This window comes from Kitasatospora griseola (genome assembly GCF_014648555.1).
Taxonomy (GTDB): Bacteria; Actinomycetota; Actinomycetes; order Streptomycetales; family Streptomycetaceae; genus Kitasatospora; species Kitasatospora griseola.
The window spans coordinates 103493-158119 of record NZ_BMRI01000005.1 but is presented as its reverse complement, the minus strand read 5'-3'; the positions used below and the strand labels follow the sequence as shown (position 1 = coordinate 158119).

67 protein-coding genes (1 of these 67 running past the window's edge) are annotated in these 54627 nt (G+C 70.0%); 60 read left to right on the top strand and 7 right to left on the bottom strand.

The annotated features are described in order from the left end of the window. Together IEZ12_RS08595 and IEZ12_RS08590 are read right to left on the bottom strand one after the other, a co-directional pair. Positions 1-1385: the 5' portion of a transporter gene (locus IEZ12_RS08595; protein ID WP_189271482.1), read on the bottom strand. Its footprint begins 256 nt before the window's first position; 1385 of the gene's 1641 nt are visible here — the first part of the coding sequence; the start codon lies at positions 1383-1385; its stop codon lies beyond the left edge, outside the window. Beyond that, positions 1382-2161: an ABC transporter ATP-binding protein gene (locus IEZ12_RS08590; RefSeq protein ID WP_043914601.1), complete on the bottom strand. Its 780-nt coding sequence runs from the start codon at positions 2159-2161 to the stop codon at positions 1382-1384. Before IEZ12_RS08590 ends, IEZ12_RS08595 begins: the two co-directional genes overlap by 4 nt. 220 nt (positions 2162-2381) lie before the next feature. Here IEZ12_RS08590 and IEZ12_RS08585 point away from each other — a divergent pair, with 220 nt between their 5' ends. The 46 genes from IEZ12_RS08585 (at position 2382) to IEZ12_RS08360 (ending at position 36113) form a co-directional block, all read left to right on the top strand. Further along, positions 2382-2939, top strand: a complete 558-nt coding sequence (locus IEZ12_RS08585; RefSeq protein ID WP_308431015.1) for a DUF1707 and DUF4190 domain-containing protein — start codon at positions 2382-2384, stop codon at positions 2937-2939. 318 nt (positions 2940-3257) lie between these two features. Further along, positions 3258-3629: a 30S ribosomal protein S12 gene (gene rpsL / locus IEZ12_RS08580; protein ID WP_014144289.1), complete on the top strand. Its 372-nt coding sequence runs from the start codon at positions 3258-3260 to the stop codon at positions 3627-3629. A 2-nt stretch (positions 3630-3631) separates the two neighbouring features. Continuing rightward, on the top strand, positions 3632-4102 hold the full coding sequence (gene rpsG / locus IEZ12_RS08575) for a 30S ribosomal protein S7 (protein ID WP_030457432.1): 471 nt from the start codon (positions 3632-3634) through the stop codon (positions 4100-4102). Positions 4103-4141: 39 nt separating this feature from the next. Next, a complete protein-coding gene (gene fusA, locus IEZ12_RS08570) occupies positions 4142-6247 on the top strand; it encodes an elongation factor G (RefSeq protein WP_189271481.1) in 2106 nt (701 codons plus the stop codon). A gap of 201 nt (positions 6248-6448) precedes the next feature. Beyond that, positions 6449-7642, top strand: a complete 1194-nt coding sequence (gene tuf / locus IEZ12_RS08565; protein ID WP_030457430.1) for an elongation factor Tu — start codon at positions 6449-6451, stop codon at positions 7640-7642. A 177-nt stretch (positions 7643-7819) separates the two neighbouring features. After that, on the top strand, positions 7820-8323 hold the full coding sequence (locus IEZ12_RS08560) for a SigE family RNA polymerase sigma factor (protein WP_189271480.1): 504 nt from the start codon (positions 7820-7822) through the stop codon (positions 8321-8323). Next, the gene (locus IEZ12_RS08555) at positions 8320-9030 is read left to right on the top strand and encodes a hypothetical protein (RefSeq protein ID WP_189271479.1); all 711 of its coding nucleotides are present in this window, start codon (positions 8320-8322) and stop codon (positions 9028-9030) included. The genes IEZ12_RS08560 and IEZ12_RS08555 overlap by 4 nt, the downstream gene beginning before the upstream one ends. Before the next feature lie 394 nt (positions 9031-9424). Further along, positions 9425-9733, top strand: a complete 309-nt coding sequence (gene rpsJ, locus IEZ12_RS08550; RefSeq protein ID WP_012785157.1) for a 30S ribosomal protein S10 — start codon at positions 9425-9427, stop codon at positions 9731-9733. A gap of 14 nt (positions 9734-9747) precedes the next feature. Then, the gene (gene rplC / locus IEZ12_RS08545; RefSeq protein ID WP_100587175.1) at positions 9748-10395 is read left to right on the top strand and encodes a 50S ribosomal protein L3; all 648 of its coding nucleotides are present in this window, start codon (positions 9748-9750) and stop codon (positions 10393-10395) included. 5 nt (positions 10396-10400) lie between these two features. Beyond that, a complete protein-coding gene (gene rplD, locus IEZ12_RS08540) occupies positions 10401-11078 on the top strand; it encodes a 50S ribosomal protein L4 (protein WP_100587176.1) in 678 nt (225 codons plus the stop codon). Beyond that, the gene (gene rplW, locus IEZ12_RS08535) at positions 11078-11395 is read left to right on the top strand and encodes a 50S ribosomal protein L23 (protein ID WP_043914590.1); all 318 of its coding nucleotides are present in this window, start codon (positions 11078-11080) and stop codon (positions 11393-11395) included. The genes rplD and rplW overlap by 1 nt, the downstream gene beginning before the upstream one ends. Before the next feature lie 44 nt (positions 11396-11439). Beyond that, positions 11440-12276 (top strand): 50S ribosomal protein L2, encoded by an 837-nt coding sequence (gene rplB / locus IEZ12_RS08530; RefSeq protein WP_043914588.1) that lies wholly within the window; start codon positions 11440-11442, stop codon positions 12274-12276. A gap of 11 nt (positions 12277-12287) precedes the next feature. After that, complete coding sequence (gene rpsS, locus IEZ12_RS08525; protein WP_043914586.1) at positions 12288-12569, top strand: 30S ribosomal protein S19; 282 nt, start codon at positions 12288-12290, stop codon at positions 12567-12569. Between the two features lie 85 nt (positions 12570-12654). Continuing rightward, positions 12655-13002 (top strand): 50S ribosomal protein L22, encoded by a 348-nt coding sequence (rplV, locus tag IEZ12_RS08520; protein WP_014136282.1) that lies wholly within the window; start codon positions 12655-12657, stop codon positions 13000-13002. Then, complete coding sequence (gene rpsC, locus IEZ12_RS08515) at positions 13002-13844, top strand: 30S ribosomal protein S3 (protein WP_100587178.1); 843 nt, start codon at positions 13002-13004, stop codon at positions 13842-13844. Before rplV ends, rpsC begins: the two co-directional genes overlap by 1 nt. Positions 13845-13849: 5 nt before the next feature. Further along, positions 13850-14269, top strand: a complete 420-nt coding sequence (gene rplP, locus IEZ12_RS08510; protein ID WP_030457415.1) for a 50S ribosomal protein L16 — start codon at positions 13850-13852, stop codon at positions 14267-14269. Beyond that, positions 14269-14493 carry a 50S ribosomal protein L29 gene (rpmC, locus tag IEZ12_RS08505; protein ID WP_014136279.1) on the top strand — a complete coding sequence of 75 codons (225 nt, stop codon included), beginning with the start codon at positions 14269-14271 and terminating at the stop codon, positions 14491-14493. The genes rplP and rpmC overlap by 1 nt, the downstream gene beginning before the upstream one ends. Beyond that, entirely contained in the window at positions 14493-14765 is a 273-nt protein-coding gene (gene rpsQ, locus IEZ12_RS08500) for a 30S ribosomal protein S17 (protein ID WP_014136278.1), read from the top strand. Before rpmC ends, rpsQ begins: the two co-directional genes overlap by 1 nt. A gap of 102 nt (positions 14766-14867) precedes the next feature. After that, positions 14868-15239, top strand: coding sequence for a 50S ribosomal protein L14 (gene rplN, locus IEZ12_RS08495; RefSeq protein ID WP_030300391.1), 372 nt, complete (start codon positions 14868-14870; stop codon positions 15237-15239). Between the two features lie 15 nt (positions 15240-15254). Beyond that, the gene (rplX, locus tag IEZ12_RS08490; protein WP_035872243.1) at positions 15255-15566 is read left to right on the top strand and encodes a 50S ribosomal protein L24; all 312 of its coding nucleotides are present in this window, start codon (positions 15255-15257) and stop codon (positions 15564-15566) included. Further along, positions 15566-16135, top strand: coding sequence for a 50S ribosomal protein L5 (rplE, locus tag IEZ12_RS08485; RefSeq protein ID WP_073807936.1), 570 nt, complete (start codon positions 15566-15568; stop codon positions 16133-16135). Before rplX ends, rplE begins: the two co-directional genes overlap by 1 nt. Before the next feature lie 3 nt (positions 16136-16138). Continuing rightward, entirely contained in the window at positions 16139-16324 is a 186-nt protein-coding gene (locus tag IEZ12_RS08480; RefSeq protein WP_008747480.1) for a type Z 30S ribosomal protein S14, read from the top strand. A gap of 266 nt (positions 16325-16590) precedes the next feature. Continuing rightward, positions 16591-16998 carry a 30S ribosomal protein S8 gene (gene rpsH, locus IEZ12_RS08475; RefSeq protein ID WP_043914570.1) on the top strand — a complete coding sequence of 136 codons (408 nt, stop codon included), beginning with the start codon at positions 16591-16593 and terminating at the stop codon, positions 16996-16998. Positions 16999-17020: 22 nt separating this feature from the next. After that, the gene (rplF, locus tag IEZ12_RS08470) at positions 17021-17560 is read left to right on the top strand and encodes a 50S ribosomal protein L6 (RefSeq protein ID WP_100587179.1); all 540 of its coding nucleotides are present in this window, start codon (positions 17021-17023) and stop codon (positions 17558-17560) included. 3 nt (positions 17561-17563) lie between these two features. Further along, positions 17564-17947, top strand: a complete 384-nt coding sequence (rplR, locus tag IEZ12_RS08465; protein WP_073807939.1) for a 50S ribosomal protein L18 — start codon at positions 17564-17566, stop codon at positions 17945-17947. Positions 17948-17995: 48 nt separating this feature from the next. Next, complete coding sequence (gene rpsE, locus IEZ12_RS08460) at positions 17996-18616, top strand: 30S ribosomal protein S5 (protein ID WP_043914567.1); 621 nt, start codon at positions 17996-17998, stop codon at positions 18614-18616. After that, positions 18616-18798 (top strand): 50S ribosomal protein L30, encoded by a 183-nt coding sequence (rpmD, locus tag IEZ12_RS08455; protein WP_014136270.1) that lies wholly within the window; start codon positions 18616-18618, stop codon positions 18796-18798. The genes rpsE and rpmD overlap by 1 nt, the downstream gene beginning before the upstream one ends. Before the next feature lies 1 nt (position 18799). Next, entirely contained in the window at positions 18800-19255 is a 456-nt protein-coding gene (rplO, locus tag IEZ12_RS08450; protein WP_043914565.1) for a 50S ribosomal protein L15, read from the top strand. Positions 19256-19528: 273 nt separating this feature from the next. Further along, positions 19529-20836, top strand: a complete 1308-nt coding sequence (gene secY, locus IEZ12_RS08445; protein WP_043914563.1) for a preprotein translocase subunit SecY — start codon at positions 19529-19531, stop codon at positions 20834-20836. After that, entirely contained in the window at positions 20836-21495 is a 660-nt protein-coding gene (locus IEZ12_RS08440; protein ID WP_043914561.1) for an adenylate kinase, read from the top strand. The genes secY and IEZ12_RS08440 overlap by 1 nt, the downstream gene beginning before the upstream one ends. Before the next feature lie 108 nt (positions 21496-21603). Next, entirely contained in the window at positions 21604-22437 is an 834-nt protein-coding gene (gene map, locus IEZ12_RS08435) for a type I methionyl aminopeptidase (protein ID WP_100587338.1), read from the top strand. 140 nt (positions 22438-22577) lie between these two features. Next, positions 22578-23012 carry a large conductance mechanosensitive channel protein MscL gene (gene mscL, locus IEZ12_RS08430; RefSeq protein WP_189271478.1) on the top strand — a complete coding sequence of 145 codons (435 nt, stop codon included), beginning with the start codon at positions 22578-22580 and terminating at the stop codon, positions 23010-23012. A 168-nt stretch (positions 23013-23180) separates the two neighbouring features. Then, positions 23181-23402 (top strand): translation initiation factor IF-1, encoded by a 222-nt coding sequence (gene infA / locus IEZ12_RS08425; protein ID WP_003956442.1) that lies wholly within the window; start codon positions 23181-23183, stop codon positions 23400-23402. 35 nt (positions 23403-23437) lie between these two features. After that, positions 23438-23551 (top strand): 50S ribosomal protein L36, encoded by a 114-nt coding sequence (gene rpmJ, locus IEZ12_RS08420; protein ID WP_003956441.1) that lies wholly within the window; start codon positions 23438-23440, stop codon positions 23549-23551. 177 nt (positions 23552-23728) lie between these two features. Continuing rightward, positions 23729-24109, top strand: a complete 381-nt coding sequence (rpsM, locus tag IEZ12_RS08415; protein WP_035863501.1) for a 30S ribosomal protein S13 — start codon at positions 23729-23731, stop codon at positions 24107-24109. Positions 24110-24182: 73 nt separating this feature from the next. Next, positions 24183-24590 (top strand): 30S ribosomal protein S11, encoded by a 408-nt coding sequence (gene rpsK / locus IEZ12_RS08410; RefSeq protein WP_030232513.1) that lies wholly within the window; start codon positions 24183-24185, stop codon positions 24588-24590. Positions 24591-24723: 133 nt separating this feature from the next. Continuing rightward, complete coding sequence (locus IEZ12_RS08405; RefSeq protein ID WP_030457404.1) at positions 24724-25746, top strand: DNA-directed RNA polymerase subunit alpha; 1023 nt, start codon at positions 24724-24726, stop codon at positions 25744-25746. A gap of 124 nt (positions 25747-25870) precedes the next feature. Then, positions 25871-26341, top strand: a complete 471-nt coding sequence (gene rplQ, locus IEZ12_RS08400; protein ID WP_035863499.1) for a 50S ribosomal protein L17 — start codon at positions 25871-25873, stop codon at positions 26339-26341. A gap of 86 nt (positions 26342-26427) precedes the next feature. Continuing rightward, the gene (gene truA / locus IEZ12_RS08395; protein WP_189271477.1) at positions 26428-27363 is read left to right on the top strand and encodes a tRNA pseudouridine(38-40) synthase TruA; all 936 of its coding nucleotides are present in this window, start codon (positions 26428-26430) and stop codon (positions 27361-27363) included. Positions 27364-27539: 176 nt separating this feature from the next. Further along, on the top strand, positions 27540-29198 hold the full coding sequence (locus tag IEZ12_RS08390) for an ABC-F family ATP-binding cassette domain-containing protein (protein WP_189271476.1): 1659 nt from the start codon (positions 27540-27542) through the stop codon (positions 29196-29198). Positions 29199-29433: 235 nt separating this feature from the next. Next, a complete protein-coding gene (gene rplM / locus IEZ12_RS08385) occupies positions 29434-29877 on the top strand; it encodes a 50S ribosomal protein L13 (RefSeq protein ID WP_035863497.1) in 444 nt (147 codons plus the stop codon). A gap of 47 nt (positions 29878-29924) precedes the next feature. Then, positions 29925-30431 (top strand): 30S ribosomal protein S9, encoded by a 507-nt coding sequence (gene rpsI / locus IEZ12_RS08380; protein ID WP_043914527.1) that lies wholly within the window; start codon positions 29925-29927, stop codon positions 30429-30431. 137 nt (positions 30432-30568) lie between these two features. After that, on the top strand, positions 30569-31933 hold the full coding sequence (gene glmM / locus IEZ12_RS08375) for a phosphoglucosamine mutase (RefSeq protein WP_189271475.1): 1365 nt from the start codon (positions 30569-30571) through the stop codon (positions 31931-31933). Between the two features lie 192 nt (positions 31934-32125). Then, positions 32126-33220: a hypothetical protein gene (locus IEZ12_RS08370; RefSeq protein WP_052509622.1), complete on the top strand. Its 1095-nt coding sequence runs from the start codon at positions 32126-32128 to the stop codon at positions 33218-33220. Beyond that, positions 33210-34421, top strand: coding sequence for a glycoside hydrolase family 26 protein (locus tag IEZ12_RS08365; protein ID WP_052509621.1), 1212 nt, complete (start codon positions 33210-33212; stop codon positions 34419-34421). Before IEZ12_RS08370 ends, IEZ12_RS08365 begins: the two co-directional genes overlap by 11 nt. 96 nt (positions 34422-34517) lie before the next feature. Next, on the top strand, positions 34518-36113 hold the full coding sequence (locus tag IEZ12_RS08360; RefSeq protein WP_189271474.1) for an ArnT family glycosyltransferase: 1596 nt from the start codon (positions 34518-34520) through the stop codon (positions 36111-36113). 39 nt (positions 36114-36152) lie between these two features. Here the strand turns inward: IEZ12_RS08360 and IEZ12_RS08355 are convergent, their stop codons facing one another. From IEZ12_RS08355 to coaA, 3 genes are all read right to left on the bottom strand, one after another. Continuing rightward, complete coding sequence (locus IEZ12_RS08355; RefSeq protein ID WP_189271473.1) at positions 36153-37349, bottom strand: glycoside hydrolase family 26 protein; 1197 nt, start codon at positions 37347-37349, stop codon at positions 36153-36155. Further along, positions 37342-38661, bottom strand: a complete 1320-nt coding sequence (locus IEZ12_RS08350; protein ID WP_043914522.1) for a glycosyltransferase family 2 protein — start codon at positions 38659-38661, stop codon at positions 37342-37344. The genes IEZ12_RS08355 and IEZ12_RS08350 overlap by 8 nt, the downstream gene beginning before the upstream one ends. A 232-nt stretch (positions 38662-38893) precedes the next feature. Next, positions 38894-39874 carry a type I pantothenate kinase gene (gene coaA / locus IEZ12_RS08345; RefSeq protein ID WP_083462715.1) on the bottom strand — a complete coding sequence of 327 codons (981 nt, stop codon included), beginning with the start codon at positions 39872-39874 and terminating at the stop codon, positions 38894-38896. 110 nt (positions 39875-39984) lie between these two features. On the opposite strand from coaA, the gene glmS reads away from it, so the two are divergent. The 7 genes from glmS to IEZ12_RS08310 all read left to right on the top strand — a co-directional run bounded on the left by glmS (position 39985) and on the right by IEZ12_RS08310 (position 47421). Further along, entirely contained in the window at positions 39985-41841 is a 1857-nt protein-coding gene (gene glmS, locus IEZ12_RS08340; RefSeq protein WP_043914519.1) for a glutamine--fructose-6-phosphate transaminase (isomerizing), read from the top strand. A gap of 56 nt (positions 41842-41897) precedes the next feature. Continuing rightward, positions 41898-42266 (top strand): holo-ACP synthase, encoded by a 369-nt coding sequence (locus IEZ12_RS08335; protein ID WP_373295452.1) that lies wholly within the window; start codon positions 41898-41900, stop codon positions 42264-42266. 111 nt (positions 42267-42377) lie between these two features. Further along, complete coding sequence (locus tag IEZ12_RS08330) at positions 42378-43817, top strand: NAD(P)H-hydrate dehydratase (protein ID WP_189271472.1); 1440 nt, start codon at positions 42378-42380, stop codon at positions 43815-43817. 309 nt (positions 43818-44126) lie between these two features. Further along, on the top strand, positions 44127-45308 hold the full coding sequence (gene alr, locus IEZ12_RS08325) for an alanine racemase (protein ID WP_189271471.1): 1182 nt from the start codon (positions 44127-44129) through the stop codon (positions 45306-45308). A gap of 108 nt (positions 45309-45416) precedes the next feature. Continuing rightward, a complete protein-coding gene (locus IEZ12_RS08320) occupies positions 45417-46559 on the top strand; it encodes an alpha/beta fold hydrolase (protein WP_189271470.1) in 1143 nt (380 codons plus the stop codon). Positions 46560-46620: 61 nt separating this feature from the next. Then, positions 46621-47130 (top strand): tRNA (adenosine(37)-N6)-threonylcarbamoyltransferase complex ATPase subunit type 1 TsaE, encoded by a 510-nt coding sequence (gene tsaE, locus IEZ12_RS08315; protein ID WP_189271469.1) that lies wholly within the window; start codon positions 46621-46623, stop codon positions 47128-47130. A 102-nt stretch (positions 47131-47232) separates the two neighbouring features. Next, positions 47233-47421, top strand: coding sequence for a hypothetical protein (locus IEZ12_RS08310; protein ID WP_189271614.1), 189 nt, complete (start codon positions 47233-47235; stop codon positions 47419-47421). 12 nt (positions 47422-47433) lie between these two features. Here the strand turns inward: IEZ12_RS08310 and IEZ12_RS08305 are convergent, their stop codons facing one another. Then, positions 47434-48006 (bottom strand): L,D-transpeptidase, encoded by a 573-nt coding sequence (locus tag IEZ12_RS08305; RefSeq protein WP_229847343.1) that lies wholly within the window; start codon positions 48004-48006, stop codon positions 47434-47436. Positions 48007-48139: 133 nt separating this feature from the next. Here IEZ12_RS08305 and tsaB point away from each other — a divergent pair, with 133 nt between their 5' ends. The 5 genes from tsaB (at position 48140) to IEZ12_RS08280 (ending at position 51592) form a co-directional block, all read left to right on the top strand. Further along, the gene (gene tsaB, locus IEZ12_RS08300; RefSeq protein ID WP_189271468.1) at positions 48140-48787 is read left to right on the top strand and encodes a tRNA (adenosine(37)-N6)-threonylcarbamoyltransferase complex dimerization subunit type 1 TsaB; all 648 of its coding nucleotides are present in this window, start codon (positions 48140-48142) and stop codon (positions 48785-48787) included. A gap of 45 nt (positions 48788-48832) precedes the next feature. Beyond that, on the top strand, positions 48833-49312 hold the full coding sequence (gene rimI, locus IEZ12_RS08295) for a ribosomal protein S18-alanine N-acetyltransferase (RefSeq protein WP_189271603.1): 480 nt from the start codon (positions 48833-48835) through the stop codon (positions 49310-49312). After that, positions 49305-50384, top strand: a complete 1080-nt coding sequence (tsaD, locus tag IEZ12_RS08290) for a tRNA (adenosine(37)-N6)-threonylcarbamoyltransferase complex transferase subunit TsaD (protein ID WP_100587195.1) — start codon at positions 49305-49307, stop codon at positions 50382-50384. Before rimI ends, tsaD begins: the two co-directional genes overlap by 8 nt. Before the next feature lie 11 nt (positions 50385-50395). Next, the gene (locus tag IEZ12_RS08285; RefSeq protein WP_373295451.1) at positions 50396-50641 is read left to right on the top strand and encodes a hypothetical protein; all 246 of its coding nucleotides are present in this window, start codon (positions 50396-50398) and stop codon (positions 50639-50641) included. A 72-nt stretch (positions 50642-50713) separates the two neighbouring features. Then, positions 50714-51592 (top strand): polysaccharide deacetylase family protein, encoded by an 879-nt coding sequence (locus IEZ12_RS08280; protein ID WP_189271467.1) that lies wholly within the window; start codon positions 50714-50716, stop codon positions 51590-51592. On the opposite strand, the gene IEZ12_RS08275 is transcribed toward IEZ12_RS08280, so the two are convergent. Next, positions 51568-52773, bottom strand: coding sequence for a class I SAM-dependent methyltransferase (locus tag IEZ12_RS08275; RefSeq protein ID WP_189271466.1), 1206 nt, complete (start codon positions 52771-52773; stop codon positions 51568-51570). The two genes, IEZ12_RS08280 and IEZ12_RS08275, sit on opposite strands and share 25 nt — an antisense overlap. A 238-nt stretch (positions 52774-53011) precedes the next feature. On the opposite strand from IEZ12_RS08275, the gene groES reads away from it, so the two are divergent. Both groES and groL read left to right on the top strand, forming a co-directional pair. Further along, complete coding sequence (gene groES, locus IEZ12_RS08270; protein WP_014136232.1) at positions 53012-53317, top strand: co-chaperone GroES; 306 nt, start codon at positions 53012-53014, stop codon at positions 53315-53317. A 100-nt stretch (positions 53318-53417) separates the two neighbouring features. After that, positions 53418-54627 (top strand): chaperonin GroEL (gene groL / locus IEZ12_RS08265; protein WP_229847342.1); only part of this gene is annotated, 1210 nt, incomplete at its 3' end.

Here is a 54627-nt window from a genome sequence, read left to right as displayed (position 1 = left end):
GGGTTGCCGTCGGCGGGCACCGCGTACGGGGCGTACACGCTGGTCACGCAGCCCAGGCCGACGCCGGTGCCGAGCGCGGCGAGCGCCAGGCCGAGCGCGGGCGCGAGCTCCGCCCACTTGCCGGTGACGGCGGCGAGCACCGGTCCGACCAGCAGCAGAACGGCGACGCCGTACAGCAGGACGGCGAACACCCGGCCGCGCAGCTCGTCGCGGGCGTCCCGACGGGTGCTCAGGGTGGCGGCGACCATCCAGAACCCGGAGCCGTCCATGCCGAACAGGTTGCCGGACTGCAGACCGAGCATCAGCGCGCCGATCGCGATCACGTACACCGAGCTCCAGCCCTGGACCACCGACAGCGCCGCGATCACGCAGGTCATGCCGATGCCGGTGAAGAGCGCGACCTTCGCGCGGGGCTCCCGCCAGGTGTAGCGCAGGTGCCGCTGGGCGACGGTGCCGGCCCGGCCGGCGGGCAGCAGCCGCCAGAACCGGGAGCCCGTGCCGGAGTGCACCGAGGACGTCTCCACCAGGGTGGAGGCGTCGCCGGAGACCATCAGGTCCTGCAGACTGCGCAGCCACCAGCGCAGCAGGACGGCCAGCAGGCCGCCGGCGAGCGCGAGTTGCAGCGCCGCGACCAGGTAGGCGCCCTCGCCGGCCGAGCGCACCGCGTCGATCGCGGAGACCGGCGGGATCCAGCGCACCACCGCGGCGTACGGGTGCAGCACCGACAGGTCGAGGCCCTTGGGGTCCTGGAAGCCGCTCTGCATGCCCAGGTTGCCGAGCTGGATCAGCAGCGCGAACAGCAGGCCGCCGAAGATCGCGAAGTCCTTGCCGCGCCGGCTGGACAGCAGCCGGGCGTTGGCGGCGGCCACCGAGCGGGTCAGCGCGATCAGCAGCAGCAGGGTGAGCGGCACCGCGAGCACCGCGACGACCGCGGAGGCCGCGCCCTGCCCGCCGGCCGCGGCGGCGCCGATCAGCAGCAGCAGGCCGACCAGCGGGCCGGGGCCGACCAGGCTGCCCAGCAGGGTGCCGCGCAGCAGGGCCCGCGGGCGGAGCGGCAGCATGGTGAGCCGGGTCGGGTCGGCGCTCTCGTCGCCGGCGAAGAAGAACAGCGGCAGGGCGGCCCAGGAGACGGCCAGTCCGGCGGTCAGCACCGCGGCGGCGTCGGCGGCGCCCGCGTGCCCGCGCAGCGCCACCATGCCGACGGCCGCGGACACGCCGAACAGCAGGCCGAGGCTGGTGCCGACCAGGAAGCCGGCGGCCCGGCCGGGGCTGCGCCGCAGCCCGTTGCGCAGCAGCCGGAGCTTGAGCGAGACCAGCGCGCGGACGACGGCCCGGTCGTCCGCGGCGGACACGTCGGGGGTTGCGGCAGCGGTCGTGGTGCTCACCGGTGGCCCCCACCGAGCCAGCCGAGCGCCTGCCCGTCGTCCTCGCGGACGCCGACCAGCCCGAGGAACGCCTGGTGCAGCGAGGTCTCGCCGCGCACCTGGTCGAGCGGCCCGGCGGCGACCACCCGGCCGGCGTTGACCACGGCGACCCAGTCGCACAGCGACTCGACGAGTTCCATGACGTGGCTGGAGAACACCACGGTGGAGCCGGAGGCGGCGTACCGGGTGAGCACGCCGCGGATGGTCTGCGCGGACACCGGGTCGACGCCCTCGAACGGCTCGTCCAGGAACAGCACGTCGGGGTTGTGCAGCAGCGCCGCGGCCAGGCCGATCTTCTTGCGCATGCCGGTGGAGTAGTCGGCGACCAGCTTGTCGGCGGAGCCGGTCAGGTCGAGCACGGCGAGCAGTTCCTCGGCGCGCCGGTCGGTCTCCGGGCCGGGCAGGCCGCGCAACCGGCCGTTGTACTGCAGCAGTTCACGGCCGCTGAGGCGCTCGAACATCCGCAGGCCCTCGGGCAGGATGCCGATCCGGGACTTGACCGCGACCGGGTCCTGCCAGACGTCGGCCCCGTGCACCAGCACGGTGCCCTGGTCGGGGCGGAGCAGGCCGGTGACCATCGACAGCGTGGTGGTCTTGCCGGCGCCGTTCGGGCCGACCAGTCCGATGAACGAACCGGCGGGCAGGTCGAGGTTCAGTCCGGCGACGGCGGTCTGCGCTCCGAAGCGCTTCCACAGGTCGCGGATCGAGACGGCGGGCGGCGTGGTGGTCGCCTCCATGGCGGGTGGTCTCCTTGTCGAGTCGGTCCTGTCGGTCCTGGCCGGGCCACTCGACCTTATGATCATTTCTTTACCTTTCCATCCCCCATGTGGCGGTATTGGCCGCTTGGGGGCGGGTGGCCGACCGTCACCCGCCGCAGCCCGGCAACTACCCGGACGCCCCGTTCGTCCTGCATCCTGAGGAGCGCACGCGCAGTGCGGGGAACGGGAGGTGGCCGAGATGGCCGGTCAGTGGGGAACGCCGGCGCCGTACGGGCAGCAGCCCTGGCAGCCGGCGACGACGCCGCAGTCCGCGATGCGCGCCGCGCACGCCGACCGCGAGCGCACCGTGGACGTGCTGAAGGCCGCCTACGCCGAGGGCCGGCTCACCGCCGCCGAGTACGAGCACCGGATGGCCTCCGCCCATCAGGCCGCCACCTACGGCCAGTTGTCCTCCCTGGTCGGCGACCTGCCGTCCGGACCGGTGGTCGCCCCGTTCGGCGCCGCCGTCCCGGCGACCTTCCTGCCGCAGCCGCCCCCGCTGCCCGTCGCGCCGAGCAACAACGGCCTGGCGGTGGCCTCGGCGATCCTCGGCGGCCTGACCCTGTTCACCTTCGGCCTGACCGGCGTGCCCGCCGTGATCACCGGCCACATCGCCCGTTCACAGATCCGCCGCACCCGGGAGGACGGCGACGGTCTGGCGATCTTCGGCCTGGTGTTCGGCTGGCTCTCACTCGCCGGTTGGGTGGCGTTCCTCCTCCTGGTGGTCCTGGCGGCCGGCAGCGGCTCGCCGCACTGAGCCGGGTTTCGGCAGGTCGGCGCGGGCCCGGGCGGCGGCGGCCCCGGCGCGCCCCATTTGTTTTGACCGCCGCCTGTGCGCTAGGTACGCTCTGACCTTGTGCCTGGGGTGTGCCCGGGTCCTTGTGCGTGCCAGCAGATCGGCCGCCGTGGCGGAGACTCCACCCGCCCGGCCTGTGTCGTAGCCGCAGCTCAGCTCGGGATTCCGTGATTCTTCCCCCGAAGAAGGCCCAACACGCCCGACCGCGTGGGTCGGAGAGTGGGGGCCACACCGCAGGTTAGTTTCACCAAGCCTTGGCACACAGAAAACGGAGAAACGGTGCCTACGATCCAGCAGCTGGTCCGAAAGGGCCGGCAGGACAAGGTCGAGAAGAACAAGACGCCCGCACTGAAGGGTTCGCCCCAGCGTCGCGGCGTCTGCACGCGTGTGTACACGACCACCCCGAAGAAGCCGAACTCGGCTCTCCGTAAGGTCGCCCGTGTGCGCCTCACCAGCGGGATCGAGGTCACCGCTTACATCCCGGGCGAGGGCCACAACCTGCAGGAACACTCCATCGTGCTGGTCCGCGGTGGCCGTGTGAAGGACCTTCCTGGTGTCCGCTACAAGATCATCCGCGGCTCCCTCGACACCCAGGGTGTCAAGAACCGCAAGCAGGCTCGCAGCCGCTACGGCGCCAAGAAGGAGAAGTAAGAATGCCTCGTAAGGGCCCCGCCCCGAAGCGCCCGGTCATCATCGACCCGGTTTACGGCTCCCCGCTGGTGACCTCGCTGGTCAACAAGATCCTGCTGCACGGCAAGCGCTCCACCGCCGAGCGGATCGTCTACGGCGCCCTTGAGGGCGTCCGTGAGAAGACCGGCGCCGACCCGGTCGTCGCGCTGAAGCGCGCGCTGGAGAACGTCAAGCCGACCCTTGAGGTCAAGTCCCGCCGCGTCGGCGGCGCCACCTACCAGGTGCCGGTCGAGGTCCGCCCGGGCCGCGCCAACACCCTGGCGCTGCGCTGGCTGGTCGGTTACTCCCGCGCCCGTCGCGAGAAGACCATGACCGAGCGTCTGCTCAACGAGATCCTCGACGCCAGCAACGGTCTGGGCGCTTCCGTGAAGCGTCGCGAGGACACCCACAAGATGGCCGAGTCCAACAAGGCCTTCGCGCACTACCGCTGGTAGTCCGAACCCCGTCACTAGACAGAGAGAGAACGAGCCACCATGGCTGCAACCTCCCTTGACCTCGCCAAGGTCCGCAACATCGGGATCATGGCGCACATCGACGCGGGCAAGACCACCACCACCGAGCGGATCCTGTTCTACACCGGTGTCTCGTACAAGATCGGTGAGGTCCACGATGGCGCTGCCACCATGGACTGGATGGAGCAGGAGCAGGAGCGCGGCATCACCATCACGTCGGCCGCGACGACCTGCCACTGGACCCTCGACGGTGTCGAGAACACGATCAACATCATCGACACCCCGGGCCACGTCGACTTCACCGTCGAGGTGGAGCGCTCGCTGCGCGTCCTCGACGGTGGCGTGACGGTGTTCGACGGCGTCGCCGGTGTCGAGCCCCAGTCCGAGACCGTGTGGCGGCAGGCTGACCGCTACGGTGTCCCGCGCATCTGCTTCATCAACAAGCTGGACCGCACGGGCGCCAACTTCTTCTTCTGCGTGCAGACCATCGTGGACCGCCTCGGCGCCACCCCGCTGGTCATGCAGCTGCCGATCGGCGCCGAGGCCGACTTCACCGGTGTCGTCGACCTGGTGAAGATGAAGGCCCTGGTCTACTCGGCCGACGCCCCCAAGGGCGAGATGTACGACACCGTCGAGATCCCGGCCGACCTGGCCGAGCAGGCGGCGGAGTACCGCGAGGCCCTGATCGACACCGTGTCGAACATCAGCGACGAGGTGATGGAGCTCGCCCTGGAGGGCGAAGACATCCCCGAGGAGCTGCTGGTCGCCGCGATCCGCAAGGGCACCCTGGACTCGTCCTTCACCCCGATCTTCTGCGGCTCCGCGTTCAAGAACAAGGGCGTCCAGCCCCTGCTCGACGCGGTCGTGAAGTACCTGCCGTCGCCGCTCGACATCGAGGGCATCGAGGGTACGAAGCCGGGCAACGACGAGGAGAAGATCGTCCGTCAGGCCTCTGACGACGAGCCGCTCGCCGCCCTCGCGTTCAAGATCATGTCTGACCCGCACCTGGGCAAGCTCACCTTCGTCCGCGTGTACTCCGGCCGCCTGGAGTCCGGCACCTCGGTGCTGAACTCCGTCAAGGGCAAGAAGGAGCGCATCGGCAAGATCTACCGCATGCACGCGAACAAGCGTGAGGAGATCGACTCGGTGGGCGCCGGCGACATCATCGCCGTCATGGGCCTGAAGCAGACCACCACCGGTGAGACGCTGTCCGACGAGAAGCAGCCGGTCATCCTGGAGTCCATGGACTTCCCGGCCCCGGTCATCCGCGTCGCGATCGAGCCCAAGTCCAAGGGCGACCAGGAGAAGCTGGGTGTCGCCATCCAGCGCCTGGCCGAGGAGGACCCGTCCTTCCAGGTCAACACGGACGAAGAGACCGGCCAGACCATCATCGCGGGTATGGGCGAGCTGCACCTTGAGGTGCTGGTCGACCGTATGCGCCGTGAGTTCAAGGTCGAGGCCAACGTCGGCAAGCCGCAGGTCGCGTACCGCGAGACGATCCGCAAGGCCGTCGAGCGCATCGACTACACGCACAAGAAGCAGACCGGTGGCTCCGGCCAGTTCGCGAAGATCCAGATCGCGATCGAGCCGCTCGAGTCCGGCGAGGGCTACGAGTTCGTCAACAAGGTCACCGGTGGCCGCGTCCCGCGGGAGTACATCCCCTCGGTCGACGCCGGTTGCCAGGAGGCCATGGAGTTCGGCGTGCTCGCCGGCTACCCGCTCCAGGGCGTTCGCGTGAGCCTGCTCGACGGTGCGTCGCACGACGTCGACTCGTCCGAGCTCGCGTTCAAGATCGCCGGTTCCATGGCGTTCAAGGAAGGTGCCAAGAAGGCGTCGCCGGCTCTGCTCGAGCCGATGATGGCCGTCGAGGTCACCACCCCCGAGGACTACATGGGCGACGTGATCGGCGACATCAACTCCCGCCGTGGCCAGATCCGGGCCATGGAGGAGCGTCACGGCGCCCGCGTCGTCAAGGCGCTGGTGCCGCTGTCCGAGATGTTCGGCTACGTCGGTGACCTGCGCAGCAAGACCTCTGGTCGCGCAAGCTACTCGATGCAGTTCGACTCGTACGCCGAGGTTCCGCGGAACGTGGCGGACGACATCATCGCCAAGGCCAAGGGCGAGTGACGTCCCGGTAATCGGGATGAATCAGACCCTTTAGGCTAGAAGGAGGGCACCCGGACGTCACCCGTCCGGGCTCCGCCCGGGAGCCCTCCGGCACCCCCACCCGCGGGACGGCATGGGGCGCAACCAGCGCCCCGTACCAATAACCCGATCCAGACCAACTGACGTCGTACGGCGTACAGAACTGTCCTCAGGAGGACTGCAGTGGCGAAGGCGAAGTTCGAGCGGACGAAGCCCCACGTCAACATCGGCACCATTGGTCACATCGACCACGGTAAGACCACGCTGACCGCGGCCATCACCAAGGTGCTGCACGACGCGTACCCGGACATCAACCCCTTCACGCCGTTCGACCAGATCGACAAGGCGCCGGAGGAGCGTCAGCGCGGTATCACCATCTCCATCGCGCACGTCGAGTACCAGACCGAGGCGCGTCACTACGCCCACGTCGACTGCCCGGGTCACGCGGACTACATCAAGAACATGATCACCGGTGCGGCCCAGATGGACGGTGCGATCCTCGTCGTCGCCGCCACCGACGGCCCGATGCCGCAGACCAAGGAGCACGTCCTCCTGGCCCGCCAGGTCGGCGTCCCCTACATCGTCGTCGCCCTGAACAAGGCCGACATGGTGGACGACGAGGAGATCCTGGAGCTCGTCGAGCTCGAGGTCCGTGAGCTCCTCTCCGAGTACGAGTTCCCGGGCGACGACCTGCCGGTCGTCCGCGTCTCCGCGCTGAAGGCGCTGGAGGGCGACAAGGAGTGGGGCGAGAAGCTCCTCGGCCTGATGCACGCGGTCGACGAGGCCATCCCGACCCCGGCTCGCCTCACCGACCAGCCGTTCCTGATGCCGATCGAGGACGTCTTCACGATCACCGGTCGTGGCACCGTCGTCACCGGTCGTATCGAGCGTGGCATCCTCAAGGTCAACGAGACCGTCGACATCATCGGCATCAAGACCACCAAGACCACCACCACGGTCACCGGTATCGAGATGTTCCGCAAGCTGCTCGACGAGGGCCAGGCCGGTGAGAACGTCGGTCTGCTGCTCCGTGGCATCAAGCGCGAGGACGTCGAGCGCGGCCAGGTCATCATCAAGCCGGGTTCGGTCACCCCGCACACCGACTTCGAGGCCCAGGCCTACATCCTGTCGAAGGACGAGGGTGGCCGTCACACCCCGTTCTTCAACAACTACCGCCCGCAGTTCTACTTCCGTACCACGGACGTGACCGGCGTCGTGACCCTCCCCGAGGGCACCGAGATGGTCATGCCGGGCGACAACACCGCCATGACCGTCGCGCTGATCCAGCCCGTCGCCATGGAGGAGGGCCTGAAGTTCGCCATCCGTGAGGGTGGCCGCACCGTCGGCGCCGGCCAGGTCACCAAGATCGTCAAGTAATTCGACGCTCTGACCCGGTCTGTCGCAGGACAGGCTCACGCAGCGGGCCCGCTTCCCTTCGGGGGAGCGGGCCCGCTCGCTTTTCTCCCGGCCGGGTGCAACGCGGGCGGCGGTCCGACGCACTGGAAGGGGTGGAGCCGCCCCGCCGGGGCGGTCCGGGAGAGGGGGAGGGCGCCGGTGGATCCCGACCAGGTGCTGCACGAGTTCGTCGCCGCCCGCCGGACGGCGCTGTTCCGCAGCGCCTACCTGCTGTGCGGCGACCGCGACGAGGCCGACGACCTGGTCCAGACGACGCTGGTCAAGGTGATCCTCGGCCGGCGCCGGCTGCGGCGGATCGACAACCTCGACGCCTACGCCCGGCAGACGCTGCTGAACACCTTCATCGCAGCCCGCCGCCGGTTCTGGCGGCGCGAGCAGGCCTACGGCGAGCTGCCCGAGCCCGCCGCGGCGCACCCCGAGCCCAAGCTCGGCGTCGCGGTGCGGGCCGCCCTGGCCGGGCTCCGGCCCAAGCAGCGGGCGGTGGTGGTGCTCCGCTACTGGGAGGACCTCGACGTCGCGGCCACCGCGGAACTGCTCGGCATGCCGGAGAGCACCGTCCGCAGCCACTCGGCCCGCGGCCTGGCCGCGTTGCGCGCCCTCGTCCCGCAGGACATCGACCAGTTGCAGGGGGACCGGCCATGACCGGGCACGCGCAGATCCGACAGCTTCTGGAGCAGGCCCTGGCAGAGCCGCCCGCCGTCGCGGACGACCGGCCGCTGTTCGCCCGCGCCGCCCGGATCCGCCGCCGGCGCCGCACCGGGCTGGGCCTGGCGGCGGCCGGCCTGCTGGCCGTCGGGGCGATCGTCCCGGGCTGGGGCCCGCCGGACCGGCCGAGCGCCGCGGACCGGCCGGAGCGGCAACAGGCACAGCGGCTGCAGGCGCTGCTGCCGGCCGGCCTCGGCACGGTCGAGCGGGCCGCCCCGGTGCTCGGGCCGGGAGCCGACCACGGCGGTCCACTGGACGGCGTCTACTGGCTCCGCCGGGACGGCCGGCTCGGGGTGATCCGGATCGAGACCGGCCTCGCCAGTTCCCCGTCGCTGAGCTGCACGCCCGAACTGCCCACCGTCGCCGCGCGCTCCTGCACACTCCAGGCGGCGCTGCGGCGGGACGAGCTGACGGTCGACCAGCGGCCGGACCCCGCGGGCCGGGTCGAGCTGGCCTGGGGGAGGAGCGTGGACGCGGTCCTGCTGCTGCCGGGCGGGCGGGCGCTGTTCGTGGACGCGATCAGCGGCTACCTCGGCACCCGGGCGCCCGGCCCGGCGATGGACGCGCCGCCGCTGACCGCCGAACAGTTGCGTGACCTGGTGCGGCGGCCCGAGCTGGTGCCGGTCGGCGACGGCGGGGTGTGAGGAGCGTCGCAGGATCCACTGATTGGCGTCGCGGGCCCGCGTTGTGGCAGGATGTCTGAGTTGCTCGGTTGAGTACCGATGCTGCGCGCCTCCCGTCGGGAGGACTGGAAGCGAGTCCCATGTACTCGTCGTTCCCGTGAATGGCCGTTCATGTTCCCACGTGCTGTGTGTGGGTGCAGTGGTGTGTAAGCGACACCGCGGCAGCTGCGGGGCGAAAGTACGGGAATCTTCCGGGAAGCGTATGCGGGGTATCGGCCCGGCTCACCTCCCCCAGCAGTTCGAAACCGACGGATGTGTTCGCCGGTTTTTTGCAAGCGCGAGTGCGACACGCCCGAGCGCGGGGGTCGGAGGGAGTCGAGTAGCGACGTACGACACAAAGGACTACGGAGTAGCCATGGCGGGACAGAAGATCCGCATCCGGCTCAAGGCCTACGACCACGAGGTCATCGACTCCTCGGCGAAGAAGATCGTCGAGACGGTGATCCGCACTGGTGCGCAGGTCGCGGGCCCGGTGCCGCTGCCCACTGAGAAGAACGTTTACTGCGTCATCCGCTCGCCGCACAAGTACAAGGACTCGCGCGAGCACTTCGAGATGCGCACTCACAAGCGTCTGATCGACATCCTCGACCCCACGCCGAAGACGGTTGACTCGCTGATGCGTCTCGACCTGCCGGCGGGCGTCGACATCGAGATCAAGCTCTGAGAGGCGCACCGAAGATGGCTAAGCAGATGAAGGGCATCCTGGGCGAGAAGCTCGGCATGACCCAGGTCTGGGACGAGAACAACCGGGTTGTCCCGGTGACCGTCGTCAAGGCTGGGCCCAATGTCGTGACCCAGGTCCACACCGCCGACAGCCCGGCCGGCTACGACGCCGTCCAGATCGGCTTCGGCGAGATCGACCCCCGCAAGGTGAACAAGCCCCTCCAGGGCCACTTCGCCAAGGCCGGTGTCACCCCCCGCCGCCACCTGGTCGAGCTGCGTACCTCGGACGCGTCCGAGTACACCCTGGGCCAGGAGATCACCGCTGAGCTGTTCGAGGCGGGTGTCAAGGTCGACGTGACCGGCACCTCCAAGGGCAAGGGCTTCGCCGGTGTCATGAAGCGTCACAACTTCAAGGGCCTCGGCGCCGGTCACGGCACCCAGCGCAAGCACCGTTCGCCCGGCTCCATCGGTGGCTGCGCCACCCCGGGCCGTGTGTTCAAGGGCATGCGCATGGCGGGTCGGATGGGCCACGAGCGCGTGACCACCCAGAACCTGACCGTGCACGCGGTCGACGCGGAGAAGGGTCTGCTGCTCATCAAGGGCGCGATCCCGGGTCCGAACGGCGGCCTCGTCCTCGTCCGCACCGCGGCGAAGGGGCTGTGAAGGATATGAGCACCATTGACATTCTGTCGCCGGCCGGCGACAAGGCCGGCAGCCTTGAGCTGCCCGCCGAGATCTTCGACGCCAAGGTCAGCGTTCCGCTGATGCACCAGGTCGTCGTGGCGCAGCTCGCTGCGGCCCGTCAGGGCACTCACAAGGTCAAGCGTCGTGGCGAGGTCCGTGGTGGCGGCAGGAAGCCGTACCGCCAGAAGGGCACCGGTCGCGCCCGCCAGGGTTCGACCCGCGCGCCGCAGTTCGCCGGTGGTGGCGTCGTGCACGGTCCCGTGCCGCGTGACTACTCGCAGCGGACCCCGAAGAAGATGATCGCCGCCGCCCTGCGCAGCGCGCTCACCGACCGGGCCCGTCACGAGCGCATCCACGTCGTGACCGGCGTGACCGCGACCGAGGCGCCGTCGACCAAGGCCGCCAAGGCCCTGTTCGGCAAGATCTCCGAGCGCAAGAACCTCCTCCTGGTGGTCGAGCGCGAGGACGAGCTGGGCATCCTGTCCGCTCGCAACCTGGCGAACGTGCACATCCTGGACGCCGGCCAGCTGAACACCTACGACGTGCTCGTCTCCGACGATGTGGTCTTCACCCAGGCCGCCTTCGAGCGTTTCGTGGCCGGTCCGGCCGCGTCCGCCAAGGCCGTTGCTGCTGAGGGCGAGCTCGAAGGGACTGCCGCCTGATGAGCGAGATCACCTCCAAGACGTTCACGGACCCCCGTGACGTCCTGATCAAGCCGGTCATCTCGGAGAAGAGCTACTCGCTCCTCGACGAGAACAAGTACACGTTCGTCGTGGCGCCGGGTGCCAACAAGACCCAGATCAAGCAGGCCGTCGAGTCGGTCTTCTCGGTCAAGGTCGAGGCCGTGAACACGCTGAACCGCCAGGGCAAGCGCAAGCGCTCCCGCACCGGTTTCGGCAAGCGCAAGGACACCAAGCGCGCGATCGTGACGCTGGCCGAGGGCAACCGCATCGACATCTTCGGTGGTCCGGTCTCCTGACTTTTCGTCAGAGGCTGCGATCGTCGTAAAGGACGAGGACAGAAATGGGTATCCGCAAGTACAAGCCGACTACGCCGGGCCGTCGTGGCTCCAGCGTGGCCGACTTCGTCGAAATCACGCGGTCCACGCCGGAGAAGTCGCTGGTTCGCCCGCTGCACAGCAAGGGCGGCCGTAACAACGCCGGTCGTGTCACTGCTCGCCACCAGGGTGGCGGTCACAAGCGCGCCTACCGTCTGATCGACTTCCGTCGTCACGACAAGGACGGCGTGCCGGCCAAGGTCGCTCACATCGAGTACGACCCCAACCGCACCGCGCGCATCGCGCTCCTGCACTACGCGGACGGCGAGAAGCGCTACATCATCGCCCCCCGTGGCGTTGCGCAGGGTGACCGGATCGAGAACGGCGCTGGCGCCGACATCAAGCCGGGCAACAACCTGCCGCTCCGCAACATCCCGGTCGGTACCACCATTCACGCGGTGGAGCTCCGTCCCGGCGGTGGCGCCAAGCTGGCCCGTTCCGCGGGTTCCGGCATTCAGCTGCTCGCCCGTGAGGGTCGCATGGCGCACCTGCGCATGCCCTCCGGTGAGATCCGCCTGGTGGACGCGCGCTGCCGCGCGACCGTCGGCGAGGTCGGCAACGCCGAGCAGTCGAACATCAACTGGGGCAAGGCCGGCCGTATGCGCTGGAAGGGCGTCCGCCCGACCGTGCGTGGTGTGGCCATGAACCCGATCGACCACCCGCACGGTGGTGGTGAGGGTAAGACCTCCGGTGGTCGCCACCCGGTCTCGCCGTGGGGCAAGCCCGAGGGCCGCACCCGTCGCCCGAACAAGGCGTCGGACAAGCTCATCGTGCGCCGCCGCAAGACCAACAAGAAGCGCTAGGAGCAGGTCAGATGCCGCGCAGTCTCAAGAAGGGCCCCTTCATCGACGGCCACCTTCAGAAGAAGGTGGACGTGCAGAACGAGGCGGGCACGCAGAACGTCATCAAGACCTGGTCCCGTCGTTCCGTGATCTCCCCGGCCATGCTCGGCCACACGATCGCGGTTCACGATGGCCGCAAGCACGTCCCGGTGTTCGTCACCGAGTCGATGGTCGGCCACAAGCTCGGCGAGTTCGCTCCCACGCGCACCTTCAAGGGGCACGTGAAGGAAGACCGCAAGTCGAAGCGTCGCTAAGCGTCGATTTGAAGCTCCGCTTCGGGGCTTCCGAGCTGTAGCAACCAGAACGACGTAAGTGACTTACTCCATTAAGGGGACAACCATGGAAGCCAGGGCCCAGGCGCGGTACATCCGCGTCACGCCCATGAAGGCCCGCCGCGTGGTGGACCTCATCCGTGGCCTGCCGGCCACGGAGGCCCAGGCGGTCCTGCGTTTCGCTCCGCAGGCTGCCACCGTGCCGGTCGGCAAGGTGCTGAACAGCGCCATCGCCAACGCCGCGCACAACTACAACCACTCCAACGTGGACGACCTCTACATCTCCGAGGCGTACGTTGACGAGGGTCCGACCCTGAAGCGGTTCCGTCCGCGCGCCCAGGGCCGTGCCTACCGGATCCGCAAGCGGACCAGCCACATCACCGTGGTCGTCAGCAGCAAGGAAGGGACCCGGTAATGGGCCAGAAGGTTAACCCGCACGGGTTCCGCCTCGGCATCAGCACGGACTTCAAGTCCCGCTGGTACGCCGACAAGCTGTACAAGGACTACGTCAAGGAAGACGTCGCCATCCGGCGTCTCATGACGCAGGGCATGGAGCGCGCCGGCATCTCGAAGGTTGAGATCGAGCGCACCCGTGACCGGGTCCGCGTGGACATCCACACCGCCCGCCCGGGCATCGTGATCGGTCGCCGTGGCACGGAGGCCGACAAGATCCGCGGCAAGCTGGAGAAGCTGACCGGCAAGCAGGTCCAGCTGAACATCCTCGAGGTCCGCAACCCCGAGATGGACGCCCAGCTCGTTGCGCAGGGCGTCGCGGAGCAGCTGTCCTCCCGCGTCTCCTTCCGTCGCGCCATGCGTAAGAGCATGCAGTCGACCATGAAGGCCGGCGCCAAGGGCATCAAGGTCCAGTGCTCCGGTCGTCTCGGCGGCGCCGAGATGAGCCGTTCGGAGTTCTACCGCGAGGGCCGTGTGCCGCTGCACACCCTGCGCGCGAACGTCGACTACGGCTTCTTCGAGGCCAAGACCACCTTCGGCCGCATCGGCGTGAAGGTCTGGATCTACAAGGGCGACGTCAAGAACATCGCCGAGGTCCGCGCTGAGAACGCCGCTGCCCGCTCCGGCAACCGCCCGGCCCGTCCCGAGGGCGGTCGTCCCGCCCGCGGTGGCGAGCGCGGTGGCCGTGGTGGCGAGCGCGGTGGCCGCGGCCGTCGTCCCGCCGCCGCTGCTTCCGAGGCCCAGGCCCCGGCTGCCGCGGTGGAGGCTCCGGCCGCCGCTGAGAACACCGGAACGGAGGCCTGACCCTCATGCTGATCCCCCGTCGGGTCAAGCACCGCAAGCAGCACCACCCGAAGCGCCGTGGCGCTGCCAAGGGTGGCACCGAGCTGGCGTTCGGCCAGTTCGGCATCCAGGCCGTGACCCCGGCCTACGTGACGAACCGTCAGATCGAGTCCGCTCGTATCGCGATCACCCGTCACATCCGTCGTGGCGGCAAGGTCTGGATCAACATCTACCCGGACCGCCCGCTCACCAAGAAGCCGGCCGAAACCCGCATGGGTTCCGGTAAGGGTTCGCCGGAGTGGTGGATCGCGAACGTGCACCCGGGTCGGGTCATGTTCGAACTGTCGTACCCGAACGAGAAGATTGCCCGCGAGGCGCTCACGCGCGCCGCGCACAAGCTTCCGATGAAGTGCCGGATCGTTCGGCGCGAGGACGGTGAGAGCTGATGTCGGCCGCTACCAAGGCTGCTGAGCTTCGCGAGCTGGACAACGAGGGCCTCGTTGCCAAGCTCCGTGAGGCCAAGGAGGAGCTGTTCAACCTCCGCTTCCAGGCGGCGACCGGGCAGCTCGACAACCACGGACGGCTCCGGCTGGTCCGTAAGGACATCGCGCGGATCTACACCCTGATGCGCGAGCGCGAGCTGGGCATCGAGACGGTGGAGAACGCCTGATGACTGAGAACACCAACGAGACGCGCGGTTTCCGCAAGACCCGCGAGGGTCTCGTCGTCAGCGACAAGATGGACAAGACCGTCGTCGTCGCCGTCGAGGACCGCGTCAAGCACGCGCTGTACGGCAAGGTCATCCGCCGTACCAACAAGCTGAAGGCGCACGACGAGCAGAACGCGTGCGGTGTCGGCGACCGTGTCCTCCTGATGGAGACCCGGCCGCTGTCCGCGACGAAGCGCTGGCGCGTCGTCGAGATCCTCGAGAAGGCCAAGTAACAAGGTTGTTCGCGGTACGGCCGTATGTGCACCGGGCCCCCAGGGGCGCGGGTGTGAGCAGCGGCCGGCCCGTCAACACTTGTTGACGATCAGGAGAATGCTGTGATCCAGCAGGAGTCGCGACTGCGCGTCGCCGACAACACGGGTGCGAAGGAAATTCTCTGCATCCGCGTTCTCGGTGGCTCCGGTCGCCGCTACGCCGGTATCGGCGACGTCATCGTCGCCACCGTCAAGGACGCGATCCCCGGCGGTTCGGTGAAGAAGGGCGACGTCGTGAAGTGCGTCGTCGTTCGCACCGTCAAGGAGCGCCGCCGTCCGGACGGCTCGTACATCCGTTTCGACGAGAACGCCGCTGTCGTTCTCAAGAACACCGATGGCGACCCCCGCGGTACCCGCATCTTCGGCCCGGTGGGCCGCGAGCTGCGCGACAAGAAGTTCATGAAGATCATCTCGCTGGCGCCGGAGGTGCTCTAACCCATGGCGAACAGCATGAAGATCAAGAAGGGTGACCTGGTCCAGGTCATCACCGGCAAGGACAAGGGCAAGCAGGGCAAGGTCATTCAGGCCATGCCGGCTGACAACAAGGTCCTGGTCGAGGGTGTCAACCGGGTCAAGAAGCACACCAAGCCGGGTCCCGGTACCCAGGGTGGCATCGTGACCGTCGAGGCCCCGGTGCACGTCTCCAACGTCCAGCTGGTCGTGGAGAAGGACGGCAAGAAGGTCGTTACCCGCGTCGGCTACCGCTTCGACGACCAGGGCAACAAGATCCGCGTTGCCAAGCGGACGGGTGAGGACATCTGATGTCTGAGACGACTGTTGAGAAGGTGGCCCCCCGCCTCAAGGAGAAGTACCTCTCCGAGGTCAAGGGCCAGCTGCACGAGGAGTTCTCGTACGAGAACGTCATGCTGATCCCCGGCCTGGTCAAGGTCGTGGTCAACATGGGCGTCGGCGAGGCTGCCCGTGACAGCAAGCTGATCGAGGGTGCCATCAAGGACCTGACCGCGATCACCGGTCAGAAGCCGGCCGTCACCAAGGCCCGCAAGTCCATCGCGCAGTTCAAGCTGCGCGAGGGTCAGCCGATCGGTGCCCACGTCACCCTCCGTGGTGACCGCATGTGGGAGTTCGTGGACCGTCTGGTGTCGCTGGCTCTGCCGCGTATCCGTGACTTCCGCGGCCTCTCCCCGAAGCAGTTCGACGGCCGTGGCAACTACACCTTCGGTCTGACCGAGCAGGTCATGTTCCACGAGATCGACCAGGACAAGGTCGACCGTCAGCGCGGTATGGACATCACCGTCGTGACCACCGCTCAGACCGACGATGAGGGCCGGGCGCTGCTGCGCGCTCTGGGCTTCCCGTTCAAGGAGGCGTGAGCCATGGCGAAGAAGGCCCTGATCGCTAAGTCCGAGCGCAAGCCGAAGTTCGGCGTCCGGGCGTACACCCGGTGCCAGCGCTGCGGCCGTCCGCACTCGGTGTACCGCAAGTTCGGCCTGTGCCGTGTGTGCCTCCGTGAGATGGCGCACCGCGGCGAGCTGCCGGGCGTGACCAAGAGCTCCTGGTAATCACTTACCAGCTGTTCTGACCAGCGAAGCAGTGTGCCCGACCCCCGGCTTTTGGGTTCCGGAAGCGGATCCCGTAAGGTTGCGGGGTCGGGCCCCTGCCGCAGCGCCCTGTCCGGGCAGTCTGCGGCTCTCCGAGGAGGGCTCGCGCAACCCAGTCTTACTACGTCGCAGGTCCCCTGCGCTTGTGCCCCTTTCGCACTCTTTGGCGAGTGCGCGGAGGGGGACCTGGTGCGGAGAAACCACGGCGAGAGAGGCCTGAGGCCACCATGACCATGACCGACCCGATCGCAGACATGCTCACTCGTCTGCGTAACGCCAACTCGGCGTACCACGACTCCGTCGTGATGCCGTCGAGCAAGATCAAGGCGCACGTCGCCGAGATCCTGCAGCAGGAGGGTTACATCTCCTCCTACAAGGTTGAGGACCCCACCGAGAACGAGGTCGGCAAGAAGCTGACCATCGAGCTCAAGTTCGGTCCGAACCGTGAGCGCTCCATCGCCGGCATCAAGCGCATCAGCAAGCCGGGTCTGCGTGTTTACGCAAAGTCCACCAACCTGCCGAAGGTGCTCGGCGGCCTGGGCGTGGCGATCATCTCCACGTCCTCCGGCCTCCTGACCGACAAGCAGGCTGCCAAGAAGGGCGTAGGCGGAGAAGTTCTCGCCTACGTCTGGTAATTCGGGAAACGGAGGTACAGCAATGTCGCGCATTGGACGGCTGCCCATCCAGGTTCCCGCTGGTGTGGACGTCACCATCGACGGCCAGACGGTCACGGTGAAGGGCCCCAAGGGCACCCTCACCCACGTCGTCGCCGCGCCGATCGAAATCGGCAAGGGCGAGGACGGCTCTCTGGTCGTCACCCGCCCGAACGACGAGCGTCAGTCGAAGGCCCTGCACGGCCTGTCGCGCACGCTGGTGGCGAACATGATCACCGGCGTGACCGCGGGCTACCGCAAGTCGCTGGAGATCAGCGGTGTCGGCTACCGAGTCACGGCGAAGGGCTCCAACATGGAGTTCGCGCTGGGCTACAGCCACCCGATCCTGGTCGAGGCCCCGGAGGGCATTTCCTTCGTCGTCGATTCGCCCACCAAGTTCCACGTGGACGGCACCGACAAGCAGAAGGTCGGCGAGGTCGCCGCGAAGATCCGCAAGCTGCGCAAGCCCGACCCGTACAAGGCCAAGGGCGTCAAGTACGCGGGCGAGGTCATCCGCCGCAAGGTCGGAAAGAGTGGTAAGTAAGCGATGAGCGTCTCTGTCAAGATCGGCAAGGGCAACGCCTACAAGAACGCCGCCCGCAAGCGCCGCGCCATTCGCGTTCGCAAGCGCGTCGTCGGCACCGAGGTGCGTCCGCGCCTCGTCGTGACGCGTTCGAACCGCCACATGGTCGCCCAGGTCATCGACGACGCCAAGGGTCACACCCTGGCGTCGGCGTCCACCCTCGACGTGTCCATCAAGGGCGCCGAGGGCGACAAGACCGAGCTGGCCAAGAAGGTCGGAAGCCTGGTCGCCGAGCGCGCCAAGGCTGCCGGCGTCGAGTCGGTCGTCTTCGACCGCGCGGGCAACCGGTACGCCGGCCGCATCGCCGCCCTGGCGGACGCGGCTCGCGAGGCCGGGCTCGACTTCTAAGCCGCTCGTCGACTCTGTCGGCGGACGTAAACGAGAGAGGTAATTCCAATGGCTGGACCCCAGCGCCGCGAAGGCGGCGCCGGTCGCGGCACGGGTGGCGAGCGGCGCGACCGTAAGCGTGACGAGCGGGGCGGCGCCCCGGTCGCCGAGAAGACTGCTTACGTCGAGCGCGTCGTCGCGATCAACCGTGTTGCCAAGGTTGTCAAGGGTGGTCGTCGTTTCAGCTTCACCGCGCTGGTCGTGGTGGGCGACGGTGACGGCACCGTGGGTGTCGGTTACGGCAAGGCGAAGGAGGTTCCGGCCGCCATCGCCAAGGGCGTTGAGGAGGCCAAGAAGAACTTCTTCAAGGTCCCCCGTATCCAGGGCACCATCCCGCACCCCATCCAGGGTGAGAAGGCCGCCGGCGTCGTGCTGCTGAAGCCGGCGTCCCCCGGTACCGGTGTTATCGCCGGTGGCCCGGTGCGTGCCGTCCTGGAGTGCGCCGGCGTCCACGACATCCTGTCGAAGTCGCTCGGCTCGGACAACGCGATCAACATCGTGCACGCCACCGTGGCCGCTCTGAAGGGCCTCGTGCGCCCCGAGGAGATCGCCGCCCGCCGTGGCCTGCCCCTGGAGGACGTGGCCCCGGCCGCGCTGCTCCGGGCCCGTGCGGCTGGGGTGAGCGCCTGATGGCTCGCCTGAAGGTCACCCAGACCAAGTCGTACATCGGTAGCAAGCAGAACCACCGTGACACCCTGCGTTCGCTCGGCCTGAAGCGGCTGAACGACACCGTGGTGAAGGAGGACCGCCCGGAGATCCGCGGCATGGTCCACACCGTTCGCCACCTCGTCACGGTCGAGGAGGTGGACTGAAATGGCGGACAACTCCCCCATCAAGATCCACAACCTGCGTCCGGCGCCCGGCGCCAAGACCGACAAGATCCGCGTCGGTCGTGGTGAGGGCTCCAAGGGTAAGACCGCAGGTCGTGGTACCAAGGGCACCAAGGCCCGCTACCAGGTTCCGGAGCGCTTCGAGGGTGGCCAGATGCCCCTCCACATGCGCCTCCCGAAGCTGAAGGGCTTCAAGAACCCGGCCCACAAGCAGTTCCAGGTCGTGAACCTGGACCGCCTGGCCGAGCTCTACCCGAACGGTGGCGAGGTCACCGTTGCCGACCTGGTCGCCAAGGGCGCCGTTCGCAAGAACGAGCTCGTCAAGGTTCTCGGCCAGGGCGAGATCTCGGTCGCGCTGCAGGTGACGGTCGACGCCGTCTCCGGCTCCGCCACCGAGAAGATCACCGCCGCCGGCGGCTCGGTCACCGAGCTGCTGTGACGTCGCTGATCTGACGCACGGACAGAAACCGGGCCCCGCACTCCTCTTGAGAGAGAGGAGTGTGGGGCCCGGTTTCGTTTCCGACTCCGACACGCTTGAACACCTGTGCTCGATTTGTGTGTCAAACCCGGGCAAGCCGTACCCCATGCGTGGGGGAGCGGCAGTGCGCGCTTCTGTCGAGCACCCGGGCACTGTTAGAGTCCGTGAAGTTCCCTTTCCCCACATCAGGACCGACCCTTCCGCCGACGACGCGCGGGAGGCGCAGGAGGCACCGTGCTCAGTGCGTTCGCGCGGGCGTTCCAGACGCCCGACCTGCGCAAGAAGCTGCTGTTCACGCTGGGCATCATGGTGCTGTTCCGGCTGGGCGCACACGTTCCGATGCCCGGGATCAACTTCGAGGCCGTGCACGCGTGCGTGAGCGGTCAGAAGGAAGGTCTGTTCGGGCTGGTCAACCTGTTCAGTGGAAACGCGCTGCTACAGCTGACCATCTTCGCGCTCGGCATCATGCCGTACATCACGGCCAGCATCATCCTGCAGTTGCTCACCGTGGTCATTCCGCGGCTGGAGGCCCTGAAGAAGGAGGGGCAGTCCGGCCAGGCGAAGATCACCCAGTACACCCGTTACCTGACCATCGCGCTCGCGGTGCTGCAGGGCACCGGCATCCTCGCGACCGCGTCCAGCGGCGCGCTGTTCTCCGGTTGCGCGCAGGGCGGGAACATCGTCCCGAACACGTCGATCTTCCGGATCGCCACCATGGTCATCATCATGACCGCCGGCACCACCGTGATCATGTGGCTGGGTGAGCTCATCACCGACCGCGGCATCGGCAACGGCATGTCGATCCTGATCTTCACCTCCATCGCGGCCGGCTTCCCCGGCTCGATGTGGGCCATCAAGGGTTCCGGCAAGCTGCTGGACGGCTGGGGCGAGTTCTCCGCCGTCATCCTGGTCGGCATCATCGTGGTCTGCCTGGTCATCTTCGTCGAGCAGGCCCAGCGCCGGATCCCGGTGCAGTACGCGAAGCGGATGGTCGGCCGGCGGTCGTTCGGCGGCACCTCGACCTACATCCCGCTGAAGGTCAACCAGGCCGGTGTGATCCCGGTCATCTTCGCCTCCTCGCTGCTGTACATCCCGGCGCTGGTGGTGCAGTTGACCAACTCGCAGGCGGGCTGGGCGATCTGGATCAAGAACCACTTCATCAAGGGTGACCACCCGATCTACATGGCCACCTACTTCGTGCTGATCGTGTTCTTCGCGTTCTTCTACGTCGCCATCTCCTTCAACCCCGAAGAAGTTGCCGACAATATGAAGAAGTATGGTGGGTTCATCCCGGGCATCCGGGCCGGCCGACCGACGGCCGAGTACCTGAACTACGTGCTCACCCGCATCACGTGGCCGGGTTCGCTGTACCTGGGCCTGATCGCGTTGATCCCGATGGTCGCCCTCGTCGCCTTCGGGCAGCAGACCAACTTCCCGTTCGGCGGCACCTCCGTGCTCATCGTCGTCGGCGTCGGACTCGAAACTGTGAAGCAGATCGAGAGCCAGCTCCAGCAGCGCAATTACGAAGGGTTCCTCCGCTGATGCGAATCGTCCTCGTCGGACCCCCCGGGGCCGGGAAGGGTACTCAGGCGCACGTTCTGGCCAAGACCCTGTCCATTCCCCACATCTCCACCGGTGACCTCTTCCGTGCCAACATCAGCCAGGGCACCCCGCTGGGCGTCGAGGCGAAGTCCTACATGGACGCCGGGCGCCTGGTGCCGGACGAGGTCACCATCGGGATGGCCAAGGACCGCATGCTCCAGGAGGACGCCGCCAACGGCTTCCTGCTGGACGGCTTCCCGCGCAACCTGGGTCAGGCCGAGGCGCTGGACGCCTTCCTGACCGAGCAGGGCATCGCGCTGGACGGCGTGCTGGACCTTGAGGTCTCCGAGGACGAGGTCGTCAAGCGGATCGCCGGTCGCCGGCTGTGCCGCAAGAACGGCGCCCACGTGTTCCACGTGGTGTACAACCCGCCGAAGACCGAGGGCGTCTGCGACGAGTGCGGCGGCGAGCTGTACCAGCGCTCGGACGACACCGAGGAAGCCGTCCGGGTCCGGCTGGAGGAGTACCACTCCAAGACGGAGCCGATCATCGGCTACTACCAGGAGCAGGGCCTGCTCGTCACCATCCCCGCCCTCGGCAAGGTGGACGAGGTGACCGAGCGCGCGGTCGCCGCCCTGGAGCAGAAGAAGAACGCCTGACCCCAAGGCATCGAGACGGCCGGGTAGCCCCGAAGCGGGCGGCCCGGCCGTCTCGGCGTCGTACGGTGGTAGGCAGTCCGACATCAGAACGTGGAAGGCGTGGACCAGATGGAGATCAAGACCCCCGAGCAGATCGCCAAGATGCGGGCGGCCGGGCTGGTCGTCGCCGAGGCACTGAAGGCCTGCCGCGAGGCGGTCGCCCCGGGGGTGACCACCGGCGAGCTGAACGAGATCGCCGACCAGGTCATCACCAAGCACGGCGCCACGTCCAACTTCCGCGCCGACCACGGCGGCCTGTGGTTCCCGGGCGTGATCTGCGCCTCGGTGAACGAGGAGGTCGTGCACGGCATCCCCGGCGACAAGGCGCTGAAGGCCGGCGACCTGATCTCGATCGACTGCGGCGCGATCCTGGACGGCTGGCACGGCGACGCGGCGATCACCGTCGCGGTCGGCGCGACCGCCGACGAGAACGTGATGCTGTCGAAGGTCACCGAGGGCTCGATGTGGGCCGGCATCGCCCAGATGAAGAAGGGCAACCGCCTGGTCGACGTGTCCCGGGCGATCGAGGGCTTCATCCGTCGCCAGCCGCTGCCCCCGAAGGGCAAGTGGGGCATCACCGAGGGCTACGGCGGCCACGGCATCGGCACCGCCATGCACATGGAGCCGCACGTGCTGAACTACGTGGCGGGCCGGGGCAAGGGCCCGAAGCTGGTGCCCGGCACGGTGCTGGCGATCGAGCCGATGGTCTCGCTGGGCACCCCGCACACCGCGATCCTGGACGACGACTGGACGGTGGTCACCACCGACGGCACCTGGGCCTCGCACTGGGAGCACTCGGTGGCCGTCACCGAGCAGGGTCCGCTGGTGCTGACCGCGTTCGACGGCGGCAAGGCGGAGCTGGCGAAGCTGGGCGTCACCGCGGCGCCGGACCCGCTGGGCTGATCCCTCCGGAGTGACACGCGGGACGGCCGGCGGCTGAGGGACATGTCTCAAACCGGCAGATCGAGGCCTGGGGGTTTTGACCCCCGGGCCTCTTGTCCTATTTTCGTCAGCTGATACCCGTAGCTACTCCAGGAGAGACAGTGCTCAAGGGCTTCCGCGACTTCATGATGCGCGGCAACGTCATCGACATGGCCGTCGGTGTGGTCATCGGTGCCGCGTTCACCGGGGTCGTGACCGGCTTCGTGACCGCGTTCCTCACCCCCGTGCTGGGCGTGGTGGTCGGCGCGGCGGGCGACTTCAGCTCGTACAAGTTCACCGTCGCCGACGTCACCTTCCCGTACGGCCAGTTCCTGAACGTGCTGATCGCGTTCGTGCTGACCGCCGCGGTGCTGTACTTCTGCGTCGTGCTCCCGGTCTCCAAGGCGACCGCCCGGTACCTGCCGAAGAAGCCCGCCACCCCCAAGCGGCCCTGCCCCGAGTGCCTGACCGAGATCCCCCAGGCGGCCCGCCGCTGCTCGTCGTGCACCGCGGTGGTGGAGCCGGTGCTGCCCATCCAGGTGACGGCCAAGGGCTGAGAATTTCGCTCCGGCGTGGTGCTTGGTTTACGATGGTGCGTCGGCTCTCTCGTAGCGTGTTTCGGCACGCCCTCAGCCCAGGGGAGTACTCCCGGGTCGAGGTGAAGCCTGGTTCGCACGAGCGTTCCGCATACGGTAGCCGGACCCGAAGGGTGGATCTCGCAGTTCATGGCTAAGAAGCAAGGCGCCATTGAGATCGAGGGCACCGTGATCGAGTCTCTTCCGAACGCGATGTTCAAGGTCGAGCTGCAGAACGGTCACAAGGTCCTCGCGCACATCAGCGGCAAGATGCGCATGCACTACATCCGCATCCTCCCGGATGACCGGGTCGTGGTGGAGCTCAGCCCCTACGACCTGACCCGCGGCCGGATCGTCTACCGCTACAAGTAACAAAAGCCAGATCTAGACCCCGGAGAACCTGAATCATGAAGGTCAAGCCGAGCGTCAAGAAGATCTGCGACAAGTGCAAGGTGATCCGCCGCCACGGCCGGGTCATGGTGATCTGCGACAACCTGCGCCACAAGCAGCGCCAGGGCTGAGTCACCCCCCAGCATTTCTCGTAGTACCTTCGCGCGACGCGCACCAACGTCATACGCGGGCCGCCCGATCCGTCCGAGCAGGACGGACTGCCACCCCCGGTCAGAGGCCGGGGCTCCCTGTCGAGAGACAGTGAGTAGGCGGCACGTCAGACCTCTGAAGAACCACAGGAGCCTTGAATGGCACGCCTCGCCGGCGTTGATCTCCCCCGCGAAAAGCGGATCGAGATCGCCCTCACCTACGTCTACGGCATCGGCCGTACCCGCGCCCAGCAGACGCTGGCCGAGACCGGTGTGAGCCCGGACGTCCGCGTCCGCGACATCACCGAGGACGACCTCGTCAAGCTGCAGAAGTTCATCGACGCGAACTTCGAGGTCGAGGGTGACCTCCGCCGCGCCGTCGCCGCCGACATCCGCCGCAAGGTCGAGATCGGCTGCTACGAGGGCCTGCGCCACCGCCGTGGCCTGCCGGTCCGCGGCCAGCGCACCCACACCAACGCGCGTACCCGCAAGGGCCCGCGTCGCGCGATCGCCGGTAAGAAGAAGCCGGGCAAGAAGTAGTCCGTCCCGTCAACCGGACATCCCTCCGGCCCGCGGGATAGCGGACCGACCACCTCAGTAGGAGAACAGACTTATGCCCCCCAAGGGTCGTCAGGCTGCCGGCGCGAAGAAGATCCGCCGCAAGGAAAAGAAGAACGTCGCTCACGGGCACGCCCACATCAAGAGCACGTTCAACAACACCATCGTTTCGATCACCGACCCCGCGGGCAACGTGATCTCCTGGGCCTCCGCCGGCCACGTCGGCTTCAAGGGCTCGCGCAAGTCCACCCCGTTCGCCGCGCAGATGGCCGCCGAGGCCGCTGCCCGTCGCGCGCAGGAGCACGGCATGCGCAAGGTCGACGTCTTCGTCAAGGGTCCGGGCTCCGGCCGCGAGACCGCGATCCGTTCGCTCCAGGCCACCGGCCTGGAGGTCGGCTCGATCCAGGACGTCACCCCCACCCCGCACAACGGCTGCCGTCCGCCGAAGCGTCGCCGCGTTTGATCCGGCGCCTTCACAGGCACTGCGGGTAGCGTTTTAAACCTGGTACGGGGTCCCGTTCTGAACGGGACCCCGTACGCTTGAGTTCTATCGGCATCAAATAGTGGGTGCCGAAGACAACTGGAGGATCCAGAACATGCTGATCGCTCAGCGTCCTTCGCTGACCGAAGAGGTTGTCGACGAGTTCCGCTCGCGGTTCGTCATCGAGCCGCTGGAGCCGGGCTTCGGCTACACCCTCGGCAACTCGCTCCGTCGCACGCTCCTCTCCTCGATCCCGGGTGCCGCTGTCACCAGCATCCGCATCGACGGTGTCCTGCACGAGTTCACCACCGTGCCGGGCGTCAAGGAGGACGTCACCGACCTCATCCTGAACATCAAGCAGCTGGTCGTCTCCTCGGAGCACGACGAGCCGGTCGTGATGTACCTGCGCAAGCAGGGCCCGGGTGTGGTCACCGCCGCCGACATCGCGCCCCCGGCCGGTGTCGAGGTGCACAACCCCGAGCTGGTCCTCGCCACGCTGAACGGCAAGGGCAAGCTGGAGATGGAGCTGACCGTCGAGCGCGGTCGCGGCTACGTCTCCGCCGTGCAGAACAAGGCTTCCGGCCAGGAGATCGGCCGCATCCCGGTCGACTCGATCTACAGCCCCGTGCTGAAGGTCACCTACAAGGTCGAGGCCACCCGTGTCGAGCAGCGCACCGACTTCGACAAGCTGATCGTCGACGTCGAGACCAAGCCCGCCATGCGTCCGCGCGACGCGATGGCGTCGGCCGGCAAGACCCTGGTCGAGCTGTTCGGCCTGGCCCGCGAGCTGAACGTCGACGCCGAAGGCATCGACATGGGCCCGTCCCCGACGGACGCCGCCCTGGCCGCGGACCTGGCGCTGCCGATCGAGGAGCTGGAGCTCACCGTCCGCTCCTACAACTGCCTCAAGCGCGAGGGCATCCACACCGTGGGTGAGCTCGTCGCCCGCTCGGAGGCCGACCTGCTCGACATCCGCAACTTCGGTGCGAAGTCGATCGACGAGGTCAAGGCGAAGCTGGCCGGCATGGGCCTGGCCCTCAAGGACAGCCCGCCCGGGTTCGACCCGACCGCTGCCGCCGACGCCTTCGGCGCCGACGACCTGGACGACCAGGGCTACGCGGAGACCGAGCAGTACTGATTTTGGGCACCGGGGGCGGTTCCTCGCGAACCGCCCCCGGCACCATGAAAGTCGTGCGGACACGGTGTCCGTACGCCCGCTGCGGTACCTGGTACGGCCGTAGTCGGAGATTCGAGGAGTAACCATGCCCCGTCCCACCAAGGGTGCCCGCCTCGGCGGCGGTCCGTCCCACGAGCCGCTGCTGCTGGCCGGCCTGGCCCGCGAGCTGTTCCAGTACGGCCGCATCACCACCACCGAGGCCAAGGCTCGTCGCCTGCGCCCGCTGGCGGAGAAGCTGATCACCAAGGCGAAGAAGGGCGACATCCACAACCGTCGCCTGGTGCGCAAGACCATCACCGACGTGTCGGTGCTGCACACCCTCTTCACCGAGATCGCCCCGCGGTTCGAGAACCGCCCCGGCGGTTACACCCGCATCACCAAGATCGGCAGCCGTCGTGGCGACAACGCCCCGATGGCCGTGATCGAGCTGGTCGAGGGCGAGATCGCCACCAAGGCGACCGTCGCCGAGGCCGAGGCCGCTGCCAAGCGCGCCGTCAAGGAGGCCGAGCAGGCCGCCGAGGCCAAGGCCGACGAGGCCGAGACCACCGAGGCCTGAACCTCATAGGTCCGTGACCGGGCCCGCTCTCCCGTGACGGGGGAGCGGGCCCGTTCGCATCTCAGCTGCGAGACAGGGGAGTTGGAGTGGTGAACGACTGCGCGGAGCAGCCGCCGGTGAAGGACGGCCCGGCCGACGGGCACACCCGGATCAGGCTCGATCTGGCGTACCACGGCGCGGAGTTCTCCGGCTGGGCCCGGCAGCGCGGGCGGCGCACCGTGCAGGGCGAGCTGGAGGACGCGCTGCGGATCGTGCTGCGGAGCGAGGACAACTTCCCGCTGACCGTGGCCGGCCGCACCGACGCCGGAGTGCACGCGCGCGGGCAGGTGGCGCACGTCGACCTGCCGGACGAGCTGTGGGCCCAGCACGGCGAGAAGCTGCTGCGCAGGCTGGCCGGGCGGCTGCCGGCGGACGTCCGGGTGTACCGGCTGTCCGAGGCGCCGCACGGGTTCGACGCCCGGTTCGCGGCGATCTGGCGGCGCTACGCGTACCGGGTCGCCGACCACCAGGGCGGTGTCGACCCGATGCTGCGCGGGCACGTGCTCTGGCACGACCGGCCGCTCGACCTGGACCGGATGAACGCGGCCGCCGCGCTCCTGGTGGGCGAGCACGACTTCGCCGCGTACTGCAAGAAGCGCGAGGGCGCCACCACCATCCGCACCCTGCTGGAGGTGCACTGGGACCGGACCCCGATCGACCCGTACGCGGCCCAGGAGGGCTCGCTGGCGGTCGCGACGGTCCGGGCGGACGCGTTCTGCCACAACATGGTGCGTTCGCTGGTCGGCGCGATGCTGCTGGTCGGCGACGGACACCGGCCGGTCGAGTTCCCGGGCGAGGTCCTGGCGGGCGGCGTGCGCAACTCCGCCGTCAACGTGATCCGCCCGCACGGCCTGACGCTGGAGGAGGTCGGCTACCCGGAGGACGCGCTGCTGGCGGAGCGGAACCGGGTCTCGCGGCGGCTTCGTACGTTGGGGGAGCCCGCCGAGGGTGCGGCCGGCTCCGCGCCGGGCGGATCCGACTGAGGGTGCCCGTTCCCCTTCGCGCAGTTCTCCCCCAGCCCTGGCGGGCCGGGAGGTACCCCCACGCGCCCCTGGCGGGGCGCGGGGGTGCGGTCTGCCGGCGGGTGCTCGGGTGGGTGGGTGGGGGCTGCGGGTAATCCGTTTTGTCGCGCAGTGGGGGCTTGGCACAATTCGGTGGCATGGGACATGTCGAGATCTCGCACCTGGAGTACTACCTGCCGGACGGGCGGGTGCTGTTCGACGACGCGTCCTTCCGCGTCGGTGAGGGCGCGGCCGTCGCGCTGGTCGGCGCGAACGGGGCCGGGAAGACCACGCTGCTGCGCATGATCGCGGGGGACGTGCAGCCGCACGGCGGTTCGGTGACGGTGAGCGGCGGGCTGGGCGTGATGCGCCAGTTCGTCGGCACCACCGGCCGGGAGGATACGAAGGACACCCCGGGCGCGCTGGCCGCCGACGCCTCGGTGCGGGACCTGCTGGTCTCCGTCGCGCCGAAGCGGATCGCGGACGCGGCCCGCAAGGTGGACGCCGCCGAGCTGGCGATGATCGCCCAGGACGACGAGAAGTCGCAGATGGCGTACGCGCAGGCGCTCTCCGACTGGGCGGACGCCGGCGGCTACGAGTACGAGGCCGACTGGGACATCTGCACGATGGCCGCGCTGGGCATGCCGTTCGACCGCGCCCAGTGGCGGGGCCTGAACACGCTGTCCGGCGGCGAGCAGAAGCGGCTGGTGCTGGAGGCGCTGCTGCGCGGCCCGGACGAGGTGCTGCTGCTGGACGAGCCGGACAACTACCTGGACGTGCCGGGCAAGCGCTGGCTGGAGGAGGCCATCCGGGCCACCAACAAGACGGTGCTGTACATCTCGCACGACCGGGAGCTGCTCTCCCGTACCGCCGAGAAGATCATCGCGGTGGAGTCCGGTGCGGCCGGTTCCAGCGTGTGGGTGCACGGCGGCGGGTTCGACAACTTCCACGAGGCGCGCAAGGCCCGGTTCGAGCGGTTCGAGGAGCTGCGCCGCCGGTGGGACGAGGAGCACGCCAGGCTGAAGAAGCTGGTGGTGACGCTGCGGCAGGCGGCGGCGGTCAGCCACGAGATGGCGTCCCGGTACGCGGCCGCGCAGACCAGGCTGAAGAAGTTCGAGGACGCGGGCCCGCCGGAGGCGCCGCCGCGCGAGCAGTCCATCAGCATGCGGCTGAAGGGCGGCCGCACCGGTGTGCGGGCGTTCACCATGAAGGGCCTGGAGCTGACCGGGCTGATGCAGCCGTTCGACCTGGAGGTCTACTACGGCGAGCGGGTCGGGGTGCTGGGCTCGAACGGCTCCGGCAAGTCGCACTTCCTGCGGCTGCTGGCGGGCGACGAGTCGGTGAACCACGGCGGCAGCTGGAAGCTCGGCGCCCGGGTGGTGCCGGGGCACTTCCGGCAGACCCACGCCCATCCGGAGCTGCTGGGCCGCACGGTGCGGGCGATCGTCGAGGAGGAGCACGCGCTGTCCCGGGGCGCGGCGATGTCGGCGCTGCGCCGCTACGAGCTGGACCGGCAGGAGGAGCAGAAGTTCGAGTCGCTGTCCGGCGGGCAGCAGGCCCGGCTGATGATCCTGAAGCTGGAGCTGTCGGGTGTGACGGCGCTGCTGCTGGACGAGCCGACCGACAACCTGGACCTGGAGAGCGCGGAGGCGCTGCAGCAGGGCCTGGAGGCGTTCGACGGCACGGTGCTGTGCGTCACCCACGACCGCTGGTTCGCGCGGACCTTCGACCGCTTCCTGGTGTTCGGCTCGGACGGCCGGGTGTACGAGTCGTCGGAGCCGGTCTGGGACGAGGCCCGGGTGGTCCGGGACCGCTGATCCCGGGGCGCCGCCGCCGGGCCGGTTTGGATTCAGCGCCTCCGGCCCGGTATTGTTGGCTGCTGTTGTGCGTATTGGCTCGCTCTATCTCACGTGAGAGGTCGGTACGCCGGAGACACCACAGGCCGAACTCCAGCGGCCAACGCCCGAATTGCGTCCGGGACGGTTGGCTGGAGGCCCCGGGCCCTGTGTGCTCCTGTCAGGACCCACTCACTGAAAAGCGAAGGCTACGACCGTGCGTACGTACAGCCCCAAGCCCGGCGACGTCCAGCGTCAGTGGCACGTCATCGACGCGACCGACGTCGTGCTCGGCCGCCTGGCCTCCCAGGCCGCCAACCTCCTGCGGGGCAAGCACAAGGCGATCTACGCGCCGCACGTTGACACTGGTGACTTCGTCATCATCATCAACGCCGACAAGGTGCACCTCTCGGGCAACAAGAAGACCCAGAAGCTCGCCTACCGTCACAGCGGCTTCCCGGGCGGTCTCCGTTCGGTCCGTTACGACGACCTGCTGGCGAACAACCCGGAGAAGGCCGTCGAGAAGGCCATCAAGGGCATGGTTCCGAAGAACAGCCTCGGCCGCCAGATGCTCTCGAAGCTGAAGGTCTACTCGGGCGACCAGCACCCGCACGCTGCGCAGCAGCCGGTGCCGTTCGAGATCTCCCAGGTCGCGCAGTAATTCCGGCCACCCACACCCCAACTGACGTAGAAGAGCTGAGGAACACCGTGGCCGAGACTGCCATCGAGAGCACCCTCGAGGTCGAATTCGACGACGAGAACGTCGACGAGTACACCTCCGAGTCCGAGTACACCACCGAGTCGCTGGCCGGCCGCTTCGGCGAGGCCGTCCCCGGCGCCGGTCTCGGCCGCCGCAAGGAGGCGATCGCCCGCGTGCGCATCGTCCCCGGCACCGGCCAGTGGAAGATCAACGGTCGCACCCTGGAGAACTACTTCCCCAACAAGGTGCACCAGCAGACCGTGAACGAGCCCTTCAAGCTCCTGGAGCTGGACGGCCGTTACGACATCGTCGCCCGCATCTCGGGTGGCGGCGTCTCCGGTCAGGCCTACGCGCTGCGCCTCGGCGTCGCCCGTGCGCTGAACGAGGCGGACGTGGACAACAACCGCGGCCCGCTCAAGAAGGCCGGCTTCCTGACCCGTGACGCCCGCGCCGTCGAGCGCAAGAAGGCCGGTCTGAAGAAGGCCCGCAAGGCGCCGCAGTACAGCAAGCGCTAATCGCACCCTGCATGCGATCCTCGCCCCGGAGCACACTTCGTGCTCCGGGGCGTTGTGCCTCCCGGACTCGTGCGGGGTCCGCGGGGGCTGGTACCAACCGAGCCGACAGGCGCTGACAGGACGGGACGAACGCGAACATGGCACGACTCTTCGGTACGGACGGGGTACGCGGGGTGGCCAATGTCGGCCTGACCGCGGAGCTGGCGCTCGGCCTGTCAGTGGCCGCCGCCCATGTGCTCGGGGACGCGAACGCGTTCGAGGGGCACCGGCCGGTCGCCGTGGTCGGCCGTGACCCCCGCGCGTCCGGAGAGTTCCTGGAGGCCGCGGTGATCGCCGGCCTGGCCAGTGCCGGCGTGGACGTGCTGCGGGTCGGCGTGCTGCCGACCCCGGCGGTGGCGTACCTGACCGGCGCGCTCGGCGCGGACTTCGGCGTGATGCTGTCCGCCAGCCACAACGCGATGCCCGACAACGGCATCAAGTTCCTCGCCCGCGGCGGCCACAAGCTGGACGACGCGATCGAGGACGCGATCGAGGCGCACTACCGCCGCTACGGCGTCGGCGACGAGACCTGGGAGCGGCCGACCGGCGCCGCGGTGGGTCGGGTCCGCCAGTACAACGAGGGCTTCGACCGGTACGTGGCGCACCTGGTCGCGGTGCTGCCGAACCGGCTGGACGGCGTGAAGGTCGTCATCGACGGCGCGCACGGCGCGGCCGCCCGGGTCGCCCCGGAGGCGTTCGCCCGGGCCGGCGCCGAGGTGGTGTACACCCTGGGCACCGAGCCGACCGGCCTGAACATCAACGACGGCGTCGGCTCCACCCACTTGGACAAGCTGCGCGCCGCGATGCTGGAGCACAAGGCCGACCTGGGCATCGCCCTGGACGGCGACGCGGACCGCTGCCTGGCCGCCGACGCCGAGGGCAACGAGGTGGACGGCGACCAGATCCTCGCGATCCTCGCGGTCGCCATGAAGGAAGCGGGCACGCTGCGCCGCAACACCGCGGTGGCCACCGTGATGTCCAACCTGGGCTTCAAGCTGGCGATGGAGCGCGAGGGCGTCGAGCTGGTGCAGACCGCGGTCGGCGACCGGTACGTGCTGGAGGAGATGAAGCAGCACGGCTTCGCGCTCGGCGGCGAGCAGTCCGGCCACGTGATCCTGCTCGACCACGCCACCACCGGCGACGGAACCCTGACGGGTCTGATGCTCGGCGCCCGGCTGGCCGCCACCAAGCAGCCGCTGGCCGACCTCGCCACCGTGATGACCCGGCTGCCGCAGGTGCTGATCAACGTCAAGGGCGTGGACAAGGACCGGGTCGAGTCCTGTGTCGAACTGCAGGCGGCGGTCTCGGCGGCCGAGGCCGAGCTCGGCACCACCGGGCGGGTGCTGCTGCGCAAGTCGGGCACCGAGCCGCTGGTCCGGGTGATGGTCGAGGCGGTCGGCCACGACCAGGCCCTGGAGGTCTGCGAGCGCCTCGCCGAATCGGTTCGCCTGCACCTGGGCTGACGGCGGGTCGGCGCAGCGGGCCCGGCGGGGGAGCCGGGCGCCGCGCCGCCCCCGGACCGGCTGACGGAAGGTCAGCAGTGGTGCGCAGGTGACGGATCGGCAACTCTTCGGCCAGCCCGAGGGCGGGCTGTGGACGTGTCGAGCTCTACCGATAGCATGCTGAACTGTGATCGAAGCGTGGAGGGGGCGTTGATGTCAGAGGATCAGCCGCAGCAGCAGCCGCAGCAGCAGCCGCCGGCATCAGGGCAGGGGGTCCCGCCGCAGCAGTCCGGCGTGCCGGGCTCGCCGCAGCCTGCCTACGGCTACCCGCCGCAGCAGGGCGGGCCGCAGCCGGCGTACGGGTATCCGCCGCAGCAGGGGTTCCCGCCGGCCCAGCCCGGATTCGGGCCGCCGCAGGGCCCCGGCTTCTCGCAGGGCGCGGGCTCGCCGCAGTCGTACGGGCAGGGGGGCTACCCGCCGCCCGGGCAGCAGCCGTACCAGGGCCGGTACGCCGCGCCGACGTTCCAGGGCGACGCGGAAGCGCCGGACTGGTCGGCGATGGCGACCCAGCACGAGGACGAGCGGCGCCGCCGCAAGCGGACGATCGCGCTGCTCAGCACCCTGGGCGCGCTGGTGCTGGTCGGCGGCATCGTCACCGCCGCGGTGCTGGTCGGCAACGACGACAAGCCGAAGAAGCCGATCGCGGGCCAGTCCACGGACCCGGGCCCCGGTCCGAGCAACGGCGCCTCGGGTTCCCCGGCGGGGAAGCCGAAGACGGCGGAGGAGGCACTCAGCCGGGTGTCCACCGACAAGGCACCGCTGTCGGCGGAGGGCCTGTTCCCGAACGCGACGCTGACCGTCGACGGTCAGACGCTGAACCGGGTGGCGACCGAGCACGGCGACACCTGCTCCGCGGAGACCAACAACGGTCTCGGCTCGGTGCTGTCCACCGAGAACTGCCAGGACATGTATCTGGCGACCTACCTGTCCGACAAGTCGGCGATCACCGTCGGCATCGCGGTGTTCGACACCAAGCCGCAGGCGGACCGGGTGAAGTCGAAGGTGGCCGGCAACGTCAAGGCGCTGCGCACGAACTCGACGCCGCGGTTCTGCCCGAAGCTGGCGGAGTGCGCGACCTCCAACGACTCGTTCGGCCGCTACGCGGTGTTCACCCTCGGCGGCAACGTCGACCTGAGCCCGGTGACGGACTCCACGCCGGCCGTGAAGTCGGCGGCCGCCGGGGTCCTCAAGAAGGCCATGGACGATCTGAAGGCCCGTGGTCAGGCTGCTCTTTCGAATGCCGGCTGAGCGAACGAAGGACTGGCTGGGCACACTGAGCGGTCGAATACGCGAGTACGCGCCGCCGCTGTTCGAACGACCCGTGGCGTTCGTCGCCCGGGTGGTCGAGCGGTTGGCGGCGCTGCTCGGTCCGGTGCTGGCACGGGTCTGGCGGCTGCTGCCGCCGACCCTGCGGGTCGGGCTGGTGATCGGCCTGGTACTGGGCTGCTTCGCGGTGGAACTGGACGGCGCCTCCGGCTCGAACCCGGGCCGGGGGGCGGTCGGCGTGCCCTCCGCCGGTTCGGGCGCACTGGCGCTGCCGTCCGAGGCCCCCGGCACCGAGGCGCGCAAGGACCGGCTGGTCAACCCGCCCGGGCTGCTGTTCGGCATCGCCACGCCGGAGGCGCCGAGCGAGGCGCGCACCAAGCAGGTGGTGGACGACGCGGGGGACCACCCGACCGTCCAGGAGTACTTCCTGAAGTGGAATCAGGACTTCAACCAGGATTCGTTCGAGGCCTCGTACAAGCTGGGCGCGATGCCGCTGCTCACCTGGGAGCCGTGGGCCGGCGGTGACAAGGCCGTGGACCAGCCCGACTACCGGCTGTCGAGGATCGCCTCGGGCGCGCACGACGACTACGTGAAGAAGTTCGCCCGGGACGTCAAGAAGGCCAGGGGACCGGTGGTCCTGCGGTTCGCGCACGAGATGAACGAGACCTGGTACCCGTGGTCCGAGGAGCGCAACGGCAACCGGAAGGGCGACTACGTCGCGGCCTGGCGGCACGTGCACGACGTGTTCGACGCACAGGGTGTGGACAACGTGATCTGGCAGTGGTGCCCGGACACGCAGAGCCCCGGCGGGCCGCCGCTGTCCCGGTTCTACCCGGGCGACGACTACGTCGACTGGATGGGCATGGAGGCGTACAGCACCGACAGCGCGGAGACCGTGGGGCCGCTGCTGAACGACACCTACGACGAGTTGACGGCCCTTTCGGACAAGCCGATCTTCATCGGCGAGACCGGTGTGCGGCCGACCAACGCGAAGGCGCTGTGGATCCAGGACTTCTTCTCCTGGCTGATCGACCATCCGCGGGTGGTCGGGTTCGTCTGGTTCCAGTTCGCGGACAGCGAGGGCGGGCGCTACGACTGGCGGTTCACCACCTCCCAGGGGGCCCGCGACTCGTTCCGCAGGGGCCTCGCCTCACAGGTGCTGGTGTCCTGGCCGCTGCGCTGACGAGGTGTCTTGTGTGGGATGCGAACGGCCCGAAATAATGGCGGCCTCGTGCGGCCGGCTCGGCCGCTCTTCACTGAATCCGCACTGGAGCCGACCGTGTCCTGGGCTGTCTCTCCCCATGCTGAGGAGGCTCCGCAGACCGCCGCGGAGCCCGGGACCGGGTCCGGTTCCTCCCGCCGGGCCCGCCGCGAGGAGGCGGACGGGCGCCGACTGCTGGGACTGCGGCTGCCGGTCTGGTTCCTGCTGCTGTCGCTGGCCGTCCAGGTCGGCTTCGCACTGCGGCTGATCTGGACCCGCACCGCCTTCAGCGACGAGGCGCTGTACCTGTTCGCCGGCCACGACCTGGTGGCGAACTGGGTGCACGGCGTCCAACTGCCCGCCTACGCGACCTACTTCTCGGGCGCCCCGCAGCTGTACCCGCCGATCGGCGCGGCCGCCGACACCATCGGCGGCATCACCGCGGCCCGACTGCTCGGCCTGGCCTGCATGATGGGCGCCACCGTGCTGGCCTACCTGGCGGCCTCCCGGCTGTACGGGCGGACGGCGGGCGCGCTGGCGGCGCTGACGTTCGTGGTGCTGACGCCCACCCAGTTCCTGTCCGCGTTCTCCACCTACGACCCGATGGCCGTGCTGCTGACCGCGCTGGCCGGCTACCTGGCGATCCGGGCCGAGGGCCGCTGGGGCTGGCTGGCCGCCACCGGCGCGGTGGTGGCGCTGGCCGACGGCGTCAAGTACGCGGCGGCGCTGTGGAGTCCGGTGGTGGTGGCGCTGGCGGTGCTGTGCGCGATGCCGAGGCTGCGGCTCGGCGCGGCGCTGCTGCGCGGCGTGTTCGTGACGGCGGTGGCGGGCGCGCTGATGGGCCTGGGCGTCCTGGCGGGCGGCCGCCAGCTGCGCGGCGGCATCGAGTCGACCACGCTGAGCCGGCACACCGGACAGGACACGGTGGCGTTCATCATGGGCGAGTCCTGGGACTGGGTCGGCCCGGTCCTGCTGCCGGCCGTGGCCGGCCTGGTGCTGCTGTGCGTGCGCGGCGCGTCCTGGGCGAGCCGGGGGATCGGCGCGGTCCTGCTGCTCGCGGTGGTGCTGGCCCCGGCGAACCAGGCGCGGATCAACCTGACGGTCTCGCTGCACAAGCACGTCACCTTCGGCGCCTGGTTCGCCTGCCTGCTGGCGGGCTTCTTCCTGGCCTGGCTGCTGGAGACGGGCCGCGGCCGGCGGATCTGGCAGCCGCTGGTGATCTCGGCCGCCCTGGCCGGCACCCTGGCGGTGGGCGTGCCGGAGACCGACCGGCTGTACCTGAACGGCTGGGCGGACGCCACCGAGATGGTGGCCGCGATCCGTCCGCACGTCGACGAGCAGGGCCTGTACCTGGCGGAGAACTCGCCGGTGCCGCGCTACTACCTGCGCCACGAGACCGACGGCACGCAGTGGGTCAGCACCTGGAACTACTCGTACAAGGACCCGAAGGACAAGAAGAACTACAGCGGCGCGGCCGCCTACGAGAAGGCAATCGCCGCGAACAAGTTCAACCTGGTGGTGCTGGACAACAAGACCACCAAGGACCTGGACGTGAAGATCACCGCCGCGCTGCAGGCCAACAAGAACTACCAGCAGGTCGCGGACCTGCCGAGCAACATCAAGGGCCTGCACTACACGATCTGGCTGTACAAGCCGGCCGCGAAGAGCGGCTGACGGGGGTCGGCCGGCCCGGGCGGGCCGGCCGACGGGGCCTCAGCCCCCGAGCCCGTCCGCGAGCTTGACGGAGGCGATGCCGTCGGCGAACGCGCGCTGGGACTCGGGGGTCTCGTCGAACCGCCAGTCGGCGTTGGCGCCCTGGTCACGGTTGCGCTCGAACCAGATGAAGCCGAGCACGTCCGGCTGCTGGTTGAGCCAGCTGAAGAAGTCGGTGGTCCACTTCGCCTTGAGCGCCACGCTGGGCTCGCGACCGGTCTCGGTGATCAGCACCGGCTTCTTGGTGATCCTGCGGACGGCGTCGAGGGTCGGCCCGAAGGTCGTGGTGGCGCTCTCCTCAACCTTGGTGCCGTAGCCGGTCAGGCCGACCCAGTCGACGTAGTCGTCACCGGGGTACAGCGCGCCCAGGTCGGTGTTCGGCACCGGACGGAGGATGTTGGCGCTCCACACCCAGATCACGTTGTCCGCCCCGGCCTGCTGGAACAGGTCGTGGACGTGCTTCCAGGCCTGGACGTACTCGCCCTTCTGGTTGCCGTTCTTGCTCTCCGACCAGGGGTACCAGGTGCCGTTCATCTCGTGCGCGAACCGGATCGCCAGCGGCCACTTCTGGGCGGCGACGGCCTGGGCGAAGCGCCGGATGTAGTCGTCGTGGGCGCCCGAGATGATGGTCGACAGGGCGAACCGGGGCTGCTCGGTGTGGCCGTTGTCCTCGCCGTCCCACGGCTCCCAGGACATCACCGGGAGGGTGCCGTGCTCGTACGCGCGGGAGACCGCCTTCGGGTCGAAGTCGGCGGTCCAGCGCACGAAGTACTCGGTCATGGTGGGCCGGACGCCGGCCTTGCCGGCGACCGAGTCGACCTCGGCGGAGGACCACGGGGCCTCCGGGGTCGCCACGCCGAAGTACTTGCCGTTCGGCGTGTTGAAGATCGACTTGGCGGGCACCGGCGGCGGACCGGGATTGATCAGCTGGCCGATGCCGGGCACACCGGCGGGCCGGCCCAGGCCGGCGTACCGGGGGCCCTGGTCGTCGAGCCGCAGCGCGGACATGACCCCCCAGCAGAGGGCGGCCAGCAGCACCACGTTGACGGTCATCCAGACCCGCAGGCGGATGCCGCTGCCGCGGGACCACCAGTGCATCTTCTTGCGCCGCCGCGCCGTGGCCTTCCGTTCGGCCTCGGGGGCGTCGGCCTGTTTGGGAATCGACGCGGACCGCGTCTCGGACGCCGTCTCAGACACTCATCATCACCGATCCGACCAGCAGGGCACTGCCCAGCAGATAAGGAATGACCACCTTGACGCTGCGGGCCTTCTCACCCGCGAAGCTGTCCTCGCGGGTGCCCCAGGAGGCGTTGTGGCCCATCCGGAAGAAGCCCAGCAGCCGAACCGGCAGCAGGATGAACGTATTGATCACCATGAACACCGGCAGGTACACCAAGTCCTGTGCCCGGTAGGCGAAGTGACGGCCGAACCGGACCGCCAACGACAGTACCGACATCACGGCGGCCAGCACCAGGATGGTGGTGATGGCCTTCCAGTGGACGGCCGGTAGCGGCAGTTCCATGTACAGGCTCGGGCCGGTGTGCCGCCACAGCGCCTTGGCCCAGGAGGCGAAGGAGCCGAGCAGGACGAACGGCACGACGATGTCGACCACGTAGAACAGCGCCAGCATCTTGGTCCGGCGCAGCATCCAGGGCAGCATCCGCAGCGTGTTGTACTGCGAGCCGCGGGCCCAGCGGTACTGCTGCTTGGTGAGCTTGCGCAGGTGCAGCGGGGCGTCGGTGTACACCAGCGAGGTGGACTGGTAGACGGTCCGGTAGCCCTGCTTGAGCGTGTAGTTGGTCAGCGTGCGGTCGTCGCTGACCTCCAGGAAGACGCCGAGGAACTTCTCCGACAGGAAGTCGTCCATGCAGTCCAGCAGGATCTTCCGGCGGAACGCGATGGTCCGGCCGGGCAGGCAGCCGACGGTGCCGAGCACGCTCATCGCGGGCAGCGAGTACTGGCAGCGGACGCTCTCCAGCCAGTCCGCCCAGCGGGTGAGCACCGAACGGCCCGGGTCCAGGATCCGCTGACGGGTGGTCACCCCGCCGACCTTCTCGTCCCGGAACGGCTTGACCAGCTCCGACAGGGTGGTGGGGGTCCAGATGGTGTCGGAGTCGACCAGCACGGCGATGTCACCGGTGCAGGCCTCCAGGCCGACCTTCAGGGCGTTGCGCTTGCCCGGGATCTCGGTCCACTGCCAGTACACGCCGAGCTGGTCGCAGACCTGCTCCAGCGCCTCGTTGCGCCGGCCGTTGATCACCACGACCATTTCGGTCGGCTGCTGGTCGATGATCCGGTCGAGCACCGAGTAGAAGAGGTCGACCGGTTCGTCCACCACCGGGATGATCACCGAGGTGGTGACCTGGTAGGGGCGCTTCCACGGGCGGTAGCGACGGGCCAGGCCGAGCCTGACGAACCAGAGCATCCAGATGCCGAACATGAAGACGGCAAACGGGTAGATGGTGCCGACAGTCCACCACTGGCGGAGCTGGAGCAAAAAAGCGAGCATGGCCCCCGGACCGTCTCGATCGACTGTTCATACTGGACTAGGCCGTCCTGATGATAGACGTCCGAGTAAGGCGTGAATCCACGTGAAATCGGGCATAGGGGGCAACGCCGTCGTTGGTGTCCCGCCAATTGGGACCAAGCCGTGATGCCTTCCGGCCCCAGGTAACGGCGTGTGACTCGATCGTGTGCACTCCGTTCCGAAAATGTGGTGCCTTCGGACGAGTGACGCCAGGTCAGAGCTTGCGGAGCAGTGCTCGGCGCACCTTGTGGTCCGCCCCCTTCTGCAGGATCAAGGTGGCCCGACCCCGGGTGGGCAGGACGTTCTCCAGCAGGTTCGGCCGGTTGATGGTCCGCCAGACCTGCCGGCCGTAGTCCATCGCCTCCTCCTCGGGCACTTCGGTGAAGCGCCGGAAGTAGGAGTTGGGGTCCTGGAAGGCGGTCTCCCGCAGCTTGCGGAACCGGTCCAGGTACCAGGCCTCGATGTCGTCGGTGCGGGCGTCGACGTAGATCGAGAAGTCGAAGTAGTCGGCGACCGCCATCCTGGTCCGCCCGTCGGTGCCGGGCAGCGCCGGCTGCAGCACGTTCAGGCCTTCCACGATCAGGATGTCCGGGCGCTCCACCACCAGCCGCTCGTCCGGCACGATGTCGTAGACCAGGTGCGAGTAGACGGGCGCGGTGACCCGCTCCTTGCCGGCCTTCACGTCCGCGACGAAACGCATCAGCGCCCGCCGGTCGTACGACTCCGGGAAGCCCTTGCGGGCCATCAGGCCGCGCCGGCGCAGTTCCGCGTTGGGCAGCAGGAAGCCGTCCGTGGTGACCAGCTCGACCCGCGGGTGCTCGGGCCAGCGGGCGAGCAGCGCCTTCAGCAGACGGGCCGTGGTGGACTTGCCGACCGCCACCGACCCGGCGACGCCGATGATGAAGGGGGTGCGCACCCGCTCGGTGTCGGGGGTGTCCAGGAACGTGCCCAGCGCGCCGCGCAGCTCGTGCGTGGCGTGGATGTACAGGTTCAGCAGGCGCGACAGCGGCAGGTAGACGTCGCGGACCTCGTCCAGGTCCAGCGCGGTGCCGAGGCCGCGCAGGCGCTCGACCTCGTCGGCGGTGAGCGGTAGCGGCGTGCGCTCGCGCAGTGCGCTCCACTCGGCGCGGTCCAGATCCACGTACGGGGAGGGGGTGGGTGCGGCGGGCGCGCCCCTCGTACAGAGTTCGGTCAGCACAGGTCCATTGTGGGCCGTGTCCGGGCCGCCGGGTGTTGTGGTGTCGGTCACCCGGTGTGGTCATCCGACCGAACAGGGCTCGAACACCGACACCTATGCTGGCGCATATGTGCGGAATTGTTGGATATACGGGCCCGCAAGAGGCCCTCGACGTAGTGATCGCAGGTCTGCGGCGGCTGGAGTACCGGGGCTACGACTCGGCCGGCGTCGCGGTGCAGACCGTGGGAGCCGACGGGCAGCGGCTCCTGGCGACCGACAAGCGGGCCGGAAAGCTCGTCAACCTGGAGAAGTCGCTGGCCGAGACCCCGCTGCCGGCCGGCACCACGGGCATCGGCCACACCCGCTGGGCCACCCACGGCGCGCCCAACGACGCCAACGCCCACCCCCACCTGGACGACCACCGCAAGGTCGCCGTCGTCCACAACGGCATCATCGAGAACTTCGCCGTCCTGCGCGCCGAACTCGCCGACCGCGGCCACACGCTGCGCTCCGAGACCGACACCGAGGTGGTCGCCCACCTGCTGTCCGAGGCCTACGACGGCGACCTCGCCGAAGCCATGCGCACCGTCTGCCGGCAGCTGGACGGCGCGTTCACCCTGGTCGCCGTGCACGCCGACGCCCCCGACGTGGTGGTCGGCGCCCGCCGCAACTCGCCGCTGGTGGTCGGCGTCGGCGACGGCGAGAACTTCCTCGCCTCCGACGTCGCCGCGTTCATCGCGCACACCCGCGAGGCCATCGAGCTCGGCCAGGACCAGGTCGTCGAACTGCGCCCCGAGGGCGTGACGGTGACCGACTTCGACGGCGCGCCCGCCGAGGTCCGTGAGTACCACGTCGACTGGGACGCCTCGGCCGCCGAGAAGGGCGGCTACGACTACTTCATGCTCAAGGAGATCGCCGAGCAGCCCAAGGCCGTCGCCGACACCCTGCTCGGCCGGATCGGCGCCGACGGCCGGCTCACCCTCGACGAGCTGCGCATCCCCGACCAGGTGCTGCGCGAGGTCGACAAGGTGGTGATCGTCGCCTGCGGCACCGCGTTCCACGCCGGCATGATCGCCAAGTACGCCATCGAGCACTGGACCCGCATCCCGTGCGAGGTCGAGGTGGCCAGCGAGTTCCGCTACCGCGACCCGATCATGGACGACCGCACCCTGGTCATCGCCATCTCGCAGTCCGGCGAGACCATGGACACCCTGATGGCGCTGCGCCACGCCCGCGAGCAGGGCGCGAAGGTCCTGGCGATCTGCAACACCAACGGCTCGACCATCCCGCGCGAGTCCGACGCGGTGCTCTACACCCACGCCGGGCCCGAGGTCGCCGTCGCCTCCACCAAGGCGTTCCTGACCCAGCTGGTCGCCTGCTACCTGGTCGCCCTCTACCTGGGCCAGGTGCGCGGCACCAAGTGGGGCGACGAGATCTCCTCCGTCATCCGCGAACTCGGCGACGCCCCGCGCCAGGTCGAGCAGGTCCTCGGCACCATGGAGCCGGTCCGCGCCCTGGCCCGCTCGCTCGCCGACGCCCCCGCGGTCCTCTTCCTCGGCCGGCACGTCGGCCACCCCGTGGCCCTCGAAGGCGCGCTCAAGCTCAAGGAGCTCGCCTACATGCACGCCGAGGGCTTCGCCGCCGGCGAGCTCAAGCACGGCCCGATCGCGCTGATCGAGGAAGGCCTCCCGGTGGTCGTGGTGGTGCCCTCGCCGCGTGGCCGCTCCGTCCTCCACGACAAGATCGTCTCCAACATCCAGGAGATCCGGGCCCGCGGCGCGAAGACCATCGTCATCGCCGAGGAGGGCGACGAGGCCGTCGTCCCCTACGCCGACCACCTGATCCGCATCCCGGCCACCCCGACGCTGCTCCAGCCACTGGTGTCCACCGTCCCGCTCCAGGTGTTCGCCTGCGAGCTGGCCACCGCCAAGGGCCACGAGGTCGACCAGCCCCGCAACCTCGCCAAGTCCGTCACCGTCGAGTAGCCCGCGTATCGTCCATGCCTGCGCGCCACTGCGCAGGCATGGACGGAGGAACACGCGTGATCATCGGGGTCGGCATCGACGTGGCGGACATCCAACGGTTCGGGGAATCCCTGGAACGCACCCCCGGACTCGCCGAACGCCTCTTCACCCCCGGCGAGTTGATCCTCCCCTCCGGAAAGCGCCGGGGCACCGCCTCGCTCGCCGCCCGGTTCGCCGCCAAGGAAGCCATCGCCAAGGCCCTCGGCGCTCCCCCCGGCCTCCGCTGGGAGGACGCCGAAGTCCGCGTCGAGGACTCCGGCCGCCCCGTCCTCCACGTCACCGGCACCGTCGAAGCCCGCGCCGCCGCCCTTGGAGTGACGGCCTGGCACGTGTCGCTCAGCCACGACGCGGGCGTCGCCTCGGCGGTGGTGATCGCCGAAGGCTAGGAGAGGGAACCCGGGGGCGCGCCGGGCTGCGCGAGGCGGAAGACAGCTCTGCGGGGGATCGCGCTGCGGACAATGACTCGTACGTGCTCGCGCCCTCCGGAGGAGACCCGTATGCGCTACGCCCACCACGTCGACCAGGTCCGCACCGCCGAAGCCGCGCTCATGGCCGCCCTCCCCGAGGGCACCCTGATGCAGCGCGCCGCAGCCGGTCTCGCTGCGACCTGCGCCGGACTGCTGCCCCGGGTCTACGGCAGTCGCATCCTCGTGCTGGCCGGCTCCGGCGACAACGGCGGAGACGCGCTGTACGCCGCCGCGCGGCTCGTCCGTCGCGGGGCCCGCGCCGAAGCCCTGCTGCTGGACCCCGCCAAGGCGCACGCCGAAGGTCTCGCCGCGCTGCGCGCCGCCGGCGGCCGGGTCACCGACGACCCCGGCGCGTTCGGCCGCGCCGACCTGGTGCTGGACGGCATCGTCGGCATCGGCGGTCGCGGCCCGCTGCGCCCCGCCGCCGCTCCCTTCGCCGCCATGGCGCGTCGCGGTCCGGTGGTCGCCGTCGACGTGCCGTCCGGGGTCGACCCCGACACCGGCGAGGTGGCCGGTCCCGCGCTGCGCGCCGACGTCACGGTCTGCTTCGGCACCCACAAGCCCGGCCTGCTGGTCGACCCCGGCGCGGGCTACGCGGGCGTGGTCCACCTGGTGGAGATCGGACTCGACCTGCCGCCCGCCCCCGTCGAGGCCCTCCAGGGCGCCGACGTGGCCGCGCTGCTGCCCGTCCCCGGCACCGAGAGCGACAAGTACCGGCGCGGCGTGGTCGGCGTCGCTGCCGGCTCCACCCGCTACCCGGGCGCGGCGCTGCTCGCCGTCGCCGGGGCGCTGCGCGGCGGCGCGGGCGCGGTGCGCTACACCGGGCACGCCGCGGAGGAGGTGGTCCGCCGCCACCCGGAGACGCTGATCAGCGACGCGGGCCCCGCCCGGGCCGGACGGGTCCAGGCCTGGGTGGTCGGCCCGGGCGGCGGCGACGGCGCCGAACACGCGCTGCGCGAGGCCCTGGACACCGAGGTGCCGGTGCTCGCCGACGCCGACGCACTCACCGAACTGGCCCGACTCGGCCCCGACCTGCTGGCCGGCCGCCCCGCCCCCACCCTGCTCACCCCGCACGCCGGGGAGGCCGCCCGCCTGCTGGCCGGCGTCGGCGAGCACACCGACGCCGAGACCGTCGCCGCCCGCCGGCTGTGGGCCGCCCGACTGATCGCCGCCCGCTACGGCGCGACCGTGCTGCTCAAGGGCTCCACCACCGTCGTCGCCGACCCCGAAGGCACCGTCCGGGTGAACGCCACCGGCACCGGCTGGCTCGGCACCGCCGGCAGCGGCGACGTCCTGTCCGGCCTGGCCGGCTCCCTGCTCGCCACCGGCCTCACCCCACTCGACGCCGCCTCCACCGCCGCCCACCTGCACGGCCTGGCCGGCCGCCACGCCGCCGGCACGGGCGCCCCGATCACCGCCCTGGACATCGCCGACGCCCTGCGTACCGCCTGGCGGTCGCTGACGGGGTGACGGCCGGTTTTGCGGAGCGGTCGTTTGTCAGGCGCCGCCTCGCTCCGTGCGTCGCCGCTGTCTGCGCGGTTCGGTGCGGGCTCCCCGTCGCTGCGCTCGACCCTGCGTCCGGCCTCGCCGACACGCCGTTGGGACTCGTCGCTCTCGGCCTTGCCCGCGGCCCGGTGACGTGCCGTTCGGAACCGGAGTGCGTCGTGTCGCGTGGAGACAGCGGAAGGGAAAGGGCGTACGGGTGGACGGGTGACAGGACTCCCGGTCGGCCGCGCCCCTGATGGGGGGACCGGCGGGGGTCTGGGAGACTGATACGCGATGACGACTGCGAACACCACCGGGACACCCGCACTGACCGAGGGGGTGCGCGCCGAGGCGACGATCGATCTGGCCGCCCTGCGCGACAACCTGGCCGCCCTGCGCGCCCGTACCAATGGCCCCGAGCTGATGGCCGTGGTCAAGGCGGACGCCTATGGCCACGGTGCGCTCCAGTGCGCCCGGGAGGCGATCGCCGCCGGCGCCGGCTGGCTCGGGACGGCCACCCCGCAGGAGGCGCTCGCGCTGCGCGCCGCCGGGATCGGCCCCGACCGGGCGCGGATCCTGTGCTGGCTGTGGACGCCCGGCGGCCCGTGGGAGCAGGCGCTGCGGGAGTCCGTCGACATCTCGATCAGCGGCCAGTGGGCGCTGGACGAGCTCCTCGCCGCCGTCCGCGCCACCGGCATCCCGGCCCGGATCCACCTGAAGGCCGACACCGGCCTCGGCCGCAACGGCTGCCAGCCGCACGACTGGCCCGACCTGGTCGACCGCGCCGCCAAGGCGCAGGCCGAGGGCATGCTGCGGGTGGTCGGCGTGTGGTCGCACTTCGCCGCCGCAGACGAGCCCGGGCACCCCTCCATCCAGGCCCAGCTGGACTCCTTCGCGCAGGCCCTGGCGTTCGCCGAGCGGTCCGGCCTCGACCCCGAGGTGCGGCACCTGGCGAACTCCCCGGCCACCCTGCTGCTCCCGCAGTCCCACTACGACCTGGTCCGTCCGGGCCTCGCCATGTACGGCCTGTCGCCGGTGCCCGAGCTCGGCACGCCCGCCGAGTACGGCCTGCGGCCGGTCATGTCGCTGACCGCCCGGCTCGCCCTGGTCAAGCACGCTCCCGGCGGCCACGGCGTCTCCTACGGCCACCACTACGTGACGCCCGGGCCCACCACGTTGGGCCTGATCCCGCTCGGCTACGCGGACGGCATCCCCCGGCACGCGAGCAACACCGGGCCGGTGCAGATCGGCTCCGGGCGCTACCGGGTGGCGGGCCGGGTCGCGATGGACCAGTTCGTGGTCGACCTCGGCGGGGACGCGCACGAGGTCGGCGAGGAAGCCCTGCTGTTCGGCGCGGGCGATCGGGGCGAGCCCACGGCCGAGGACTGGGCGCGGGCCTGCGGGACGATCGCGTACGAGATCATCACCCGGATCGGGGGGCGAGTGCCCCGGCGGTACGTGGGAGGGGTGCAGTAGTGGCCGTCATCGCTGCGGCGCGCGCTTGTTCGACCGGCTGTCGGTGCCGCGAGCATTCCGACGGGAGCCTTCCGCTTCGCGCCGTCCCCCGCGCCCCTGGTTTCACCCATGGCTGAGTCGTCCGGGGTCTCCAGGGCCGGGCTGATCGGGATATCGCTCGGGGTGCTGGCCGCCGGGGCCGCCGCCGGGGTCGCCGTGGAGCGGATGACGGTGGGGCGGGCGATGCGCAGGCGGGCCCGGGAGGAGTTGGACGCGGCGGCGCCGTTCGGGTCGTTGCGCGGGGCGCCGCGGCGGGTGCGGGCGGACGACGGCACCGAGTTGTACGTGGAGGTGGACGCCGCCGAGGGGCCCGGGCCGACGGTGGTGTTCTGTCACGGGTACTGCCTGAACCAGGACAGCTGGCACTTCCAGCGGGCGGCGCTGCGGGGCGTGCTGCGCACGGTGTTCTGGGACCAGCGCAGCCATGGCCGGTCCGAGCGCTCCCGCTCGTACCTGAGCGGTGAGCCCGCCTCGATCGATCAGCTCGGCGGTGATCTGCGGGCGGTGCTGGACGCGGTGGTGCCGGAGGGCCCGATCGTGCTGGTCGGGCATTCGATGGGCGGGATGACGGTGATGGCGCTGGCCGCGCAGCATCCCGAGCTGTTCGGTCCGCAGGGCCGGGTGGTCGGGGTGGCGCTGATCGGGACGCTGGCCGGCGGCTGGGACTCGGTGACGCTGGGGCTGCCCGCCGCGGGGGCGAAGGTGGTGAAGCGGATCGCGCCCGGCGTGGTGCGGCTGCTGGGCCGACAGGTCGAGCTGGTGGAGGCGACCCGGCGCTGGGGTTCGGACGTGACGGCGGTGTTCTACCGGCGGTTCTCGTTCGGCGGGAAGGACGTCGACCCGGCGGTGGTGCGGTTCGCCGAGCAGCTGCTGGACGCGACCCCGATCGACGTGGTCGCCGAGTTCTACCCGGCGTTCTCGGTGCACGACAAGCGGGCCGCGCTGGCCGGGCTGGACGGCGTCCCCGCGCTGGTGATGGCCGGCGCCAAGGACCTGATCACCCCGCCCGAGTACGCCGAGGCGATCGCGGCGGCGCTGCCCGGGTCCCGGCTGGTGCTGGTGGAGGACGCCGGGCACCTGGTGATGCTGGAGCGTCCCGAGCTGGTGGACCGGGAGTTGGCGGCCCTGCTGGAGCGGGCCGCCGAGCGGGCGGGCACCGGCCCGCTGCCGGCCGTCCCGGCCGAGCCGGACGGGGAGCAGCCGGAGGGCTGAGCGGGCGTCCGTGCGCGGTGTGGCACCGTAGGGGTGGCCGCAACGAACGAAGAAGGACGCCATGGGTTCGCAGACCACTCTGACCGTCGCCACCGCGGAGCGGATGACCGGCCTCGGCCGGCGGCTCGCCGCCCTGCTGCGCCCCGGCGACCTGGTGCTGCTGTCGGGGGAGCTGGGCGCGGGCAAGACCACGCTGACCCGCGGCCTGGGGGAGGGCATGGGGGTGCGCGGCGCGGTGACCTCGCCGACCTTCGTGATCGCCCGGGTGCATCCGTCGCTGACCGGCGGCCCGGCGCTGGTGCACGTGGACGCGTACCGGCTGGGCGGCGGTCTGGACGAGATGGAGGACCTCGACCTGGACGTGTCGCTGCCGGAGTCGGTGATCGTCGTGGAGTGGGGCGAGGGCAAGGTCGAGCAGCTCTCCGAGGACCGGCTGGAGGTCCGGATCGAGCGGACGCTCGGCGGCGCGGAGGCCGACGTGGTGGAGGAGGCGGACGGGCGGCGGGTCACCGTGACGGGCCTGGGCGGTCGCTGGGACGACGTGGACCTCACCGTATTGGGTGACAACTGAGCCGGGTTTCCGACAGCGTGTCGGGAAACTGTTGCGGCCCGGCCGGTGGGCGTGATGGGATGGCGACAGCAGGTTAGGTGTGCCTAACTAGGGAGGCGCCCTATGGCGAGCACCACCCCCCGGACCAACGCCCGTCCCGAACCGGCCGACGCCCCCGTCGAGGCGGCACGCGCCGATGCCGAGCAGCCGCGCACCGAGGCGCCGGAGAACCCCGTGCCGATGCGGGCGCTGTTGGCGGCCTGCCGGGCCGCGAAGGCGGTCTCCACCCCGCCGGAGCGCCACGCCGCGTAGCGCCCCGAGCGGTCAGGCGACCACGACCACCCGGGTGCCGTTCGGCGCGAAGTCCCACAGGGCCTGGCCGTCGGAGCGGGACGCCCGGATGCCGCCGGTCTTGGTTTTCGGGTCCATCGACGGCGCGGGGGCGTTCTCGTCCACCAGCGCGCTGAAGCCGAAGACCGTGCCCTGCTGCTGGGTGAAACGCACCACGTGCTCGATCTGCCGGCCGTCGGTGCCGGTGCCGGCCGCGGTGCGGCTGTACACCGTGTAGGCGCCCGGGTTCGGCAGCGCGCTGCCCGGCGTCACCTTGAACGAGGCGAGCACCTGCTCGGTCTTCCTCGGGTCGACCAGCCACACCTGGCGGTCCTTGAGCGAGAACACCACCCGCAGGCCCGCCCCGGAGTCCGCCGGCAGCGGGGGAGCGGTGGGCTTCTCGCTCGCCGCGGGCGAGGCGGCCGTCGCCGCGGAGGCGCTCGACGACGGGCCGGCCGCGACCGCCCGGGACGCGGCGCCGTTCGCCTGGAACGCCAGCAGCCCGATCACCGCCATGGCGCTCAGGGTCAGTCCGCCGACCACCACACCAGGACCCAGCTTCGCCACGTCTGCTCCTCAACGCTCCGCGTATCCCGTCCGAGGCCCATCGTGCCAGGTCCGCGCCGCCGCCTCGGCCTCTTCCGATCGTGTGTTCCCGGCCGGTGCGGGCACTGTCGCCGGACCCTCTAACCTTGAACCCGTGCTCCTCCTCGCCTTCGACACCGCCACCCCCGCCGTCACGGCCGCCGTCCACGACGGTGAGCGCGTGCTCGCCGAGTCCTACGAGGTCGACGCCCGCCGGCACGGCGAACTGCTGCTGCCCACCATCGACGCCGTGCTGCGCACCGCCGGTGTGGACAAGCGGCAGCTCACCGACCTGGCGGTCGGCGTCGGCCCGGGCCCGTACACCGGCCTGCGGGTCGGCCTGGTGACCGCAGCCGCGCTCGGCGACGCGCTCGGCCTGCCCGTGCACGGCGTCTGCACCCTCGACGCGATCGCCCACCAGGCCCGCACCGAGGGCTTGGACGGCGCGTTCACGGTGGCCACCGACGCGCGCCGCAAGGAGGTCTACTGGGCCTCCTACGACGCGTCCGGCGCCCGGGTCTCCGGCCCGGCGGTGGACCGCCCGGCGGAGATCGAGCCGGGCGAGCGGACGGTCGGCGCGGGCGCGCTGCTGTACGGCCTGCCGGCGGCGAGCGGCCCCGAGCACGTGTCGGCGGGCGCGCTCGCCGACTTCGCGGTCCGCGAGCTGGCCGCCGGCCGCGAACTGCTGCCGAACGCCCCGCTGTACCTGCGGCGCCCGGACGCGCAGGTGCCGGCGGGCTACAAGGCGGTGCTTCCGGCGTGACGCGCACGGGACTCTCCGGCCGTGGCTAGGTTCGCGCTGCGCCCCATGCGCTGGTGGGACATCGAGCCGGTCATGGTGCTGGAGCACCTGCTGTTCCCCGAGGACGCCTGGTCGCGCGGGATGTACTGGTCCGAGCTGGCCGAGGCGTACCCGGGCGGCAGCCGGCACTACGTGGTGGCGGTGGACGAGGCCGACGCGGTGGTCGGCTACGCCGGGCTGATGACGGTCGGGGCGGACGGCGACGTGCAGACCATCGCGGTGGAGGCCGGGCGCCAGGGGGCGGGCCTCGGGGCGATGCTGCTGACCGAACTGGTCGAGGAGTCGGTCCGGCGCGGCTGCGCCGAGCTGCTGCTGGAGGTGCGGGTCGACAACCTGCCCGCGCAGCGGCTGTACGAGCGGTTCGGGTTCGAGCCGGTCGGCATCCGGCGGGGCTACTACCAGCCCGCCAACGTGGACGCACTGGTGATGCGTCTGGACCACCTGGCAAGCGATGCAAGCGATCTGAAGGATCATCACAATGGCTGACGAACCGCTCGTCCTCGGTATCGAGACCTCCTGCGACGAGACCGGCGTCGGCATCGTCCGCGGCACCACGCTGCTGGCCGACGCGGTCGCGTCCTCGGTGAACGACCACGCCCGGTTCGGCGGCGTCGTCCCGGAGATCGCCAGCCGGGCGCACCTGGAGGCGATGGTCCCCACCATCCAGCGCGCGCTGGACACCGCGGGCGTCAAGGCGAGCGACCTGGACGGCATCGCCGTCACCGCCGGCCCCGGCCTGGCCGGCGCGCTGCTGGTCGGCGTGAGCGCCGCCAAGGCGTACGCGTGGGCGCTGGACAAGCCGCTGTACGGCGTGAACCACCTGGCCTCGCACATCTGCGTCGACCAGCTGGAGCACGGCCGGCTGCCCGAGCCGACCATGGCGCTGCTGGTCTCCGGCGGCCACTCCTCGCTGCTGCTCAGCGGCGACATCACCTCCGACGTGCGGCCGCTCGGCGCGACCATCGACGACGCGGCCGGCGAGGCGTTCGACAAGGTGGCCCGGGTGCTCGGCCTGGGCTTCCCGGGCGGGCCGGTGGTGGACCGGATGGCCCGCGAGGGCGACGGCAGGGCGATCGCCTTCCCTCGCGGCCTGAACAACGCCGGCGACCCGGCGTACGACTTCTCGTTCTCTGGCCTGAAGACCGCCGTGGCGCGCTGGGTGGAGGCCAAGCGGCGGGCCGGCGAGCCGGTGCCGGTGGCGGACGTCGCCGCGTCCTTCCAGGAGGCGGTCACCGACGTGCTGACCCGCAAGGCCGTGCGGGCCTGCAAGGACAACGACGTCGACCACCTGATGATCGGCGGCGGCGTCGCCGCGAACTCCCGGCTGCGCGAGATGGCGCAGCAGCGCTGCGACAAGGCGGGCATCGTGCTGCGGGTGCCGCGCCCGGGCCTGTGCACCGACAACGGCGCGATGGTGGCGGCGCTCGGCGCGGAGATGGTCTGGCGCGACCGCACCCCGTCCTCGTTCGACCTGTCGGCGGACTCCTCGCTGCCGGTCACCGAGACGCACGTCCCGCACACCGACTTCCACGCCCACGCCCACGAGGCGCTGAAGTGACCCTGGCGGCCATGTGGGAGGCTCGCGCGGTCGACGGGCGGGGGAGTGAACTGCACGCCTGGGCGCGGGAGTTCGCGCTGCCCGCAGTGCGCGGGGCGGCCGGTCTGGAGCGGGTCGAGCTGTTCACCGCGCCCGGGGACCGGGTGCTGCTGATCGCGCTCTGGGCGGGCGAGCCGGGGCCCGTGCCGGAGCCCCCGGCCGGGCTGCTGTCCCGTCCGGTGCACCGGTGGACCTTCACCCGGACGGACGTCGGGTAGGCAACCGGGGAGCCGGTAGCGTTCGTCCAGAACATCGACAGACGTGTAGAGGAAGAGCGGGGGACACCGGTGATGAACAGGGCCCGGATCGGGTACGGCGTGGGAGCGCTCGCCGTGCTGCTGGCGGCGAGCGGGTGCGGCAGCTCCGCCCCCGCCACGAAGTCCGCCGCCCCCGCGAAGCCCGCGGCGGCGTCCTCGGGCAGCTCCTCCTCCGCCGCCGCGTCGGCGCCCGCGCAGGACACCGCCGGGGAGGCCGCGTGGGCGAAGTGGGGCCTCAAGCCGATGGCCAAGGCGCCCGCGCCGCCCGCCGACAAGCCGATCAAGCTGACGAAGACCGGCGCCGTGCCGGTGTTCAGCGAAGTCCCCACCCAGGACAAGGTCGTCTTCATCACCATCGACGACGGGGCCGAGAAGGACCCCAAGTTCGTCCAGATGCTCACCGAGCTGAAGGTGCCGATCACGATGTTCCTGACCAAGGACATCGTCAAGAACGACTACGCCTACTTCAAGCCGCTGCAGGCGCTCGGCAACACCGTGCAGAACCACACGGTCAGCCACCCGGTGATGAGCAAGATCACCGCGGCCCAGCAGAAGACCCAGATCTGCGACGACCAGGCCGCCCTCACCGAGCAGTACGGCACCGCCCCGTACCTGTTCCGGCCGCCCTTCGGCGACGGCGCCAACACCCCCACCCTGAACGCCTCGGTGCAGGAGTGCGGGCCGCGTGCCATCGTGCTGTGGCGCGAATCCATGCAGATCCACGACATGCAGTACCAGTCCGCCGACAAGAAGCTGAAGAACGGCGACATCATCCTCGCCCACTTCCGCGGCCCGTCCGAGCTCAAGGGCGAGACCATGACCGCGATGTTCGGCGAGATGCTCGCCCGCATCCAGGAGCAGGGCTTCGCGGTCGCCCGCCTCGACGACTACATCGCCAAGCCCGCCGGCTGACCCAGCATCATCACCGGGCCGGCCGCGGTACGGGCCACGATCACCGTCACCGTGTTCGGCCCGGCCGGCTTCAACTGCCGCCGCAGCTCCTCCGGGACCACCGACGCCCCGCGCTTCTTGATCACCACGGTGCCGATCCGGCGCTCCTTCACCAGCGCCTTCAGCTTCTTCACGTTGTACGGCAGTACGTCCGTCAGCTCATAGGCGTGCGCGTACGGCGTCGGGCGCAGCTCGTCCGAGGTGACGTACGCGATCATCGGATCGATCAGCCGACCGTTCGTCGACTCGACCACCTCGGCGACCATCCGGCCCCGGATCACCGCGCCGTCCGGCTCGTACAGGTACCGCCCCACCGGACCCACCGGCGGGTCCGGCAGCGCCCCGCCGGTCAGCGAGTGCGGGCCCGGCAGCAGCGTCGCCCGGTACGGCTCGGCGGCCGCGGTGCCGAACCACAGCACCGCCTCCTTCACCTCGCCCCGGTCCGACACCCACTCCGCCTCGGCGCCCTCCGGCACCAGCTCGTGCGGGATCCCCGGCGCGACCTTCAACGCCCCGAACGGGGTGCGGCGGGCAGCCTCCACCGCCCAGGACAGCGGCGGCGAGTACGCCTCCGGGTCGAACACCCGGCCGCGCGAGGTGCGCCGCGCCGGATCGGTGAACACCGCGTCGAAGCCGTCCGTGTCGATGTCCGCGACGTCCGCGCAGCGCACCTCCACCAGCTCCGCCACGCCCAGCGCCGCCGCGTTCGCCCGTGCTACCTCGCAGGTCAGCTCGTCCCGGTCCACCGCCAGCACCGCGATCCCGGCCCGGGCCAGCGCGACCGCGTCCCCGCCGATCCCGCAGCACAGATCCGCCAGCCGCTTCACCCCGAGCGCCGCGAACCGCCCCGCCCGCCACTCGGCCACACTGCGCCGCGTCGCCTGCTCCACCCCGTGCTGCGTGAAGTACATCGACCGGGCGTCCGCCCCGAACTTCGCCTCCGCCCGCTGCCGCAACCGCGCCTGCTCGAACGCCGCCCGCACCAGCTCCGTTGGGGGTACCCCCAGCGGAGCGAGGGGGCGGTACTCCCGCCGCAGCCGGGTCGCCAGCGCCAACTCCTGATCCGCGGTGAACTCCCGCAACTCGGCCAGCAGCGCCTGCCCCTGCTCGGTCAGCAGCGCCCGGAACGATTCGATCTCCACGGCCCCATTGTCGCCGCCCGATCACCCCCCGGAATCCGGGGTCGGGCGGAAACTGCGACACGACGTCGTTGGCACTCTGGTTGACTGAGTGCTAACGGCGTCCTAAGGTCGTTCCTGGCACTCACCCCAGGGGGAGTGCTAACGCGAAGATGCGTGCCTGACCCCCGCGACGGCAGTTGCGCACCCTCGCCCACCTACCTGTTAGACAACCCCGTAATCTCCGAAGGGGAGCTCGGACGTGACCACCAGCAGCAAGGTTGCCATCAAGCCGCTCGAGGACCGCATTGTGGTCCAGCCGCTCGACGCCGAGACCACCACCGCCTCCGGCCTGGTGATCCCGGACACTGCCAAGGAGAAGCCCCAGGAGGGTGTCGTCCTTGCCGTCGGCCCGGGCCGCTTCGAGGACGGCCAGCGTCTGCCGCTCGACGTCGCCGTCGGTGACATCGTCCTGTACTCGAAGTACGGCGGCACCGAGGTGAAGTACCAGGGCGAGGAGTACCTCGTCCTCTCGGCTCGCGACGTTCTCGCCATCATCGAGAAGTAAGACGTCCCCAGCCCGCCCCGGATCCGTGTCAGCACTGACAGGGGCCCGGGGCGCGGTTGTTGCTCCACGTACGCAGACCACACCCTGAGGAAACGGGATCATGGCGAAGACCCTGCAGTTCGACGAGGACGCCCGCCGCTCGCTGGAGCGCGGCGTCAACAAGCTTGCCGACACCGTCAAGGTGACCATCGGCCCCAAGGGCCGCAACGTCGTCATCGACAAGAAGTTCGGCGCTCCCACCATCACCAACGACGGTGTGACCATCGCCCGCGAGGTCGAGCTCGACGACCCGTACGAGAACCTCGGCGCGCAGCTGGTCAAGGAGGTCGCCACCAAGACCAACGACGTCGCGGGTGACGGCACCACCACCGCCACCGTGCTGGCCCAGGCCCTGGTCAACGAGGGTCTGCGCAACGTCGCCGCCGGCGCGGGCCCGGCCGCCCTGAAGAAGGGCATCGACAAGGCCGTCGCCGCCGTCTCCGAGCACCTGCTGTCCATCGCCCGCGAGATCGAGGGCAAGGACGACATCGCCGCCGTCGCCTCCCTCTCCGCCCAGGACACCCAGGTCGGCGAGCTGATCGCCGAGGCGATCGACAAGGTCGGCAAGGACGGTGTCATCACCGTCGAGGAGTCCAACGCGTTCGGCGTCGAGCTTGAGTTCACCGAGGGCATGCAGTTCGACAAGGGCTACCTCTCGCCGTACTTCGTCACCGACGCGGAGCGCCAGGAAGCCGTCCTGGAGGACCCGTACATCCTGATCAACCAGGGCAAGATCTCCAGCATCCAGGAGCTCCTGCCGCTGCTGGAGAAGGTCCTGCAGGCCGGCGGCTCCCGCCCGCTGCTGATCATCGCCGAGGACGTCGACGGCGAGGCCCTCTCCACCCTGGTGGTCAACAAGATCCGCGGCACCTTCAACGCGGTCGCGGTCAAGGCCCCCGGCTTCGGTGACCGCCGCAAGGCGATCCTCGGCGACATCGCCACCCTGACCGGCGGCCAGGTCATCTCCGAGGAGGTCGGCCTCAAGCTCGACCAGGTCGGCCTGGACGTGCTGGGCTCCGCCCGCCGCATCACCGTCACCAAGGACGAGACCATCGTCGTCGACGGCGCCGGCGCGTCCGACGCGGTCGCCGGCCGGGTCGCCCAGATCAAGGCCGAGATCGCCAACACCGACTCCGACTGGGACCGCGAGAAGCTCCAGGAGCGCCTCGCCAAGCTGGCCGGCGGCGTCTGCGTGATCAAGGTCGGCGCGGCCACCGAGGTCGAGCTCAAGGAGCGCAAGCACCGCCTGGAGGACGCCATCTCCGCGACCC

What these genes read in the sequence shown, in the direction of transcription:
- IEZ12_RS08590 (WP_043914601.1), bottom strand. Translation starts at nt 2,161, where the DNA reads ATGGAGGCGACCACCACGCCGCCCGCCGTCTCGATCCGCGACCTGTGG.
- IEZ12_RS08585 (WP_308431015.1), top strand. Translation starts at nt 2,382, where the DNA reads ATGGCCGGTCAGTGGGGAACGCCGGCGCCGTACGGGCAGCAGCCCTGG.
- rpsG (WP_030457432.1), top strand. Translation starts at nt 3,632, where the DNA reads ATGCCTCGTAAGGGCCCCGCCCCGAAGCGCCCGGTCATCATCGACCCG.
- fusA (WP_189271481.1), top strand. Translation starts at nt 4,142, where the DNA reads ATGGCTGCAACCTCCCTTGACCTCGCCAAGGTCCGCAACATCGGGATC.
- IEZ12_RS08555 (WP_189271479.1), top strand. Translation starts at nt 8,320, where the DNA reads ATGACCGGGCACGCGCAGATCCGACAGCTTCTGGAGCAGGCCCTGGCA.
- rpsJ (WP_012785157.1), top strand. Translation starts at nt 9,425, where the DNA reads ATGGCGGGACAGAAGATCCGCATCCGGCTCAAGGCCTACGACCACGAG.
- rplC (WP_100587175.1), top strand. Translation starts at nt 9,748, where the DNA reads ATGGCTAAGCAGATGAAGGGCATCCTGGGCGAGAAGCTCGGCATGACC.
- rplD (WP_100587176.1), top strand. Translation starts at nt 10,401, where the DNA reads ATGAGCACCATTGACATTCTGTCGCCGGCCGGCGACAAGGCCGGCAGC.
- rplW (WP_043914590.1), top strand. Translation starts at nt 11,078, where the DNA reads ATGAGCGAGATCACCTCCAAGACGTTCACGGACCCCCGTGACGTCCTG.
- rplB (WP_043914588.1), top strand. Translation starts at nt 11,440, where the DNA reads ATGGGTATCCGCAAGTACAAGCCGACTACGCCGGGCCGTCGTGGCTCC.
- rpsS (WP_043914586.1), top strand. Translation starts at nt 12,288, where the DNA reads ATGCCGCGCAGTCTCAAGAAGGGCCCCTTCATCGACGGCCACCTTCAG.
- rplV (WP_014136282.1), top strand. Translation starts at nt 12,655, where the DNA reads ATGGAAGCCAGGGCCCAGGCGCGGTACATCCGCGTCACGCCCATGAAG.
- rpsC (WP_100587178.1), top strand. Translation starts at nt 13,002, where the DNA reads ATGGGCCAGAAGGTTAACCCGCACGGGTTCCGCCTCGGCATCAGCACG.
- rplP (WP_030457415.1), top strand. Translation starts at nt 13,850, where the DNA reads ATGCTGATCCCCCGTCGGGTCAAGCACCGCAAGCAGCACCACCCGAAG.
- rpmC (WP_014136279.1), top strand. Translation starts at nt 14,269, where the DNA reads ATGTCGGCCGCTACCAAGGCTGCTGAGCTTCGCGAGCTGGACAACGAG.
- rpsQ (WP_014136278.1), top strand. Translation starts at nt 14,493, where the DNA reads ATGACTGAGAACACCAACGAGACGCGCGGTTTCCGCAAGACCCGCGAG.
- rplX (WP_035872243.1), top strand. Translation starts at nt 15,255, where the DNA reads ATGAAGATCAAGAAGGGTGACCTGGTCCAGGTCATCACCGGCAAGGAC.
- rplE (WP_073807936.1), top strand. Translation starts at nt 15,566, where the DNA reads ATGTCTGAGACGACTGTTGAGAAGGTGGCCCCCCGCCTCAAGGAGAAG.
- IEZ12_RS08480 (WP_008747480.1), top strand. Translation starts at nt 16,139, where the DNA reads ATGGCGAAGAAGGCCCTGATCGCTAAGTCCGAGCGCAAGCCGAAGTTC.
- rpsH (WP_043914570.1), top strand. Translation starts at nt 16,591, where the DNA reads ATGACCATGACCGACCCGATCGCAGACATGCTCACTCGTCTGCGTAAC.
- rplF (WP_100587179.1), top strand. Translation starts at nt 17,021, where the DNA reads ATGTCGCGCATTGGACGGCTGCCCATCCAGGTTCCCGCTGGTGTGGAC.
- rplR (WP_073807939.1), top strand. Translation starts at nt 17,564, where the DNA reads ATGAGCGTCTCTGTCAAGATCGGCAAGGGCAACGCCTACAAGAACGCC.
- rpsE (WP_043914567.1), top strand. Translation starts at nt 17,996, where the DNA reads ATGGCTGGACCCCAGCGCCGCGAAGGCGGCGCCGGTCGCGGCACGGGT.
- rpmD (WP_014136270.1), top strand. Translation starts at nt 18,616, where the DNA reads ATGGCTCGCCTGAAGGTCACCCAGACCAAGTCGTACATCGGTAGCAAG.
- rplO (WP_043914565.1), top strand. Translation starts at nt 18,800, where the DNA reads ATGGCGGACAACTCCCCCATCAAGATCCACAACCTGCGTCCGGCGCCC.
- IEZ12_RS08440 (WP_043914561.1), top strand. Translation starts at nt 20,836, where the DNA reads ATGCGAATCGTCCTCGTCGGACCCCCCGGGGCCGGGAAGGGTACTCAG.
- map (WP_100587338.1), top strand. Translation starts at nt 21,604, where the DNA reads ATGGAGATCAAGACCCCCGAGCAGATCGCCAAGATGCGGGCGGCCGGG.
- infA (WP_003956442.1), top strand. Translation starts at nt 23,181, where the DNA reads ATGGCTAAGAAGCAAGGCGCCATTGAGATCGAGGGCACCGTGATCGAG.
- rpmJ (WP_003956441.1), top strand. Translation starts at nt 23,438, where the DNA reads ATGAAGGTCAAGCCGAGCGTCAAGAAGATCTGCGACAAGTGCAAGGTG.
- rpsM (WP_035863501.1), top strand. Translation starts at nt 23,729, where the DNA reads ATGGCACGCCTCGCCGGCGTTGATCTCCCCCGCGAAAAGCGGATCGAG.
- rpsK (WP_030232513.1), top strand. Translation starts at nt 24,183, where the DNA reads ATGCCCCCCAAGGGTCGTCAGGCTGCCGGCGCGAAGAAGATCCGCCGC.
- IEZ12_RS08405 (WP_030457404.1), top strand. Translation starts at nt 24,724, where the DNA reads ATGCTGATCGCTCAGCGTCCTTCGCTGACCGAAGAGGTTGTCGACGAG.
- rplQ (WP_035863499.1), top strand. Translation starts at nt 25,871, where the DNA reads ATGCCCCGTCCCACCAAGGGTGCCCGCCTCGGCGGCGGTCCGTCCCAC.
- IEZ12_RS08390 (WP_189271476.1), top strand. Translation starts at nt 27,540, where the DNA reads ATGGGACATGTCGAGATCTCGCACCTGGAGTACTACCTGCCGGACGGG.
- glmM (WP_189271475.1), top strand. Translation starts at nt 30,569, where the DNA reads ATGGCACGACTCTTCGGTACGGACGGGGTACGCGGGGTGGCCAATGTC.
- IEZ12_RS08370 (WP_052509622.1), top strand. Translation starts at nt 32,126, where the DNA reads ATGTCAGAGGATCAGCCGCAGCAGCAGCCGCAGCAGCAGCCGCCGGCA.
- IEZ12_RS08365 (WP_052509621.1), top strand. Translation starts at nt 33,210, where the DNA reads ATGCCGGCTGAGCGAACGAAGGACTGGCTGGGCACACTGAGCGGTCGA.
- IEZ12_RS08350 (WP_043914522.1), bottom strand. Translation starts at nt 38,661, where the DNA reads ATGCTCGCTTTTTTGCTCCAGCTCCGCCAGTGGTGGACTGTCGGCACC.
- glmS (WP_043914519.1), top strand. Translation starts at nt 39,985, where the DNA reads ATGTGCGGAATTGTTGGATATACGGGCCCGCAAGAGGCCCTCGACGTA.
- IEZ12_RS08330 (WP_189271472.1), top strand. Translation starts at nt 42,378, where the DNA reads ATGCGCTACGCCCACCACGTCGACCAGGTCCGCACCGCCGAAGCCGCG.
- alr (WP_189271471.1), top strand. Translation starts at nt 44,127, where the DNA reads ATGACGACTGCGAACACCACCGGGACACCCGCACTGACCGAGGGGGTG.
- IEZ12_RS08320 (WP_189271470.1), top strand. Translation starts at nt 45,417, where the DNA reads ATGGCTGAGTCGTCCGGGGTCTCCAGGGCCGGGCTGATCGGGATATCG.
- tsaE (WP_189271469.1), top strand. Translation starts at nt 46,621, where the DNA reads ATGGGTTCGCAGACCACTCTGACCGTCGCCACCGCGGAGCGGATGACC.
- IEZ12_RS08310 (WP_189271614.1), top strand. Translation starts at nt 47,233, where the DNA reads ATGGCGAGCACCACCCCCCGGACCAACGCCCGTCCCGAACCGGCCGAC.
- rimI (WP_189271603.1), top strand. Translation starts at nt 48,833, where the DNA reads ATGCGCTGGTGGGACATCGAGCCGGTCATGGTGCTGGAGCACCTGCTG.
- tsaD (WP_100587195.1), top strand. Translation starts at nt 49,305, where the DNA reads ATGGCTGACGAACCGCTCGTCCTCGGTATCGAGACCTCCTGCGACGAG.
- IEZ12_RS08285 (WP_373295451.1), top strand. Translation starts at nt 50,396, where the DNA reads ATGTGGGAGGCTCGCGCGGTCGACGGGCGGGGGAGTGAACTGCACGCC.
- IEZ12_RS08280 (WP_189271467.1), top strand. Translation starts at nt 50,714, where the DNA reads ATGAACAGGGCCCGGATCGGGTACGGCGTGGGAGCGCTCGCCGTGCTG.